We start from the raw sequence: 57,671 nt of genomic DNA on the forward strand, positions 1-57,671 counted from the left end.
CTATCCCATTTGGGGTGTCATTCAGCATTTTCTCATCCTGGCACTTTTTGGGGGAAATTTGCAGGAACAAATGCGTTACCCTATTCCCAAATGGCTCATTGTAATCCTTACTGCCTTCCTTTTTGCCATTGTACACTATCCCTTTCCCTTACTCATCGCAGGAACTTTTGTCCTCGCTCTTGTCTATGTCCTGGTTTATCTAAAATCACGCAACCTTTGGGTCCTCGGCATGTACCACGGCTTTCTGGGAGCTGTCTTTTTCTACAGCATTATGGAAAGAGATCCCTGGCTAGAGATATTTGGAGCATTGGGTTTGGCTTAAGGATTAAATTTTCTCTTTTTTGAGGCCAGAACATTGGATTTTTCGAACGGGAACTATGAAGCTATACGTTTTGCATTCAGAGAGATAAAAATTTGTTTCCTATGTCAAGCCTCTCCAATAAATTCTTCGAAAACAAATGGGTCAGAATCGGCCTCTACTTCGTATCTATCCTGGGAATAGGAGTCACGCTCGCAAATGGCTTCATCGATGGAAATTGGCCCCAAAGCTTCAGTGAAATCCTGATACCCCTACTGCTCGCTGTATATGTGATCCTGGATATTCTCCGAATGCAGGAAAAAAAGAAAGAATTAGCAAAAGAAGAAGAGGGTAAAATCGATGAAATAGGGAAGAATTGAAGTCCCATGAAAAGCTCTGTTCTTTATCCAAATCGGAGCAGTCTGATTCAGCTGAAATTTTAGTAAATTAGCTTTCCCTCCATTTTTGAAGTTCTTGTGAAGGAAATTAGGCCTGAATGAATTAAGAGGGGCAAACCCCGCCGCTGAGAAATAGGAATTACGACCTTCCCCTTTACTTAAATACATTGTAAAGACTTTCCTCCCATCTTATCTACACGAAAGCCACTATCTCTGTTTAATCAAAAAAAGAGATGATGAAACGCATAGTACAGAGTATCGTCTTACTGGTAGTCATGAGTAGCACTTACTCACAAGTAGACAAGTTTACAATCGGTGAGATCCACAGCTTTACGTCCGAGATTCTGAAGGAAGAACGAAAAATTGCCCTTTATCTCCCACAAGACTACCAGCAATCCGGCAAAAATTATCAAGTGCTATACCTCCTGGATGGTGAGTGGAATTTTCCTTTTGTGGCTAGTCTTTCAGAAAAATTAGTCGCAAGTGGCGATATGCCCCCTTTAATCATTGTAGGCATCCTCAATAACAACAGAAATAAAGACCTGACACCGCCGGGAAAAAATGACAATAAGACAAGATTTGGCGGAGGCGAATTTTTTCTCAAATTCCTGACAGAAGAACTCAAACCCTGGATAGAAGAGAAATACAGAACCCATCCCTACAGTATCCTCGCAGGACATTCCTTTGGAGGCTTATTCAGCATCTATGCTATGATGAAACAGCCGGATCAGTTTCAAGCCTTTATCTCTCTGAGCCCCAGCTTAGGGAGAAATGGTGAACAGCAAATTCGAATAGCCCAGGATTTCTTTCCGCAAAAAACGTCCTTTCCCAAGAGTTTGTACCTGGCTATCGGGGATGAAAGTGGCTATACCTACAGCAGCTCTCAAAAATTCCAGAAACTCCTTCAAAAGAAGCTTCCGGAGGAAATGAGGTTCAAATTTGAACTCCTGAATGAGGAAAACCATGTATCCATGACCATTGGAGGCTTTGTTCATGCTTTGAAGTTCCTGTATGAAGGCTATAATCCCGAACACTTAGGCAAGCTGGATGAGATTTTTTTAGTAGAAAGCCATTATGAAGATCTATCGAAAAGATATGGCCATCTTATCCCGATACCGGAACAATTTTACCAAACCTTCACTGCTGAACAGATTTCATTCAGGGATTATGAGTATGCCCTCTACATTCTGAGTAAATACAAAGCCGCTTATCCCCTATCCCTGGAGATGCTCGCTCAATATGCGACTGTTTACCTCTTAAAAGGAGAGTTTGAGGAGGCGAAAAAGTATTATATGCAATTGAAGGATCAGGGAGTAGAAGATGAAAATTTGGAAAAAATCCTGCAACAAATAGATCGGAAATAAAGTCCTGCCTGAAAATCCTGCTAATGTGATTTCTACCGTGAAATCATTTTTGGGTGTATCTTCGAATACTGAATCATAGCACAGATTTCAACGCACAATAATGAAATACTTTCTCCTCATAGCTTCATCTATCCTTTTTACTAGCTGCAATCCTTCCCCGAATCAAAAAAAGGGCGAAGTCTTAGAATCACTCGATACAGTCTCCAAAATGGAGCAGATACAGCTGAAAGCAATTCCAGAAACCCATTCCCCAAAAATAGACCTGGATGCTGCTTTAGCGGATGAATTAGATGATCACCTAACTGATCTTCGGGAGGGAGTACTTGGACTATGCTGCTATGACCTATTGGAGGTTCGTTTGAACTATGACTACTTCAGGGAATCAGTTGAAATCAGTGAAAAAGATAGCATGGAAATCAAGGTATATCGGGGAGGAAAGTCATTTTTCAAAACCTACTACAACGATCACCCAAAAGTAATGAGTGTAATCCTGTTTTCAGGCAGACTTCTGGAGAATGAAGCAATTGCAAATCCAGAGATTCAATTGGGAATGCCTAAAAACCAACTCTTGAATCTCTTATTTAAACCGAGTCCCTTGTTTGACAAGTTTACTCAAATGGATATTTATGAGAATGAATACGGAGATGCCTATACATCCTATGTATTTGCAGGAGATAGCCTTGCAGAGATTCATTTTCATTAGGGGGATGAAGGAACAAACAAGCTTTGAGGACAGCATCCAATCCAACTTTCTCTACTCCTTTCTTCAAATAATGCAACCCTTGTCCCAAAAATTCCCTCCTTCAAAAAGGATTTATTCACAGCAAAACTACCACCAACATGAATAAACGTTATACACTTGTATCCCTTTTCTGCTTTGTCATCCTTTTCGCTTACCCACAATCAGAAAATAGTCCAGAGGAATACACCTACGATAAGCAAAACAACCTAAAAATCTATTGCGTCAAACCCGCGGATTTCGACCCGGACAAACAATATCCGGCCATCCTCATTTTTCATGGCGGAGGTTGGTCCATCGGTGAAGCATCCTGGGGCTTTGGCAGTGCAAAACATTATGCAAGCAAAGGAATGGTCGCTTTTTCGGTGCAGTATCGACTTCAGGATTCCACGACTATCATTACTCCCTATGAGTCTGTACTCGATGCACAAACCGCTATTCGTTGGGTCAGAAATCATGCTGAGAAATTTGCAGTGAATCCCGATATGATAGCTGCCTATGGTTGGTCTGCAGGCGCTCATCTGGCCGCTTGTGCAGCAGTTTTCGAAAATCTCCACAAGCCCGACGAAAAAATTTCCAGTGCCCCCAATCTTTTAGCCTTAAAGTCCCCGGCCCTATCTCTCATGTTGTATCGCAATTTTCAGAGCAGACTGGGAGATAAGATTGCAGTGGAAAAGCTTTCACCTGCCGAACATGTTAACTCTCATACCCCTGCAAGCATCATTGTTATCGGAAAAACAGATACCGTAACTCCTCTGGAGGGCTCAGAATTGTTCCATAAAAATATGCAGGCCAATGGAAATGATTCGGAATTGCATGTATATGATGGTGTAGGTCATTTATTTACCCCATCTACTGAACCCGATGATGACTGGCCAAATCCAGATAAGAAAGTCGTTCAGCAAGCTCAGGACGCCATAGATGCTTTTCTCCTGAAACATGGTTATATTAAGTAAGCAAGACTGCATATTCTCCTGGCAATGAACCTTCCCTGATTTGATTCAAAAACTCGATCACAAAAACAGATCAATAGCCAAAGAGATACAAAGCCTCTTTTATGCTTCTTATTTGGTCGAAGCAAAAATTCTGGGGGCAAAAGAATTTCCCCCTCTTGAGCGGAAGCTCGAAGATTATATCTATGCGGATACAGAATTTTATGGCTATTGGAAAGGAGAAAAAATTGCAGGGATTATCGAAATAACAAAGGGAACAGTTAGCACTGAAATAGATAGCCTGGTCGTACATCCTGATCATTTTCGACAAGGAATCGCTAAACAGCTCCTAGATTTTGTGTTTAAAAACTTTGATTCAAAGCTATTCAGGGTCGAGACAGGTGCGGAAAATGAGCCCGCGGTAAAATTGTATGAAAAAGTAGGCTTTCGGGAAGAACGACAATGGGACACCTTCTTTGGGATACGAAAAGTCAGCTTTATCCTGGAAAAATAGTCTGGTCTTTTCTTTAACAATATGCCGATATAGCCGTTATTGCTATTAGATGTCCGTACCGGATATCTACTATAATTCTACGCTTATCTAGCGTAAACAATCAGGAATGCATGGCCAGCAACTCATTGTTTAGGGATGACCTACGAATTATGAATCTCCAGAACCTCCTGAAAACCCCTTTTCCAAGGCCCAGGTGGAATAAAAAGAATTTGCTCTGGCTGTCTCTCATCGGGATGAGCTGTAGCCTATTTATTATCCTATTCAAGCCTTTTGGGATTGAGAATGTAAATAAACAATGGTATTACGATCTCGTAATCCTGAGTATGGGAATCCTATTCATAGGTTCCTATCTTTTTATTGAAGGGCTCATCCCTAAACTCTTTCCTGGATTGTATAAAAACTGGAGCTTGTGGAAAGCCATTTTATGGTATAGCCTGGTGATGCTTTTTACAGGAGGAGTCTTATTTCTGTATAAAAGCTTCCTGGCAGGATTTAGTGACTTTACCCTGAGCGAGTATTTTTTTGTCATTGGCCGAACAGCCCTCATTATATTGACGGTTTCATTTTTCTCCCTCGGCCTCTATCAATACTTCAATAGAAAGACGCTTTCTGTCTTATCAAGTAGCGAAGCCTATGTTCTTACTTCTTCCCTGGGCAAATCTCTCAACATATACCCCAAAGATATTCTATACATCAGCAGTGATGATAATTATGTAGACATCCATTACTTGCAAGACGGGCTTCGAAAAAAAGAAGTGCTCCGAGCCAGTTTGAAAAACGTAGAAGCCCAAGTCGTCAATGTGATGAATCCCATTTATCGCTGCCACAGGAGTTACCTCATTAATGCAGATCAGGTAGAAATCCAAAACAGTAGCTCTAGAAATATGCGCCTATCCCTCAAAGGATATGAGGATGAGATACCGGTTTCCCGCCAATATGTAGACCGCATCAAAAAAGTCCTGTCTACTGACCCCTAAAAGCTGTTCATTCGCCACATAGCAAGATAAAGGCATGTAATTCTATCATCTCTTTGATTCATTTGTGTACGTCAAATCACAAATGTTTAATCAATACCCTATGAAAAATTTGCTGGCCTCAATCCTGATTTTTCCGTTTTTATTTCAGTTTCATCTTGTATTGGCTCAACCCATGCTCAAGGATGAAAAGAAAAAAGAAATTAGTGCAGTCGAAATCATCGAAAGCTATGTGGCTGATTATCGAAAGGACCGATATGCGGCCGAAGCTATGACTTTCGGAATCGAAATTCCGGAAGAAGGAAGCTGGACCGTCAAGGTAAGCGGGGAAAAAATTGGTGATGAATGGGAGGTATTGCTCACAGAAGGTATACCCGATACCAAGACCTTCATTTACAAAATAGAATCAGAAACTTTGCAAGGCATATATGAAGGGAATCTCAATGCGCTGACCGCACAGGGAAAAGCCTTTTCCGGAGATTATACGCCCATGAGCATATATATGATGGAAGGATTCGAGCCTACCATGCAAGAGTACAATAAGATCAATCCTTTTTCCTTCCATTTTTGGACCAAAGGTTTTCCAGAGATTGTACCCTTCGGCGAGGGACTGACCCGAAAAGCTCATGGTTCCAATTTTGTAGTTTTCTATTATGAGAAAGGTTTGCGTACGGCCTGGTATCGGGTCTTACCTCAGGAGAAAGTCAGACATGATCCCCGAGAGCAAGCCATGCCTTTCCCGATGATGGTAGTTGGGATAAAAGGCACAACAGAAGGAGAAGTGGATGGAAAGCGAGTAAGTCTTCCGGCAGGGAATACCCTCTTCATTCCTCCCAATGTTCACCACAAATGGTGGAATGAAACGGACGAAGCAACCGAAGCGATTCTGATCATGTTTGGAGATGGTGCCTAATTCTACCTAAAGCTTACAGTTCCTGGCCGTACTAAAATAATCGTACGGCCAGTATTTAGCTTTACCCCATGAAATGGATCAGAAATCGAAAAACCTTTCCAGAATTTGCCCTACTTCGATGCGGGCCCTAAACTCCCGAGGAGTCGATCCCGCCAGTCTTATCGGCTCAAGGAAAAACTCATAATTGCCAGGCAACAATACAATTTCTCGGGGCTCGCTGGATGAACTTCCGGAAATCCGCTTATTGTAAATGGTTTTTCCATTCGATTTTATCAGGAGATCGAACGTTTGAGATTTCCCTTCATGCTCTCCTCCAATCCGTATTTTCCCCGTTTCAAAATCGTGTTTCAATTCGATCTTTTCCCCTGACATAATTTTTACTTCTTTTTCTACATACTCCCAATTCTCTCCGTGAATATGTCTGGGCCGATATCGAACCTCATAGCTTCCGGGGCTTAGTTTTTCGCTCAAAGGATTTGAGTTAGGAGAGGTATAGGTCCTTCCCCCTCCTACGGATTTTTTCTTTTCAGTATCCAGTGAATTAACATGAATCACACAATCCCAGAGTTCCCCATTATTAGTGACAAGAATAGACAAATCTCCGTACTCGAAATTATGCGAGAGTTTTAGGCTTTCTCTCGAACGTACTTCCACATGCTCAAAACTATATGCTTTTGCTGCTCCTTCTATTTTTCCGGCAGAAAGATGGACATCATAGAGACCCGGACTTAATTCTTCGATCAGGGGATTGCTTTTCTCGGAGGTATAGGTCCTTCCTCCCCCTACACTTTTGCTTTCGTCTGCAGCCGTAATATTAACTACACAATCCCAAATCGCTCCATTAGCTGTAGTAAAGACGGAGATTTTTCCTGCCGTAAAATCTAGTGCTACTTCTTTGATTCCTTGCTCGGGAACAATCACTTCTTTTTCCCAGATTGACTGGGCTTCTGTTCCCAATGGAATGGCCTGGATATGATACTTCCCGGGAGGAATGCGGAACATAGCAGGATTGCTTTCTTCCTCTCTATATGTCCTCACAGAAATAAAATCCTTATCCTCATTTAAGCGGTAGATTTTCACTGAAGCATCATGTAAGTCTCCATCTTTGCTGACTTTCACACTCAATCTTTCAGGCAGTACTTCCTCTTCCAAGTCTACCGCTCTTTCAAGTGCTTCCCTCAATTCAGCTCCATTTGCTGCATCCAGGTACAATCCATCTCCAGCTTCAGCAGCACATTCCAAAGCCAACTTATCCGATTCCCCGATATCAAAGCCTACGATATGCAAGACAAAATCAACCCCTGCTTCCTTCGCAGCTTTTACCACCGCACATAAATCGCCCCCACATGACTCGGCTCCATCGCTCACAAGAATAATAGTAGCTTGTTCGCCTCGGGTTTTGAGTTTTTCAATTACCTGCAAAGCCGTATTTGCCAAAGGAGTTTTGCCTAGCGGTTGAATCTCTGCCAAAATTTGATTGATCTGCTCCCGATTGCCGGGTTCAGCCTCCATAAATTGCTCTATATCTTCACAATCACTCTTTCGTCTATGCCCATAAGCTACCAGTGACATGGGCTGTTCAGGAGCCATTTTTTCTGTGAGCTCAGCTACCACTGATCTGGCAATCGCAATTTTGGCTTTCCCATCGATTTGTCCCCACATACTTCCACTCCCATCCATAATCAGAATGATAGGCTTCAATTCCTGATTTTCTACCTCCTGTGCATACGAAACAAAGGGAAGACATAAGATCAAAAAAAGACTATAAATAATGGATTTCATCTGTTTATCTTTGAAAGACAAGTTCTCATTGCCGAGACTTTCATGAAATCCCTCATATGGGGTAATCCTTTATATCTGAACACAATTTTATCATACATGAAAACCAAAATTCCTTTTTATACGCATCAGGAAGACGGAGACTTTGCGATTATTGCAGCCATTGATAGCAATGAATTATTAGAGACGTATTATCCTTTTTTCGAAAAGCATGGGTATGAAGGCAATGGATATTGCTGGGAAGGGCACATCATTCAGATTTTGGAGAAAGAGGATAAAAATTTATTGGATCACCTAGAATTTGATCCGGAAGGTAGTGGCTTTTATGCTTATGCAGATTCAGAATCAACTCAGAAAAAATTTATGGAGATTCTGGGGCCTATTTTCTCTGACTTAAGTCTGCTGGAAACCTATGTAACTTCTGCTGATAGAAGTCGTATCGACGATTAATCGATTGGCATATCTCTTATGGAAAACAGTTACAAGACCAGGCTTGAAATACAATGCTCTGTTGAACGTTTTTTCACAGCTATCAGTCAACAATTGGGCGATTGGTGGGGAAAGCAGGATAAGGGGATTGAAGGAGTAGGAACAATCTTCACGGTTTCCTGGGGCGAACCCTGGTATCAATTCAAAGTAATCAAATTCATACAGGATCAGGAAATGATCTGGGAGTGTATAGATGCCAATCAGAAGATCAAGGGATTGACAGGAGTTGAAAAAGAATGGGTGGGGACCAAAGTCCACTGGAAGCTGGAAGGCCTCTCAGAGAATCAAAGTCGCTTAATTTTTCAACATGAAGGCCTGGTCCCGGATTTCCTTTGTTTCAATTTTTGTTCCTCGACCTGGGAACACTTTCTGAAAGACAGCCTTCGCAATTATTTAGAAACTGAAAAATCAGAAGCATAATTTCACACCTTGATGAAAGCCATTCTACAATCCTTCCAGTTGCTTACCGAAGAGGAAATTGAAGCCTTTCAAGACATGCTGGTTCCCAAAAGATTAAAAAAAGGGGAATACTTTATACAGGAAGGAAGGGTTTGCAGGGAAATTGCTTTCATAAGCTCGGGCTTTTTCAGATCTTACTATTTTTCTTCCAGCGGAGAAGAACTCACCTATTGCTTCACCTTCCAACAATCCTTTCTGGCGGCATATTCCTCCTTTATAACTCAAGAGCCAACCCAGGAAAATATTCAGGCCATGATGGAGGTAGAGATGTTGACGATTTCAAGAGAAAAAATCATAGCCTTGGAGAATAGCAGTTCCAATTGGTTGAAGGTATTCAAACGCATGGCGGAAGAAGAATATGTAAAAATGGAGAAACGTATCTTCCTATTGCAGAAAGAAAGTGCGGAGACTAAATACCAGGACCTCTTGAAACATCATCCGGATTACCTCAATCTCATTCCCCTGAATTACCTCGCCTCCTACCTGGGAATCACCCAAAGACACCTGAGCAGAATTCGGGCTTCTGCGAATTAGACAAATGTCCTTTTGTCCAGGATAGCCTCTGTTTTTCTTTGCTGAAAAGTAAAGAATGAAAAAAATCCTCATCATCAATGGACATCCAGATAAAGAAAGTTTCAACTATGCACTTTCAAGAGCCTACCAAGAAGGCGCGAGCTTAACAGATGCCCAAATTTCTCAACTCAATTTGGCTGAATTGAAATTTAATCCCAACCTTCAATACGGCTATAGAAAACGAACAGAATTAGAACCAGATCTACGGGATGCAATTCAAAAAATAAAAGAGGCAGATCATCTTGTATGGGTCTTTCCCATGTGGTGGTACAGCATGCCAGCCCTCATGAAAGGCTTTATTGATCGAAGCTTTCTCCCGGGTATAACCTTCGAAAACATCAAGGGCAAGGCTTTCCCCAAAAAACTTCTGAAAGGGAAATCAGCCAGACTCATTATTACTGCCGATACGCCCAGATGGTATGACCGTATCTTTATGAGAAGCCCTGCGATCCGACAATTCAAAAAAGGGACCCTCGAATTCTGTGGGATCAAAGCGGTAAAGCTGACCTACATAGCAGTTATTAAAGGCTCTACTCAGGAATTCCGGGAAAAATGCTTGAAAAAGATTCGTTCTCTGGGGGAAAATTTAAACTAAAGCTGTCTTCATCTAGTCTTTTATGCCTGAAGACATACATCCCGCAAGATGAAAAAACTTAGCTGGCTTTTACTAGTAGTTGTTTGCTACCTCCCCTCTGTCGCTCAAATGCCCAAAGACATCTTTGAGTTTGAATTCGAAGGATACAAGATGCATGGCGTTTTGAATATGCCTGAAGATAAGCAGCCGAAAGGTATTGTTTTGATCGTTCATGGTTCCGGTCAAACCAATGCCGTAGCACAGGATTGGTATTCCGATGTTCGCGCACAAATGCTCAGATCAGGCTATGCGACCTATATGTGGGATAAAAGAGGCTGTGGAAAGAGTGAAGGAAACTTTGATAACAATCAAACGGTCCAGAACAGTGCAGAAGAAGTGATTGCAGCTATCGAGGCCCTAAAAGCAGGGAAGATTCCTGGCACCAATGTCATCGGGCTCTGGGGAATAAGCAGAGCCGGTTGGATCAATCCTTTGGTTATCAATCAATATAAAGGGATTAAATTCTGGATTTCAGTTAGTGGGGTGGATGATAAAGAGAACTTTGGCTATTTGTTGACCAAAAACCTTAGAATCAATGGACATCCCAAAGATAGCGTGAAATTATTGGTGGAAGAATGGACCAGAGGTAATGAGATTGCATTTCATGGAGGTAGCTATGAGTCTTATCTGGAAGCGACAAGCAATATTCGTAAAACCCCTTTTTTATTGCGATTTAGCAATGGGGAGGGCAGTGAAGCAGGTTATTACCAATGGCAGGAAAGCTTTATGAAGCAGAATTGGGATTCAATTACCCGGCTTCCGGTCTATATCGAAAACTTTGAAGACATCCTTTCACAGATCGATTGTCCGGTTTTGGCATTGTTTGGGGAAAAAGACATGAATGTCGATTGGCAAAAAACAAAAGCGCTTTATAAAAGAAGCCTGGGACAACACGTAGACCTGGAGATTCAATCCTTCCCAGACGGCAATCACAATTTATTCAGATGCAAAACCGGAGGCTTCTATGAGATTCAGGATGATAAGCTGGGCTGGAACAGATGCGAGGGATTCCTAGAAGCTATGGGAGAATGGCTGAAGCAATTTGATTAGTACAGGCTAAAAAGTTCTTTTTACTTCTCCTTTACACTATTTTACAAAACTGTCTCAGTCATAGAAAGACTTCCTTTTATCTTTGTAGGAAAGATATTTCCTATGAAGAAGTTCCTCATATACTTCCTGTTTATTCTCTTAACTTCTCTCTTTGCTTGTAGCCTTCCACAGAGCTCTCACCTTTCGGAAGAACAAACAAGTGAGAAAGCTGTGGAGAAGAAGGATTCTATTCCTGCCAATTACTATGGCGATCCTATGTGGGATCCCACTGCTAAAGACAAAATTCTACCAGTAGTGCGACGGATTTTCCAGGATAGCAGAGGAGATCTTTGGTTCGCTGGAGATTGGGTAGTTCGCTACAACTATGATTCTCTTGAGGTTTTCAATAGTGAAGATGATTTTCGACGGCTTGTTGTTAGGGAAATAAAAGAAGATCAGAAAGGAAATATCTGGTTTGGAACCTCAGGCGGTATCCTGAAATATGATGGCAAATCCTTTCAGACCTATTCAGAAAAGCAAGGATTGATCGACAATGATGTGTGGAGTATGGAAATCGATAGCAAAGGAAACATTTGGGTAGGAACGATTGAGGGCCTGAGTAGATTCGATGGAGAAAAGTTTAGGGATATTGATTTACCCGAAGCAGAAGAAGATTCAACAAGAGGAGTAACAAGTACTCAGATTGTTCATAGCATCATGGAGGACAGCAAAGGACAGATGTGGTTCGCAACCAATGGAGGTGCATATATTTATACAGCTGATTCCCCCCTCAAAAATATATCAGAAGAAGAGGGTTTACCTAGCAAGTTTGTAAATGATATCCTGGAGGATAAATCAGGAAATATTTGGTTTTCCACTAACCATCAGGGGATATGCCGTTGGGATGGGAAGAATTTCACTTATTTTTCAGAAAAAGAAGGAATAAAAGGCACAGAAGCCTGGAGCCTCTATGAAGATCAATCCGGCAATATCTGGTTTCCCATCAAAGGCCATGGCATGTATCGATACGATGGTAAAAGATTTACCAACTTTCACAAAAAAGAAGGACTGAAAGAAAATGCCATGCATACTAGCTGGGAAGACAAAGAAGGAAACCTATGGTTCGGAGGTTTTATGGCCCTCTATCGCTTTGATGGCAAAAACTTTACTCCTATTGATAAAAATGGTCCCTGGTAAATAAGAATACCTGAGCTTTCTGAAAGAAATGTCATAAAATTTGCTTGAATTTAGGAGAATAGAGGATGACCTTTCCTCTGAAACCCTCCTATTATGCGATTGATTCTTATAGATCCCAAAGTCGAACTATGCACTGCCTGGGAAGAAGCCTTTTCAGATCATCCAGAAGTTGAAATCAGATGTGGCTACTTCGAAACTGTCGAATCCTTTGATTGTATGGTGAGTGCAGCCAATTCTTTTGGGCTCATGGATGGAGGAGTGGATCTCGCCATTATCAATTTCTTTGGAGAGCAACTGGAAAAAAGAGTACAAAGGCACATAATTGATCAGTACTTCGGCGAGCAACCCATAGGAACGAGTTTCATATTTCCTACCCTTCATCCCAGGCATCCTTTTATCGCACATACACCCACCATGCGTACTCCTATGGCCATCACTGGGACAGATTATGTTTACCTGGCTATGAAAGCCCTTCTGGAAGCCGTTTGGAGACATAATCAGAGCGAAGAAGTTAAGATTGAATCCATCCTCTGTCCAGGCTTAGGTACTTCAACTGGAAGAATGCCATTCAAAGAAGCCGCCCGCCAAATGGCTTTGGCCTACAAAAATTTCAAAAATCCTCCGCTGGGTATCGACTGGAGATATGCGGCAAAAAGACAAATGGAAATCAAGTACGGCGGTAATCTCTACCATAAATTCAGGAAAGACTGAAGAGTATCCTAAGCAAGCCTGTCATTGCGAGCCCAAATTTTGGGCGAAGCAATCTCCTTGAATATTAATAGTATTCTACACCTTAAATTCAGGAAAGACTTAAGAGTATCCTAAGCAAGCCTGTCATTGCGAGCTCAAATATTGGGCGAAGCAATCTCCTTGAATATTAATAGTATTCTACACCTTAAATTCAGGAAAGACTTAAGAGTATCCTAAGCAAGCCTGTCATTGCGAGCCCAAATTTTGGGCGAAGCAATCTCCTTGAATATTAATAGTATTCTACACCTTAAATTCAGGAAAGACTTAAGAGTATCCTAAGCAAGCCTGTCATTGCGAGCCCAAATTTTGGGCGAAGCAATCTCCTTGAATATTAATAGTATTCTACACCTTAAATTCAGGAAAGACTTAAGAGTATCCTAAGCAAGCCTGTCATTGCGAGCCCAAATACTGGGCGAAGCAATCTCCTGGGTTTAGATTGCTTTTTTGAGTCAAAGAGATTGCTTCGCCGGAAGTTCCGGCTCGCAATGACAAGCAAAATCCTGGTTTGCCTTATTCAATTCTCCTCAATTCCTCCAAACACAGTCAAGCAGATTTTTCTTAGCTTGTCCGTACAATCAACGGAAAGATGAAAAAGCTACTCCTCTCCCCTATTATCCTCCTCTGCTTCTTTGCCTGTGAACAGAAAGCGGAGATTGAACTTGGCCCTGATGAATTCAGGGTATATGGAACGGTAAAAGGGCTCGACTCAGACTTCATGCTCTTCGATGGTAGAGATGCAGAAGGTGGCCGCATATTCGATACCATTTGGGTGAAAAATGAATCTTTCGACTATACAGGAAAAGTCTATGAATTGTCTCATCTCAATATATGGCCCCAAATCAAGCGGGTAAATAAATGGGTGGATGACGGCAAAGCCTACATTCCAACTCCTTCAGCCAAATTTCAGTTTTTCGCCCAGGAAGGAGATCAAATTGAGTTTACCGGTAAGATCGGAGATTTTGTAGATGCTTATCCTTCAGGAAGCTCAGCCAATGAGGGCCTGGCAAAACTCAATAAGCAGACCTTTCCTTTGACTAGTAAGGGGGGAGATTTGATCGTCCAATGGGAAGAGGAAAAAGATACCACAAAACATGCAGCGATACAGGCTATTATGGAAGAGACGGAAGCGGAATTATTGGAGCAGAAACGAAGCTTCATCAAAAGCCATCCTAATTCCACTGCCGCCGCCTGGGCCCTCCTTGACATGACCATTCGATCAGAAGTAGAGATGGAGGAAATCATTTCCTTATTCGAAGGCCTGGACAGAAATAGCCTGGCAGAGCAAAGTTTCTACCTCGCCATGGATCAGCGAATCGAAGGCTACAAAAAAACGGCAGTTGGCCAGCCTGTGCCTAATTTTGAGGCCCGGGATGCGGTCAATGGGAATTCATTTAGCATGAAAGCCCTAAGAGGAAAATACGTTTTAATTGACTTTTGGGGAATCTGGTGTGGCCCCTGTGTAAAGGAAATGCCCAAAATCAAATCCTATCAGGAAAAATATGCAGATGATTTGGTTGTCGTAGGGATAAATCAGGGAGATAGTGAAAAGCGGATCAAAGATTTTGTGGCAAAAAATGAATATGCCTGGACCCAAATCATGGAAAAAGAAGCGGATTTGGTGGCAAAGTTTTCCGTCGCAGGTTTCCCCACCAAATTGCTCATTGATCCTGAGGGAGAAATCATCCATCGTCAACTTGGAAATGAGGGTGGAATATTGGAGGTTTTGGATAAGAGGCTTTCAGGTGAAAATTCATAGTCCTAAATAGGGATTCAAACTTGCATTTATTTTAAGGGTCTTTTTTTAGATGAAAACACAGAATTTGACAGCTGCTGAATGGATTTACCTCCTAAAACCTATTCAAGCCTGGCCCCATAAATTCATAGCATATACCTTTCTGGAACTACTTTTTCTGGGAGCCTTAAAACTTGAGACTCGGAAAGCCCATTATCATGGACCACGAGACCCTCGAGTGGGAGGCATCATGCATTACGTTGATTTTGGTCCCTATCTAGATAAATTTCACTATCACAGGCATCAGACCTTATTCCTCCAGCACATAAAAATTCATGGGGAAAGTAGCCTGGGAGATATAATGAAAAGCTTAAGATCCAGACTAGGTGGGGAAAATGGAAGCCAAATTATCAACCATTACATCATTCCACAATTGCAGGATAAAGCAGTCCTTTGGTCTCCGTATAGTGTTGTCCATCTTTGTCAGATCTTTATTTCCCAACTAAGCCGCAGAAAAAAACTATTGAGGAAATCTCTGGAGTCTTTAGATATCTATGATTTACAGCAAAATAGTAAACACCTGATCCTCTCGGATTTTGGTCCTCTGCTCCTCTTTGATGAATGCAAAATCACTCAGCAGGCTATGGGCCAAAAAATGAGCTTTAAACTCCAGGAAAAAGGGGTCTTCTATGATTTTCGACTAAAAGAAAAGGAAAAAGACCTGGAAGTCTTTTTCCCAGCCTTTCCCATCCGCAACCTGATGAAAATTTGTAAAAAGTATTTTCCTCCCATCTACTTGGAAGCAGATGTTGATTTCCTTTCATAAGACTCCCTGGCAGGAAGTCACAACTTATTCATATCAGAAAGTCTTTGAAGAACAATCTCTAAAGACATAATCTATGGATGCACCCAAATTCAGTTGGCAGCAGGATTCTTCCTCAGGTATCCTATAAGCTACAAAGCTCATGAACTTATTGCTTATCCTCTGCTCGAGCTTCTTTGTTTGGGGGTCTTGAAATAGAAAAGCTCTACGCAGCATTTGATTGTTGGAATAATCTAAATTTTCATATATTAGAAAAGCCACACAATCAAAACGACGCCCATGAATGCTAGAAATCTATCTGTTTTTGGCAACTTCTTTATTGTTTTCCTCATTGCCTTAGGAACAGGTCTTACAGCCATATTTTTCAGCAAAGACAACCTCATTGTTTTTCTCCAGCTGAGCATTATCGCCTATTTCTCTTTCTTACCTGCCTGGATTTATCTCCAATTCATTTCCACTAAAGGGAAAACACTCTGGGATGAATATGTCCTGAACTTATACAGGCTACGTATTGATCATTTTGCCTACCTTCCCCAACCTCCTACCTATTCCCTTTATTATCATTCCTGGAAAGATAGCCATGAAAGTGTCAGCCATCACTATGACAAAACCAAGTTGGAAAACAAAGAGAATAATCATCTCTGGGAAAATATCTACCAAAAGAAATTTGAAAGTCTGTATGGAGTGGCTCCCGTTGACGATTTTGAGTTAATGGGAAATGACTTCAAAAAGCTTATTTCGCTAAAAGGGGAAAGCCTCTACTTTATGGGGCCGGTAATGGTCGCGACTTTAATCATTTCAGTCTGCTGGACCCTGGTAGTAGAGCCGCTGGGAGTTTCCAATATGGAGTTTATGGAAATAGCTGGAGCGGAAAAGAGGTTTTCTGAAATTTTCAGTTTCAATTTCCAGACCTTCAAATTTGGGATTCTGGGTGCCTATTTCTACATCCTTCAAATGCTCATCAGGAGGTTTTTTCAAAATGACCTTCGTAGAAATGCCTATGTAAGTGTCATTATGCGCTACATAGTAGTGATTTTACTGGTTTGGGTAATGGATGTATTACTAAAAAACACCTATTTGGAAACCTATACAAATACCCTCGCATTCGTGGTAGGAGTATTTCCACATATTGGATGGAAAGTCATTGTCTCCCTGATTAAACTTCCCGTAAAAATTGTAGTTCCCAGTCTTCAACAAGACTATCCCTTGAGTGATTTGGATGGATTGAATATTTGGTATGAATCCCGCCTACTGGAAGAAGGAATAGAAGATATGCAAAACCTGGCAACGGCAAACCTGGTGGACTTGATGTTAAACACCCGAATACCCGTTGAAAGATTGGTTGATTGGGTAGATCAATCTATCCTGTATCTGCATTTGGGGACGCAGGAGAAAAACGAGGCAAAACACAGAAAAATTCTGCGTCAGCACGGGATCAGAAATGCAACAGACTTAGATGATATATTTTTCAATGATGAAGGTGAATTGAATACCAAATTGACCGAAAATAAAATTTCCGAAGCAAGCCTCAAACGCATTGCAAATGATCCCCTTATTCATATTCTGGACTCGGGGCCAAATGGAGCACCGGTCCTGCTTTCGATAATTAAAGCGCTTAAAAGATCTCCCAATCTTTATCATATCCGCCAATGGAAACGGTATTCACAGGATCAAATGGAGCTCTTTGAAATGATTAAGAAAGATGAGCGTCTGCAATTGAAGCTCCAGACAGAAGGAGTTATCCAGAATATGCATACCGAACTATTTCATTTACTCAATGGCCTGAAAGAAGAGGAAGCTATTGAAGCTGAAATGAGTCAAAAAATCATGAGTCCTATCAACACATATCTCCATGATATAAAAAATAAGCCCCTCACGCATATAGAATTTATCAATAAAAGTGATAATACTTTATTCCTGCTTTGGATAGATCAGGATAAAAAAGTCATTCCCTATACCGAGATTCGTCCGAAGGCATCCCATAAGCAACAGACCTTTAAGGAACATAAATGGGTGATTAGAAAAGAAAAAGAAGGAAATACCCTGTATGAAGCAATAGGTGAAAAAGAAGATACGCAGCTCATCTTTGAGAATGATAGAATCTTTAAAAATGGCAAGGAGATCCGGGAAAAAGTTCCAAAAAAGAAAACTCCCGCTGCACCTAAGGGCTAGTAAAGTAAGTCAGCTACAGATTTGCTGAGCATCCCTGCCAAATTTTACAATCCTTCGTGTTTCCTATTGCTGAATTATTTATTTTGAGCAAGAGGACCTTCCTCATTTATTCTACTACTATCATTTTTGGTTAAATCTGGAAATTTGGCCAAAAAAGAATTTTCATACGAAACCTATGAAGGATCAAAAAACTACTCCCAAAAATTCCCGCCGATCATTTATCAAGAATACGGCAATTGCCTCTTCCTTTTTTATTGTTCCCAGACATGTACTGGGAGGTGTAGGGTATACTGCACCCAGTGATCAATTGGTTCTGGCTGCCATAGGTGCTGGAGGAAAAGGTAGCAGTGATATCTATAATGCGTCTGTGAAAGGGAGAGAGAAAGTGATTGCACTCTGTGATGTGGACTTTTCTGGTTCTGCCAAACGCTCAGTGAAAAATTTCCCGGATGCAAAACGATATGCAGACTACCGGGAAATGCTGGATAAGGAAAAAGACATAGATGCAGTTACCATTTCTACTCCGGATCATGTTCACGGACCGGCCGCAAAATTTGCCATGGACAGAGGCGTTCATTGCTATGTCCAAAAGCCGATGACCCACAATATTCGGGAAGCTCGTATTCTCACCGAGCTTGCCAGAGAAAATAAGATCGTAACCCAAATGGGAAATCAGGGAGGCTCTAATCCCCTACTGGGAATGGTCCAAAAATGGATAGATGATGGAGCAATAGGTACCGTTTCCAAGGTTCAGGTTTGGACAAATAGGCCTGTATGGCCTCAGGGCTTTGCTATGCCCGAACCGGATGAATCTGCCAAACCCGATGATTTACACTGGGATCTTTGGTTAGGACCCTCTAAAACTATGCCTTTCACTCCCAATCTCCATCCCTTCAATTGGAGAGGATGGTGGGATTATGGGACAGGCGCACTGGGTGATGTAGGTTGCCACCTCATTGACATTCCTTTCCGCACACTCGGACTTAAATATCCTACAGATGCTGAATGCAGTGTAGGTTCTGTCTATACCAAAATGTGGAATGCCGACTATCATCCGGAAGGTTGTCCTCCTTCATCTTTCATTACCCTGCACTTCGATGCAACAGAGAAAACAGGATCAAGAATTGAAATGACCTGGAGTGATGGAGGGATCAGGCCTTCGCATCCGGAGATTATTCCCCCCAACAATGATATAGGAGGAAAAGACAGCAAAAATGGCGTACTCATCATTGGCGATAAAGGCATTATTTCCACCAATATCAATGACAGCTCCCCCCTCATGCCTAAACTCTACCTCAATGACGGAACAACTGATTTTGGGCCAGAGGTAGAAAAATTGGAAGAGCCAGAATACGGACACCAACGCAAATGGGTAGATGCCTGTAAAGCCGGCTTCGGTAGTGAAGAACATAAGGCCCTGACTTCATCTTTCGATTATGCAGGCCCTATGACAGAAACCGTGCTTATGGGTAATCTGGCTATTCGTAGCTATATGCTCAGAAAAGAAAATGACAAAGGTGCTATGGATTTCTATGCCCGTAAAAAACTCCTGTGGGATGGAGAAAACATGCGCATTACCAATCTCGAAGAAGCCAATCAGTTTGTGGGTCGTACCTATAGAGAAGGCTTCGAAGTATAAAATTGCATAGACTCCCCGGCATGTTTGCCTCCTGCCGGGGAGTATTTCATTCCTTTAACGTATCTCAGCCTCTTCCTTATGCCTGCTTTTCCTAAGACCATAGCATTTCTGTTATGCCTGCCTATTTTGTTTTATTCCTGCTCCGAACCTAAAATTCCTGTCGGTGCAGAGGCTGATTGGGCGCATTATCTGGGACATCCCAGCAGCAATCAATATAGCCTCCTCAAGCAGATCAACAAGCAAAATCTTGACAAACTTAAAGTAGCCTGGACCTTCGATACTGGAGACAGTGCCAATTATCAGGTAAATAATCTCATCGTGAAGGGAGTGCTTTTTACAGCTACTCCTCATAGTCGGGTGATAGCTTTGGATGCAACTAAAGGAGAAGCTATCTGGACCTTTGATCCTGATGAGGTCAAAGGAGAATTGGCCGATCGGGACCAAAGAGGAGTAGCCTATTGGCAGGATGGAGAAAAGGGAAGGATTTTGACCTCCAAAGGTCCCTGGCTTTTTATGCTGGATGCGGAAACAGGAAAATTGGTGGAGTCTTTCGCGGAAAAGGGTGCTATGCACCTTGGAGGAAATATGGACCTCGAAGGAAGACCTGATGTTTCCCTCAATACGCCCGGACATGTGTATAAAGATATGCTGATCATGGGGGCGAATGTGGGCGAGGACACCCCAGGTGCGGTAAGAGCTTTTGATTTGAAAACTGGAGAACGAAAATGGATCTTCCATACCTTTCCCAGAGTAGGTGAAGTCGGTTCTGATACCTGGCCTGAAGACTATCTGGAAACAAGTGGGGGAGCTTCAGATTGGTCTGGACTTGCTATCGATACTGCTAGAGGAATCGTGTATTCTTCAACTGAGACCGCCGGACCAGATTTTTACGGAGGAGAGCGATATGGCGAAAATCTATTTGCCAATTCATTGATCGCACTGGATGCCCATACAGGAGAAAGAATTTGGCACTTTCAATTTGTTCATCATGACATGTGGGACATGGATTGTCCTACTCCTCCTACCCTCTTGACAGTAAAACATGAAGGCAAAATGCTGGATGTAGTAGCTCAGGGTACTAAAATGGGCTTATTATATGTATTTGATCGGGTAACGGGTGAACCGCTTTGGCCCATAGAAGAAAAAGAAATGGCCCCTTCTGAAATCGCAGATATCAAGTCCTGGCCTAGCCAGCCCTTTCCGACAGCCCCACCACCGCTGACCCGTCAACTCTACACGGAAGCAGATTATTCTGACATTTCACCCAAAGCCGCCCAACTCAGTAAGGATGTTTATGAAAGAGGGGGAAGCCAAGGCTCTTTCCCCGCACCAAGTTTGGAGCAAAGCATCATATTCCCAGGCTTTGATGGAGGTTTCGAATGGGGCGGTTCAGCAGCAGACCCTAACGGCATCCTTTATGTCAATGTCAATGAGATGCCCTGGTATTATCAGCTCATTCCTACCAAAACGGATAATGCAGAATCCATGCAAGCCGGAGAAGCCTTATATAGAGGAAATTGTTCTTCTTGTCATGGGATAGATCGAAAAGGGGATCCAGGAGGTGGATTTCCTGCTGTGGATGCTGTTTCTTCAAAACTGGATCGAAAAGCAGTAATGGCCCTGATCAATTATGGTGGGGGGAGAATGCCTGCGTTTAAGCAGTTGAGCGATGAGCGTAAAAATATGATCGTAGATTATTTATTTGGAAAGGATACCCCTGAACTTCCTCCCAATGCTCAGCTTGATCCCTATGTATTTGCTGGCTTCAAACGCTTTCTGGATGATGAAGGTTATCCTGCCATCAAGCCTCCCTGGGGCACCCTCAATGCTGTGGACCTGAATACGGGTACAATCAAATGGAAGGTTCCTTTGGGAGAGTTTGAGGAGTTGACGGAAAGAGGAATCCCCATTACGGGTACTGAAAATTATGGCGGTCCGGTTGTTACGGCCAGTGGCTTGATTTTTATCGCAGCCACTACAGATAAAAAGATCCGTGCTTTCGATGCAGAAACAGGTGAGATGCTTTGGCAACATGATTTGCCTTTTGATGGGCATTCGACTCCCAGTATCTATATGGCCAATGGCAAGCAGTATGTGGTTGTCTCCGCAGGAAATTCGAAACTGAATCCTGTGAAAGGCGGAATGCTGGTGGCTTTTGCCTTGGAGGAGTAGATTTAGGCATTCGGTCATCTCGAAGCTTGGGTTGTTCCGGACTTGAAGCGCTGAGAGATCTAGTATTTTTCTCGTTTAATACAAGATTTCCTGGCACACTGTCCAAGCACCGTCCGTCATCGAAATGATTTATATTTTAATTATTACTTCCAAAAGCTGTCATCCCGGAATCTATTAGATATCCGGGACCTCTAGCGTATTCTTGACTTTACTAGAGATCCCGGCTCTTGTATTAAGGCCGGGATGACATACCATGTGATAATCCTAAACCACCCTCTCCAAAATCCCTTTCAAACCCTCATCTATCCTCGCCAGGCCTTCTTCCAGATAATCTTTGGTAGAACCCGCCCCCATTCTCACAAATCCCTCCATACCAAAACAAGTTCCGGGTACAATAAAGACCGAATGATTTTTCCTCAGATAATCAGACAACTCCTCCGATCCCATATCCAAATGATATTGAAAAAACACCATCCCAGCCGCTTTGGGTGGGCTGAATGAAAAAACGTCCGGATACTGCAAGGCCCAATTCTGTAGAACGTCCAGGTTTTTAAGCAACATGGAAATATTACGCTGACGGATTTTTTGTCGCATCTCTTCCTCCAATGCTATTTCGGCTACCCTATGACTCAAAACAGAGGCCGTGATAGAAGTATAATCATGATAAGCCCAGGCGGTATCTATGATTTCCTTGGGTCCGATCAACCAGCCAATTCTCAATCCCGGTAAAGCATAGGCCTTAGATAAACCTCCATTTACAATGGCTTTATCATAGCGCCCATAAAAACTGGGCCTTTCTACTCCATCCAATTCAGCTCCTCGGTAAACCTCATCCGCATATACCCATGCACCTACTTTTTCAGCAATCGCAATGATGCGATCCATTTCTTTTTCAGTTAGGGTATAACCAGTCGGATTATTGGGATTGCAGATAGCAATCATTTTCGTCTTCTCATTCACCTGGGATTCCAATTCCTCAAGATCAGCTGCCCAATCGTTTTCTTGCCTGAGGTGAAAGGCTCTGGGCTTGGCTCCTATTTCCTCTGCAATCCCCCATATCTGCATATAGTTAGGGAGCATCATAACTACTTCATCTCCGGGCTTTAGCAAGCTATGACAGGCTACAAAATTAGCTTCCGAAGTACCATTGGTCACGACTACCTGTTCGAAATTTGCAGCCGGATACATAGCTGCTATCCGCTTGCGTAAAGAAATACTCCCATTTGTCTGACCATAGCCCAGAGTCAGCTGTAAAATATCCGCTTGTTGTTCCTCGTTTAAGAGTTCATGTAAGGAATAGGGGTGGAATCCACTTTCAGTAAGGTTATAATCCACTGTATTTTCGTACAGCGATTGAATTCGTTCAAGCTCAAAAACAGGAATATTCATATTTTTAGTATTTTATCTAATTTATTTAGTATATTTGCTAAAAACTCTTAAGGGAATTTCAAATTAATTTAGCAACCGCAATTGTCAAACACTAGCGACTAAGGACATTTGCTCTCACACACAAATATTCACAATTATGCGATTTATGAAAATCTTCCTTTCTATCCTGGGTGTTTTGCTCCTTGCTATATTAGGCATGGTCATATTCGCCCCTACAAATGTAGCGGTAGAAACTTCGGAAGTAATACCTGCAAGCAAAACTATGGTATTCCAGGAGGTTTTAACCTTCAAAGCCCGAGACGCCTGGAATCCCTGGACAGATATGGACCCCAATATCAAACAAGAAATTATCGGAGAAGATGGTACCGTAGGTGCCAAATACCGTTGGGAAGGCAATTCGGATGTAGGAAGTGGAGAACAGGAGATCACGGCCATTGAAGGTATGGATAAGGTGGACACAAAGCTCATTTTTACAGCACCCTGGGAGTCTGAAGCAGACACCTATATGAAGCTTGAAGAAGTAGAGGGAGGAACCAAAGTAAGCTGGGGCTTTAGCAGTGAAGCTCCCCGACCAACCAATGCAATGATGCTTTTTATGAAAGGAGCTATCGAAAAGGATTATAATAAAGGCCTGAAAAGACTCAAAAAACTAATAGAAGACAATCCTATGAGCTTTGAAATTAGAGAAAAGGAAATGCCCGAGACCTATTACGTAGGCAAAAGGAGCACAATTAATATGGCTGATATCACAGCCTACTTTACAGAGGTATTCCCTGCAGCTTTCGCTTATGTAGGGAAAAGTGGAATCAATGCTACAGGAAATCCTATGGGTCTTTACTATTCTTATGCGGAGGATGGTAGCTCAACTGATTTGGCAGCGGTCATTCCGATTGAAAATGGAAATATTGTTGGAAGTGATTTTGACTTGATTACCATTCCTGCAGGCAAAGCCCTGGTGATGGATTATTATGGTGATTATAATGCCATCGATAAAGGCCATGACGAATTTGAAGCCTATCTCCTAAGAAAAGGATTGAAAAGAAAATTTCCAGTTGCGGAGCAATACATTACCGATCCGACGACTGTAGACGATCCCTCAAAGATATTAACGCAGATCACCTACTGGTTAGAGTAGGCATCCTGCATCATCCCCTGATACGATAAACTTAGATTCTCAAGGGCTTACGATCTGATCGTAGGCCCTTTTTCATTTTTTCACCTTTTGCTCCCTACATGCTAAGCTAAATTATCTTCAAATAGAGATCTCCCGGCTTGAATGGATCGAATTTCAAGCCTAACTTTAGGAAATGGATTCGGAGCCTTATATTCGGATACCCAAAATTTATCAATTAAAACTATGTCTACTAACAGAAGAGCTTTCTTACAGAATGGTGCCCTATTAGGCTCAGGGCTAATACTTTCCCCCTGGCTACTCAATTCATGCGCAGGAGAAAAGACAAGTTCAGACAAAAAAGATGCTGGTATGGAGGAAATGGCAGATGCTACTTCCATGTTCTTCAACATATCTCTTGCCCAATGGTCTTTACATAAGGCCCTATTCTCTGGCAAAATTGACAATCTCGATTTTCCAGCTATTACCAAAAATGAATTTGGAATCGAAGGAGTAGAATTTGTAAATCAGTTTTTCAAGGATAAAGCCAAAGACCAAAGCTACCTGGGAGACCTGAAAACTCGCTGTAGCGACAATGGAGTTACTCCCCTCATTATCATGATAGATGGAGAAGGTGGGCTGGGAGATACCAATGAAGCCAAAAGAAAAGAAGCTGTAGAAAACCATTATAAATGGGTAGAAGCTGCCAAATTTCTGGGTTGTCATTCGATCCGTGTAAATGCCTATGGAGAAGGTACAGCTGAAGATGTGAAGGCAGCAGCCATTAGTGGACTGGGAGCCGTTGCGACTTTTGCTAGTGACATGGACATAAATGTGATTGTCGAAAACCATGGAGGCTATTCCTCTAATGGAACCTGGCTATCAGATGTAATGAGTCAGATCGCCATGGATAATTGCGGCACTTTGCCTGACTTTGGAAACTTTTGTATCAAGCGGGGAGAAAATGGATGTGAAGAGGAATATGATCGTTATCAGGGAGTCCTGGAACTGATGCCTTTCGCCAAAGCCGTTTCAGCAAAATCACATGACTTCAATGATGCCGGAGATGAGATCCATACCGACTATATGAAGATGATGAAAATCGTTAAGGACGCTGGTTACAAAGGTTGGGTAGGTGTGGAATATGAAGGGAGTGAACTTGACGAATACGCAGGAATTAAAGCCACCAAAGCCCTACTCGAAAAAGTAGGTAAAGCTCTGGGATAAAACAGAACATAAATATTCACTATATGAAGGGACAGATTATATTCTGTCCCTATTTTTTTAATAAAAATACTTTTTCAACCGCAAAAAAGGCTTCTCCAAAAGCAGATAAGACAGCCAACTGATCAGAATCGAAAGACTCAAACACAAGAGTCCAAAGAGATAAGATTCGAGATAGCCTCCTGCTTCAGCCAGAAATTTTTCCCAAAGCTGTAAACACAAAGCGATGACTATGGTATGGTAAACATACAGACCATAAGTATATTTCCCCAAAATGCTGATTAATGCTTCATCAGAAATGCTCAAACTGGCGTCCTCCGGTATAAACAAAACAAGAATCCACATAAAGGCGATGCCCAACAGCAAAGGCCCAAATACGAAATGGATTTGTCCGGAAAAATGAGGATAAACAAATACAAGGATCAGGATAAAGAGAAGCATGATCCGGGAAGTAAAGGTAGCATATCGGGGAAAGCGAAAACTATCCCTTTTTTCCGTCAGCAAATATGCCGGCAATGCTCCTACTGCAAATAGATCCAGATTTGTAAGAAGGTCGAGACTGTCCCATCCTTTTTGAAAGAACACAAAGCGGGATAATAGTGAAATTAAGATGGATACAAATAGCAAATAAGGAAGCTTCTTTGAAGGAAGAAAATAGAGTGTGATTCCCCAAAACAGATAGAAATGCTCCTCAATGCAGAGCGACCACATTACTCCCAGTGGAGCAACATTGGGAGATTCTCCCAGCAAAATCATCCGATAATTCTCCAAAAAGCCCAGACTCATCCACCAATTGGGTTCATAACCGGCATCAGAAGCAGTCAAACCGAGAATCCCCAGAATCCAGGGTGTCAAAAAAGCAAATAGAATCATGGCATAATACAAGGGCCAGATTCTCAGGATTCGTCGAAGAAAGAAATTCTTAAGGTTTAGCCTAGCCTTAGCTTCCTTTTCCTCCAGGATAATATGGGTAATCAGGAAGCCACTAAGTACAAAAAAGAACATTACCCCTATGCCTCCTCCGGCTTTCAGGTAGGAGAATAATGGGAAGTTGGAGATGGGTAAATGAAAAAGAAAGACCTTGAAAAAGGCCAGGAAACGTAAGGCGTCAAAACTTTTAAAATATCTTTTCTTTTGCATCTACGCAGCAAAAGAACGGATTGCTCCGTTTAAATTCAAAACAGCCAAACACAAAAAATATCCAGCTATGAAATTTTCCCTTATAAAACTCTCTCTCTTTTTATCAGTTCTGCTACTTTTTTCCTGCGAAGAAGAGGCCCTGAATCCTTCGGTCAATTTCCCGGATTTCAGCAATTGTAACTGCGATTTTGAAAGTAGAGACTTTGTCTGCACATCAGAAGGAAACTGGTACAGGTCTGAATGTTTTGCGGAATGTTTGGGAGAAGATATGAATTTAATTACCGCTGACTCCTGTGATCTTACTTCATTCGATCCTGCGGACACCCTGAGCTGGCCGATACAAATCATATGTCATCCCGTTTTACCTTTGCCTCCTGTAGTCTCCATCCTGAGCGACAGTACCAAAATATTTGAAATCAATGATTCGACTTTTGTACGAGGCGTAGAAGGCAGATGCCTTTGTCTTTCGCCCGAAACAATGATTGCAACTCCCGAAGGTGAAAAAGCAGTTTCCAGCCTCAAAGAAGGAGATTGGGTCATTACCCAAAACCTCTCCAAACAAATAGAAGCTCAACCTATCATTTGGTTTAGGAAAGCGCAGGTTCTTGACGACCATAAAATGCTACACCTATGCCTGGAAGATGGCAAGGAAGTACGACTGAGCCCTTCACATCCAGATCAGTCCTACAATGCTATGAAAAAATTGAAAGTCGGGGATTATTATAATGGAGTTCGCATTCTTTCCAGCCAAGTACTACCGTATGGAGAAACCCATACCTGGGATATTCTTCCTGGAGGAACAACGGGACTTTATAAGGCAAATGGGATTTGGGTAGGAAGTACACTTTTCAGTCCAATTGTGGGCTATACTCAAAGAGAAGTTGATCCGACAGGCTGTACCACGCCTGGAGGTGGAATAGTCTCAAATCCCTAAATAGGACTTCAGGGCTTCCATATCTGTTTTGCGGTTTCCCGACAAGCGATAAACTTCCATCTCTTCCGGGGGAAGACCATGCCTTTGGTATGCGCCCCAGATATACTGAATGTACCACTCAGGTTCTCTGCCCCATCTTACGTCTAGCCTCTTTCTATCGAGAAACACGGTCCTTGGTATCTCGACAAAAATGCTTCGGTCGTATGCTGCATTGATTTCGGGGAAAGCAAAAGTGAAGATTCCTTCCAGAATCACGATTTCATGTTCTCTTCTGGCCTGCTCTATGGTGCTTTTCCACCTGGGCAGGTCTATGGATTCAGGGACTTCCCAGTCAATATGCTTCTGTATCATCGGGATGTCTTTTTCTGCTTTGACAAAGTCATCCTGATGGAGCAAAATCACCTTTCGCTCTTTGTACAAACCCTTTATCCGCTTTGCCAGCTTCGTTTTGCCTGATCTACTGAGTCCGCCTATCCCGATCAACATACTGATAAGTTTGGGCTAAGGTACTAAAAAGGAAGATTTTCCAGAACTTGCCTTTCCCCTCAATAAATAGCAAATTCGATCATGAGAAGATTCCTCCCCTTTTTTATTCTACTCATATTTCAAATTCCCTTTATGAGCCACGCTCAGAATGATTTTATCCGTATTGAAAACGGAAAATTTATCTTGCAAAATCAGCCCTATTATTTCCTCGGAACAAACTTTTGGTACGGAATGAATTTAGGTTCGGAAGGCGAAGGTGGAGATCAGGACAGATTGTTGCGAGAACTTGATCAACTCAAGGAACTGGGCGTAAAGAATCTACGGGTGATGGCTGCTAGTGAAGGTCCAGATGATGAACCCTGGCGGATGCTACCAAGCCTCCAACCAGAAGCGGGTAAGTATAATGAGCAGGTATTGAAAGGACTCGATTTTCTTCTGGCTGAAATGGCAAAACGCGATATGTATGCAGTCGTTTGCCTGAATAATTTCTGGCCCTGGTCAGGTGGCATGTCTCAATACAAAGCCTGGACAAAAAAGAAGAAAATCCCCTACCCTCCTCCAGCAGAAGGAGGAAATTGGGCGACTTACCAAACTTATACAGCTGATTTTTATAGCAATAAGGAAGCAAAATCGCTTTTCGAAGATCATATTAAATTCATTCTTGGAAGAAAGAATAGTATAAATGGTCTTGCCTATGTGGATGATCCCCATATCATGGCCTGGGAAATTGCCAATGAAGCCAGAGGCATCCTGAAGCCCAGAAAATATCGAAAGTGGATCAAGGAAACCGCCAGCCTGATCAAAAGTCTGGATCCCCATCATCTCTTAACCACGGGAAGCGAAGGCTATACTCCTTCCAAACTTGCTGGGACCCATGCGAAAAAGGACAATAAATTCAAGCATATAGATTATCTGACTGTTCACATCTGGATTCAGAATTGGGGTTGGTATGACCCCAACGATCATGATAAAACTTTTCCTAAGGCAAAGGAGAAAGCTTTAAAATATTTGAACAGGCATATTACGGCAGCGGAGGAATTAGGCAAACCCCTGGTTATGGAAGAATTTGGCATTGCGCGTGATGAAGATGACCATAATCCGGCTGCTACTACTGAGGCACGGGATGCCTATTATCAATATATGTTTGAAGAAGTTTATAGCAGGGCAAAAGCGGGTTCAACACTCGTGGGATGTAATTTCTGGGCATGGGGGGGAGAAGGAAGGCCTCGAGCACCCCATGCGATCTGGAAAGCCGGAGATGAGTTTATCGGCGATCCTCCGCATGAATACCAGGGATGGTATTCGGTTTATGATACAGATCGGACTACTTTGGAAGTGATAGAAACTTATGCTCGAAAACTAGAGGCCCTGGGTAAACCCTAGCCTCTGGGTTAGCGGCAAAACGAAAATACTACAATTGCACAAGAACACTACATAGTCCGGGAGAAAGGAATATGACCTATTCCGGAGATGCATTGAATATGACTGCCCGCATATTGGCTAAGTGCAAAGAATACCAAAGAAATCTCCTGATCTCCTGATCTCCTGATCTCATGATCTCATGAGATTTGATATCCAAACTTGAACAATACAAAGCCATCTCTTTTGAACGCATGGGTTCGGTTTTGCTAAGAGGAAAAAGCGAGTCCATCGACATTTATGCCATCAACAAAGCATAAATATCCTAAAACTCATAGCCCAAATGAATCCCGGAAAACATTTCGGCATGTTCCCCCAAGAGGCCTCCAATCACCGGCCCCAAATGGAAGTGATTTCCAATGAATATATTGATCTCTGATTCGATATAGGCTGAGACCGTAAGTGATTCCTCTTCATTCCCCAGAGTAAAATTGGGACCAGCATTGAAGGTAATCCATTTGGCTGGTTTATAACTCCCAATCAAGGCAAGTTCATGTCCCAATTCGCCCGCTTCCTCATATTTCAGGGTGTAACCGACTCCTAGCGCCCAATGATGATTAAACCAATAGGTAAGGTGCAACTCATTTCCCCAAAGCCTTTCCTCTGCAGCTTCACTTCCGGGCTGAAAAAAATGCAATCCGGAAAAAACAATTTCCCAGGCTCCTTCTGCTTGATGTGTCTTTTCGGATTTGTCGTGTTCCTGAGCAAAACAAAAGGATCCTACAAAAAGCAGGCTTATAAGGATTAAGTAGTGGCGAAACGTCATCAAATGCAGGGTTTATAGGATTAAATATCCCACAAAAATAGCGGGCGAAATCCTACCCGGCTGTCGCCATTTACACGCAGAGCTAAATTTTTAGAAAAAATTGTATTGAGCTGTTTAGATGAATGAAAGGTATTCGTCTTATCTAAATGAGTTTGGACAAAGTCGACTACAGCTCCATTTCTAATTCGATTTAATGCGCATCAATCATTTCCCTTTCTCCTAAGAAAGAGATTGGGAATCCTATTAAGCTTTAGTCACAATCAACAATTCTATGAAAACCATTTTTATTAAAGCATTACAATTCACTCTCCTTGGTCTATTATTCGCATGTGCACCTTTAGAAGAGGCTGAGGAAATCATCAAGCAGGAACCTCTGAAAATTATAGTCAATGGTAAGGACGTTCAGGTGAACTCGAAAGGACTGGAAGGTCCTTTTGACAAAGGGAAATGTGGCTGCACCTTTACCTCAGAAGTAAGCGCCAATCTTATTGGAAAAAATTGGATCACAATCTTTACCCTAACAGCAAATGGTGCTTTCTCAAGTTGGGTTACTCAGGGTAGTTCTACAACTGAGAATCCAAGAAGCTTTTTCTTGGGTGATGTATTGAAAAACCAAACTGTAGAAATCACCCACCTGATGAATTATGACGATCCTGTTCCTTTCAATGAGCAAGGATGGATCAAGACCAAAATAGCTTGTGAGAAGGCTCCTCCTGTTACTTATAGTGCCAAAATTCCTCCTTTTAACAATACAGGAGGTGTTCCAGTGCACGTTCTAAAGTTTGCAAAAATCACCTTCGAATGCGGAACCGAGGATGCATTGGAAAATTTACCCGACTAATTCTTCAAACGATTGTATATCAAAAGACCCTCTCAGCTATGCCGAGAGGGTCTCTATTTGTAATAACACGTTACCTAAAATATTCTTATATCTTTTTAGCCGGCATAGGCCATCTGGTATTTCTGACTTCCCGTATAAAGCTGGTCCATATCGCTTTCCTTGAGCAAATCCACCCGCAACTTTTTCTTGGCCCTGAACAGACGAATTTTAACCGCTTCCTCCGAAATCCCAAGGTCATTAGCTGTTTCTGAGGTTGAAGCTCCCATCACCAGGCGCTGCACGACTACTGACTTATATTTTGGAGCCAGGCGTGATATGGCACGATCCAGTTGATTCCTGATCTCCGTATTTATCACCTGGTGTTCTGTAGTAGGTGCTAATGGGAAATCTGCTTTATTAAAGTTGTTCTGATACTTGCGGAAAAGCCCCTTGCGACGGTTGGATTGCTTACATTCGTTGATCATGATGCGAATCAACCAGCTTTTGAAGGACGAATCTCCCCTGAACTTGTGCAAGTTTTCAAAAGCTTTCAGAAAAGTAGTCTGGATCATATCTTCTACCTCTCCTCCTTCGAACAGGTAATAGTGCCCCACTTTGCGCAAATAGCTTGTATATTTTTTTACCAGTTTTTCAAACTCTTCGGTTTTCCCTGAGAGGACGTTTTTGATGGTTTCTTGCTCAGTCATAACGGTTATTTTTTCTAGTTTAAGGTTAGATCATTTGAAGAAAAAAGAGGATGTTTTCTCCCGGGCTTTCAATATTCTTGAAAGCTTGCTGCGCAAAGCGTCATATTTTTTACACTTATGCGTCTTCTTCGAATGTGATTGTTTTTATGTCTTTGGAAGGCAAGGTGGATATCGTGTATGATTATTTGTGTACCCTTGTGCTTACCAACGACTGCAAATAGCTATGATTTTCCCTTAAGATCAATCCTCCTTTGGGGGGAAATTCAATTCTGAAAATTCCCCCCAAAGGGGGATGGATGGCAGTCAGAAAATTCTCAACTTGTAGGTCCAATTAGCAGCTTTATATATGTTAATTTATATATCTGGGAAATAGCATATATATTTAATAAGCACAGTATATATTAATAGTTTGAGTTTCATACACCATACTTTCTATAAAATCCCTTTAAAAGGGCTACAAGCTTCAGGCTTATTTGCACTCTCTCAATTAGGAAAATACTCACTAGCTAGTTTTCTGCTTTTGGTATTTTTCGGAATCGCAAATGAGGTATTGGCACAGAGAAACAGTTTTTCTGGTGAAGTTCTCCTTCCCAGGGATCATTCACCGAGGGTCGGCAAGTTGCATGCCTATGATGATGCCCCGCATGACGAACTGGATATTCGGGACGTTCATGTGGTTTTACATCCGCTGGATTTCGATGCCAGGACCAGCCCCATGGAAAATGCAGTGATCACCCAGAAAAAGGAGAAATTCATTCCGCAGGTTTTGCTGATCACTCCGGGAAGTACTGTTTATTTTTTAAATGAGGATAATCAGTACCACAATGTATTCAGTAGGGCGCCACGGGCCTCTTTTAATATTGGCAGAAGACCTCCGGGTCATGTTTATCCCAAACGCATAGACAGAACCGGTACCATAAAAATATTTTGTGATATACATGCCCATATGCGGGCCTATGTTATCAGTGTGGATACCCCTTATTTTTCTCGACTGGACGCAAGAGGGGAATATGAAATCAGGAATTTACCAGATGGACGCTATCGTATGGAGATCATCCACCCGATGTTGGATTCCTATAGTCGGGAGATAGAATTGGAGGGAGGAGAAAACTTATTTCGAAGCTGGGACCTAAATAGATAAGATGCGCACTAACATTTACATCTTTATCCTTTGCCTCTTATTTGTGGGCAAAGCAGAATTGAAAGCACAGGAAAATGAATTCAAGGGTGCTCGAATTGCGATAGGAGGCAGTTTGAGTACAGACTTGAATTGGGGGCAGGAAGGATCTCATTATTTCTACAATGGCATCCACCCGGAAAAGAGAGATTGGTTTCTGGGAATACAAGAAGCAAATCTTCGCTCAGAATTCCGTTTTCACAAAAATTTCTCATTCCTCGGCAGGCTTCAACTTCGACGCATGTGGGGAAATGATCTCAATGAGTGGGTGCTGGCACAGGCAGTGCTCAGGTATAAGAGTGATAACAATAAATTTCGGCTGGAACTGGGCCGTTTCCTTCTCCCTATCGGGAATTTTTACCAGAATATTCTTCCTCAGGACAGGCTCATGGTTAGCCCTCCCCTGCCCTATGCCTATTATGTGAATATCTCGGATCAATTAGGTTATGCATCCGGACTTCAGGAACCAGGTCGAATTATTTATAACGGAAGGCGAGACTGGGGAAGTAATATGAGTTATGCCTATGGGTATGGAAATGGATTGAAATTTCACTGGAAAATCATTGCCGATACCCTGGAAGTAGATCTCGCCATTAGTCAGGCAGCCCCCATTGCCAGCCCAAAACTGAGTAGAGCTTTTCGCCCAACTTTAATGGGACGCATCCAATACCATCCCATCTATTTCTGGACGCAGGGATTCAGCTTCAGTTATGGAGGGATACTGGACAATAATGACGAAACCCTTTTGCTGGAAAATGCAGGTAGTTTTCGTCAGCTGTTATTAGGTACCGATTTTAAAACGGGCTTTAATTATTTTGAAATAGGGGGTGAAATTATCGCCAGTCGATATCGGGTACCCGTTTTTAATGATTCTCTCAATCAATTTACCCCAAATTCTCCTTTCACCAATCCCTTATGGAGTTTAGGGGCTTATGCGGACCTGAAGGTTGAAGTACCTTCCTTCCCGGGATTTTATGCTGCCTATCGTTTAGGCTTTATTCATTTTAATCGCATGGAAAATGGGGGAAGCAGATGGGATGATCCCCTTCGGAGACATTCCGTAGCTTTAGCATACAGAATCAATCACTTTCTTATCTTGAAAAGTGTATATTCCTGGCAAAGAGTCAGTAATCAGGATTGGCCCCTGGATCACTGGAGAACCAATCTTACGATACATTTTTAACCTTAAATGAGTAGTAGCAGGCACATAAAAATGCGAGGTCTTTCTCAAGCCATTTTCTGGCGAGGGGTACTGGCATCTGTCCTGTTTTTCACACTTCCTCAAATTCTTTTTGCTCAGGAAAATGTAGGCGAAAGGGAAATTCAACTTTCAGAACTCCTCAGCAGTGGAGATTTATATAAAGAGATCAATTTTCACCTGGATAGAGCAGAAAAATCCCCTTTCGCCAATGAATACGAAGCAGCAGAATCCCAGTTATCGAGTCTGGAGGAATTGAGTGCGGGGAAAAACCCCAAAAATGAGGCTCGGATTCACCTGGAACTTGGCTATCTCTATTATTTTCAGAGAGCTTATGAATCCTCCTTACATCACTTTCAGCTGGCAGGCAAAGAAGCCAATTGCCAAAAGGATGAAGAGACCTATTTCCATTCACTGATCGGAATAGCAACTACTAAAAATAATCAAAGTAGTTCTCTGGATGCTTTGGCTCCATTACGAGAAGCTTATCAGTTATCCAAAAAACTGGGAAGTGAAGAACACCGCATAGAAGCACTCAATCAATTGGCGACCATTTATATGGCCGTGGGAAAACTGGATAGCGCTCATCTCTATTTTGATGAGCTATTGGTCTTACGGAGAGAAACAGAAGAGGCCGAAGTACTGGTCAGTGAACTTCATCATGTGGGAGACCTTTGTCTCAAGCAGGGAGCCTATGATCTGGCACAAGCTTATTTATTTGAAGCCCTGGAAATGGCCAGTGATCTGAAGAATAAACTCTTACGAGCAGCACTTATTACCGATATAGCCGACTTATTTGTACAACAGAAAGATTGGGGGAAAGCGATCCGATATGCTGAGGAGGGAATAGAGCTTTCAGAAAGTATGAACCTTTCCCATCTTACTTCCCAAAACTATAAATACAAAGGAAGTGCACTCGAAGCTCAACAAGATCGTCCAAATGCACTAAAAGCATACAGGTCTGCCCTCGATTTGCATATCAACAAACTCTCCGATCCAACAGAGGAAAATATGCTTAAAATCCGCATCGGTAAGTTATTGGAAGCCGAAGCTGATTATACATCTGCGAAAAAGCTCCTGGAAGAAGCGCTACAGGAAAAACTTCAATGGCAGGACAAGATCGGGATGCTGGAACTTAGCCTCAATCTGGGCGACCTCTACCTCATGGAGAGTCAATATAGAAAAGCTCTGAGCCACCTTTCCCGGGCAGAAGAATTAAGTCGGGAGCTCAAGAGCAGGAATGGGATGGCCAAAACCTATGATCTCAAGTCTCAAACTTATTCAAAGTTGGGCAATTACAAAGCTGCCTTCGAATTTCATACCCTCTTCAAGCAAGTTGACGATTCCCTATTCACTGCCGAGAAAACCGAGATCGTCCAGGGTTTAGAAGAAAAGTACAGAGCCGCTCAAAAAGAACAAAGAAACCTGGAGCTTCAAAATGAAGTCACCCAAAATGAACTCCTCATTCAGGAGAATGAAAAGGATCTACTTGAAAAAAATGCCCAGATCTACTTCCTTATAGGCAGCGTGGGACTGCTTATTTTGCTTTTCATTGTCTTTCGGTATGGAAACCAAAAAAGAAGACAACTTCTGCAAGCCAAATTGGAAACCTCTGAAAAGGAACGAGAAGCAGAAAGCCTAAGGTCCATGATCAGTGGAGAAGAATTGGAACGCAAACGTCTGGCCCGGGAATTACATGATGGTTTGGGCTCTCATTTGGCATCGGTAAAAATGCTGGTTGCAGCGATTCAGAATGACATACCCGAAGTCAAAGAATCTGAGCTGCATCAAAAAGCCGAAAGAATGCTTGATGAAGCCTGCCAGGAGATACGGGAAATCTCTCATAACCTCATGCCAGGTACCATTAGTCGATACGGTCTTGAACAATCCATTCAGGATATGTGCATCAACCTTCAGCAGTCTACCAAACTCCAGATCAGTTGCATGCTACATATCGACCGACAAATAGATGAAAGTACGCAGGTATCCATGTACCGAATTGTGCAGGAATTGTTGAGGAATACAGTCAAACATGCCCAGGCAAAAGAGCTGATCGTCCAGGTACAAACGGATCCGGATCAAATCAGTCTGACGGTAGAAGATGATGGCATTGGATACCAGGATTCAAATAATAAAAGTGATGGCATTGGATTGATGAATGTGCGATCAAGGGTAGAATTACTCAAAGGAAGTCTTGATATTGATAGTAGACCTGGCAAAGGAACTTCCATTTACATTTGTATACCTTTACTTCCTGAAGCGGAATAAATAATAAGAAGCTATGCTGAACATTCTCATTGTTGATGATCATTTGGTGCTCGTAGATGGAATAAAGGCTCTGCTATCTAGCGAAGCTGACCTTCGCCTGCTTCATCATGCACTCGACGCCCGAACGGCTTTAGATATCCTTGAATCAGAAGAAGAGATTCACCTCATTTTGCTGGATGTAAACTTGCCGGACATAGATGGGGTAGCCCTTTGCCAGCAAATTTGCCAGAAGTATCCGGAAATCCCCATCATTGCCCTGACCATGCATCACGAACCCGGCATCATCACCAAAATGATCCGGGCGGGCTCTAAGGGATATTTACTGAAAAATACAGGTAAAAAAGAGCTGATTGAAGCGATCCGGCATGTCGCTATGGGCAATTCTTATTACAGCAAAGAAGTAACCCATCAATTGGTTGCCAGCATGTCTCCCCAAAACGCCCACAATAGTCAGAAATTTGACCAAAGGCCAAAAATTACCCGTAGGGAGAAGGATGTTCTTGAATTAATCGTAGAAGAGTATACAACCGAAGAGATAGCTGAGAAGCTCTTTATAAGTCCATCAACTGTTATCTCTCATAGAAAAAGCCTCCTGAGAAAGCTGAATGCCAAAAATTCTGCAGGTCTAGTAAAGGCAGCTTATGAGAGAGATTTATTGAAATAATTGGGAAACTGACTTTAACATAAAACAAAGGTTTAAGAATGTTAAAGTTTTCCTAATTCCCTTACGGCTATGCAACGCATCTTAATGAAAAGCGGACTACTGAGTATAAAAAGAATGTAGATCCTAATTAAGAATGTGTGAAAAAAGTTATCAGTTTATTCCTGCTTAGTCTGATCCTGGCTAGCACGTATGCACAATCCGTAAACACAGAAAGTAAAAGCTTTCACCTAAAATCCCTTGAAATCATCGGTGCCCGTTCTGCCCATCCTGAGCAGATCATCAACCTCAGCGGTTTAGCAGAAGGTATGCAATTAAGCGTTCCTGGTTTTCAAATTTCAGATGCTATAAAACGCCTCTATGCATCTGATCTTTTTGAGGATGTCCAAATTCAAAAAGACAGCATTTCCGGAAATGACATCTACCTTAAACTCATCCTTATAGAAAGAGCCCGAATAAGTGGATTTGAGATCATTGGGCTCAAGAAAAGACAGATCGAGGACCTTCAGGATAAAATGGGGTTGGTGAATGGAGCCTTATTTAGTCCGGCAAAAATGGTGAAAGCCAAACGAATCATCAGAAACTATCTCATTGAGAAAGGATACTATAGATCTGAAATAATTGTTAAGCAAGAAGCTGATCCCATTCTGAAAAGCGGCATTCTTATGAGTTTTGAAGTCAAAAAAGGACCCAAGACGAAAATTGAGAACATTTATCTGAGTGGAAATGAACATGTTAGCCAGGCAGAACTACGCAAACCCTTAAAATCTTTACCCAGGAAGACAGCCTTAAGATTCTGGAAGCAATCAAAATTTACGGAGCAGGCCCTTGATATAGCCAAAGGTGAGATTCTGGCTTTTTATCGGAATAAAGGATATCGGGATATTGAAATACTTGCAGACTCCATAGCTATAAATAAGGCCGGTCATATCAGTCTCTATATGAAATTGGAGGAGGGAAAGCGCTTTTATCACAGAAATATCCGCTTCATAGGGAATTACACTTATTCTGATTCCGTACTCCAGCTCGCATTGGGCATAAAAAAAGGAGATATCTATAGCGATGCACTTTTACAGGAAAGGATTTATGGAGGGATGAGACATCCGGGTCTAAGTTCCCTCTATTTGGACAATGGTCATTTATTTTTCCGAATAGATCCAGTTGAAAGTGGCATTCATGGAGATTCTATTGACCTGAATCTACGGATACAGGAAGGGGCTCCAACGACCATAGGCAAAATTACCCTGACGGGAAATACAAAAACCAGTGATGAAGTCATAATGCGTTCTTTGCGAACACAACCCGGAAATATTTTTCGCAGAAATGACCTGATTCGTAGCCAGCGCGAACTCATTGCTATGAATTATTTCGATCCACAGACCATGGATATTATTCCTACTCCTAATGCAGAAACAGGTACGGTGGATTTGGAATACAAGTTGACTGAAAAGCCTTCTGATCGCATTCAGCTTTCCGGAGGTTGGAGTCCTCGAAGTACTGATTCAGATGGAAATGTTACTGGCGGCGGTTTGGTAGGTACACTGCAATTGACCCTCAACAATTTTTCTACAAAAAGACTATTCAATCCCAAAGCCTGGAACCCGATTCCCGGAGGAGATGGACAGCAGCTCAATCTGGCCTTTCAAAGTACGGGCCGAAGCAACAACTTCAGCATTAATTTCCTCGAACCCTGGCTGGGAGGAAAAAAGCCCAATTCTTTTGGGGTAGGACTCAATTATTACAATTTCGAAAGCGAGGTAAGCGGGGATGATGGAAGCACCGAACTTTTCAGAACAAGGAGCTTTGCGGCTTCTGTAGATTATGGAACATTTCTCAACTTTCCAGATGATTATACCCAGTCCAGAACTTCTCTTTCCTATAGAAACTATGATATCCTGAATCCTGGAAATTTCTATCCGGAATTCGAAGGAGAACCCTCAGCTTTTATCAATTCGATTACCCTCAACCAAAGCTTTACCCGAAACAGTCTGGATCATCCTATGTTTCCCAGCAGTGGATCCTTTAATGAGATATCTGCAGAATTTACACCTCCCTACTCTCTTTTCGGAGAGGATAAAGATTATGAGAATATGGGAGCTGCAGAGAAATTTAAATTCCTGGAATACTACAAAATCCGCATCAAGAGTCAATGGTTCCTAAATCCAGTTGGGAAACTAGTGCTACAAGGGCGATGGGATGCCGGATATCTGGGCGCATATAATTCAGCTTTAGGAGTATCGCCTTTCGAACGATTTGTGCTGGGAGGCGCAGGGATCCTAAATGCAAATAATGGAGGAATCCGAGGAATCGATCCCATACCTTTGCGAGGATACAAAGCCCAGGTCTTCGACAATGATGGTTCGTATTTCACCTTATTCAACCGATTATCTTTTGAAGTCAGGCATCCGATAGAACTAAGTCCTCAATTCCCCATTTGGCTCCTCGGATTTGCAGAAATGGGAAGTGCATCCGAAGGCTTCAGCAATTTCAATCTCTCTGATTTCAAGAAAAGTGCAGGTTTCGGTCTCCGTATGCAAGTTCCGATGATCGGTCTGCTCGGACTAGATTGGGGCTATGGATTTGATACTGATCCTTCAGGCATAAAGTCCGGTGGACAGATTCATTTTATTTTTGGCAGAGAATTTTAAGAAAAATATTCCTTGCACAGAGGGGTCGATCTGCCCCATTCACAATTGGAAGCATAACTAAGTCTCAGGCCTGGTCCCTGGGACTTAGTTTAATCTATGATGACATTTTTTAGGGTGTACGATGTGTAGTAAACATCCTCATTATGTCAAGATCATCACATTACTCCAAATTCTTCAGTCTTATAGTTCTCCTTTTCCTGGCTGTAGGAAGTAAGGGGATAGCCCAGGATTTCCTAAAAGTTTCAGTTAAAGGAGGCATAAACCTGGCCACCTTGTTTGGTGACACCTATAGCAATTTAGGTCCCAGAACAGGACTTGTATTGGGCTTGGCGGGTGAACTACCCTACAAAGACAATTGGTTATTTCAGGCAGAAATATTCTACGCCCAGGAAGGCGCGAGAAACCCCAATTATGACTTTAGTTCATTTTCTGATGTGGTGTATGATCAGAAATTAATATACGACTTTGTAAACGTCCCTTTACTCATCAAATATGAGCTGAAAGATCAGTTAACATTATTATTTGGGCCCCAAATAGGCTTTCGAATCTCTGCAAAGGAAAGTCGAAAAATTAAAGCAGGAACCCCTGCACCTTCAGATACCTCTGCCGGTACCCGAGATTTATCAAATAGAATCAAAGTTGTCTATCCTAGTCTGGTAGCGGGCGCGGAATATGCCCTAACTGAGCAATTGAAAGCACAGGCCCGAGTGGGATTCAGCATGTTTGACATTGTCAAACGGAATGCGGGTGATTCAGAAGGAACCTATCCGCTCATCCTTCAGATCGGTATTAGTTACCACATTTTCCAAGTCGACCTATAAAATCTTTAGTAGCCTTTGATGACTTATCAAGGGTAAAATCGATGCATATAAAAACCTTATGAAAAAGTATATTTTACCTTTATTTATTTTCTTCAGTTGTATCTCAGGATACGCACAGACCGGGATACCCGTACCAGGCATGTCTAGCTGCGATATTCTGGTAAATCAATTCATGAACACCTATGATATTCCCAGTGCGACCTTTGCCCTGTCCAAAAATGGGAAGCTGGTATATATGAGAGCATTTGGGCATGCAGATATAGCAAAAACTGAGGAAACCCAGCCTTACCATATGTTTCGGATTGCCAGTATTTCGAAGCCCATCACTTCAGTAGCTATAAATAAGTTGATCGAGGATGGTTTGCTCAATTATTCCGACAAAGTATTTGGTCCCAATGGTATCCTGGCAAATAATACAGAATTAAATGCTGCCAATGTCAGTGATAATAGGGTTTTCGATATTACCGTTCAGCAGCTCCTTGAGCATTCAGGAGGCTGGAATCGAGATGTAGATTGTATTACGGGAGCAGCGACTCCCTATGGATGGGATCCGGGGCATTGCGATCCTATAGGATTTCCCTTGCATGTCTCCGCTTCTTTGGGGACTGCCAATCCTGTCTCCGAGACAAGTTTGATCCGTTTCTTGATGGAAAAAGGCCTGAATTTTACTCCCGGGACTGCTTATTCCTATTCCAATATAGGTTATCTGGCACTAGGGCTGGTTATCGAAGAAGTAACAGGTAAATCCTATGAGCAATACGTAAAAGACCGCCTTTTAACACCTATAGGAGCTCATGATATGTACATCGGAAAAAATATGTTGATGGACAAGCGTGAAAGAGAAGGAGAATACCTGGGTAATGGATATAATTCTCTGGATGTATATGGCAATAATACCAGTGTACCCTGGGAATACGGTGGCTGGAACCTCGAAGCTATGGACGCACATGGCGGCTGGATTGCTTCTTCCCGGGATTTGGTTCGCCTATTGGTCGCCATTGATGGTTTTCAAACCAAACCGGATCTTATCAATTCATTGACGATTTCCAATATGACGACACCTGGCGCGAACAACAATTCTTATGCGCAGGGATGGTCCGTAAACAGTGCAGGAAACTGGTGGCATACAGGGGCCTTGGATGGAACGGCCAGCATTTGGGCGAGAACCATGAATGGATACACCTGGGCCATTATTCTGAACAAAAGAATTATAGATGGAAATGCCGGTAATTTCTGGGGCGCATTGGATGGCTTGCCCTGGAACTGTATTGCTCAGACCAGCAGCTTTCCCAATCACGATCTCCTCAAAAGTCCTTTACAAAACGGAAGCAATATGGTTTTTTCTGGAGATGGGAATACTTCTCTTACGGTAAGTTGGGATTCAGGAGATGGAGAGAAAAGGATTTTATTGGTAAAAGAAGCTGAGACAGTAAAGAAATTTCCCCTGGATGGGACAGATTACCTGGCAAATGCAAGCTTTGGACAAGGAGATGATTTGGGAGAAGGTACCTATGTAGCCTATAACGGAAATGGAAATAGTGTTAGCCTTACAGATTTAGATCCAAGCAAAACCTATCATTTTCGACTTTTTGACTACAACCAGAATTCCGAAACTGGCAATCATGCCCTCTATCAATTATTTGATCCTCCGACAGAAGAGGCCACAACTTCAAGCACTACCGGAATCGAAGATTTGGAAGCATTGGGAATCAACTTTTACCCCAATCCCGCTAACAATCAAATCTTCATTGAGCTTGACGACAGAAACAGAAGTGATGAGGTAGAATTGAGAAATATGCAAGGGCAGTTGATCAGAAGCCTTAAACTGGAAAATAGTCGGAATAGTCTTTCTCTTGAAGGACTGGCACCTCAGCTCTATTTGCTTAGTTTCAAAAAGGAGCAGGAATTCGTAGGAATCGCAAAAGTATTGAAACAATAGATTGAGGGAGTCATATAGGGCTCCCTCCTTCTGCTATCCTGTTGATACCAAAAGGATAAATTTGCCCTTAGATAAAATCTGAGATTCGAGACATTTTTTGTGCTGTGATTTAAAAAAGCCTTATCTTTCTGTAATCCTATGGCATAGATGCAGAAAGAGTTGACGAATCATACCAGCTTACTTGGGCAAGAAGAAATCATACGAGCTATAAAGCGTAACGATGATCTTGTTTTGAAGCATCTATATCAAAAAAATTACCCTAAAGTCGAGCAATACATCCTGAAAAATCAGGGTAGCTCTCCTCAAGCCAAAGACATCTTTCAGGAAGCCTTTCTGGCTATGTGGAAAAATGTAAAGTTGGGAAAATTTCTTCCCAAGGGCGAAACGGCTCTGGATGGATATTTATACACCATCGCTCGAAATAAATGGACGGACTTTCTTCGATCTTCCCGTTTCAAAAAAACGGTTTCAGTCGAAAAAGATATAGACCTGGAAAGGCAGCATGCTGATATTCCCGAAGAAGAGGAAAATCCGCATATGAAAAACACCCTGACTGCCTATTCGCGTCTGGGCGTAGACTGCCGTTCTTTGCTCAATCGATTCTATTTTGAGAAAAAGTCTCTGAAAGAAATTTCTGACGAATTGGGAATTGGTGCTGCTTCAGTGCGCAACAAGAAATATCGCTGTATGCAAAAATTGAGAGAATTGGCACATCAAGAAAGCAAGGATTATGCATAAGCCTGATTTTCATACTGACCTAAGCCAGGAATCGTTTGAGCAGATCGAGCGATATTTGCTGGATCAAATGGCGGACCCAGAAAAAGCCAGCTTCGAAGCGGAGATGGTGAAAGACCAAATACTGGCCGGACAAACTGAAGGACTCAGAAACCTAATTCTGAGTGGTGAGATTCATGGCTTGCAGGAAAGCATGGATAGATTTCATGATGATTTAGGAGAAGATGTTGGGAAAATCAAGAAATTGAATGCTCCCTTCCCTTTGAAACGCTACCTGATTGCTGCAGCTATAGGAATATTGATTTTGATAGGTATTTTCAGCCTGCTAAACCGAGGGAGTCAGCATGAGCAATTATTCGCTTCTTATTTCCAGGCAGATCCCGGTCTCATCACAAGTATGAGTAGCGGCAACAATTATGAATTCAATAAAGCGATGGTCGCATACAAGGAAGGGAAATACAAAGAAGCTATCGGAAGTTGGGAAAAGTTATACCAAAACAATCCTCAAAATGATAGCCTGAACTACTTCCTGGGTGCAGCTCATCTGGCAAATGAGGAAGCTGAAAAAGCAATCCTTTACCTGGAAAACCTATCTCCTCTGAAAGAAAGCAGCTTTCAAGAAGAAAGCTTTTGGTACCTGGGACTCGCCTACCTGAAATCGGGTGAGATCGAAAAGGCCCGAGAATTTATTTCCAAAAGCGATCGCCCAGAAAAAGCAAAACTACTTGAACTATTGAGCCCATAAACCTGTGAAAAGATTCCTACTCTTACTTCAAAGTATATTTCTCTTCTCCTTTTTTTTAGTTGGCCAGAATAGTCCCTGGCTGCAATCCTTGGAAAAAGCCCTGGAGGAAAAGGAGACTGCGCTTGCGGAAAAGCTACTTGAAGAACAAACTTCACATTATTGGGAAGAACAAAACTTTGATTCGCTTTCTTATTATCCGCCTTTTGTAGGAAGAGTGGCTTTGCTTTCGAAAGATGCTGATGGAGCAGCTGATGATTGTCTGGCTTTTGTACGCCGTCTGGAATCTTCTACAAAAGAGCCTTCCATCCTGAGACAAAGCTGGCTGGAAAGCAGTTCATTTTTTGAAATTGTAGGCAAAACTTCAGAAGCTTTCGAACAAAACAAAACGGCTCTTAGCTATACTGAAAAATGGAAAGAGTCCACCGGAGAAGATTTTGGACTGGTTTACGCTAACATGGGCACATACTCTACTCGTCTGGGTGATTTGACCTCTGCTTCTGAGTACTACCACGAGGCCCTTCGTCAATATCTATCTTATCCCGATACGAAAAAGGAAAGTCTTCAAATCATTTACAATTCTTTGGGGGGCAGTATGTGGTATGCCTCAAAACTGGATAGTGCTCAATATTTCTACAATAAAGCGCTGGAAACATTAGAGGAAATGGAGGATACTCCCCGTAATCTGTATTACCGTCCAGCGATTCTCAACAACAATATTGCTGCTATCCTGAGTATGGAAGGGAGACCGACCGAATCCATAGAAGCGATGAAGTCCTGTATACAGGATTTAGAGAAATATATTCCTACCATCGAAAGCGGAATTCAAAAACAAAAGGCGCAGGAATTCATGTACCAGGCCATCGATAATCTGGCATCTATATACAAGGATTTGGGCAACTACAAAAAGAGTTATGACCTCATCCAGTTTTCCGCCCGCCAGAAAAAGGAAAATCTTCCTCCGGACAGCCCTGAACAATTCAAATCTCTGGTTTTGTTGGGACAATCAGAATTGTACCTGAGAGATTATGATATTGCGGCTCAGCACCTGGATAGTGCGATTGCTTTTATTGAGCGCATTCCTGGCAGATTCATTTATTGGTATGCCGATGCCCATCAACATCGGGCAGAGGTTTTCAAATCTCAAAAAAACTATGAGAAAGCAGAAGCCTATTATGAGAAATGTGAAGCTCTGCTAGAAGAAGCTTTTCAGGGGGAATATGATGAGATCGTTCTGGGATTTATGATTGAGGCTTCTACCTTCTATGCCCAACAAGGAAAAAGAGAAAAAGCACTTGCTACGGCAAGAAAAGGCTATGATTTCGCCAAAAGAAGACTGGGAGAAGAATCTCTGATGACCTTTCAATTAAGCTGGAACCTTGCAGATATTCATTATTTACTAGGAGATTATGAGGAAGCCCTGGATTTAAGCGAGGAAAGCCTAAAGATTATAGAAGGTAAAAATATCCAACCTGCTTCCTTTTTAGACTCTGTACAGGTGGAGTATCGATTACCTGCTTTACTTTTGCTGAAATCCAAAACGCGTTATGTTTTAACCCAAAAGAAGGATCTGAAATTCCTCAAATCTATATTGAAAGATTTGGACAGAGGATTGGATATACTGGATAGAAGAAAGGCCTTTGTCGCTAGCGAGGATGACATCCGCGTCCTCATGATCAATAATCAGGATTTTTATGAATTCTATAAACAGGTTGCCTATGATTATTTCCTTCAAAGCAAGGACCAAAACTACATAGACCTGCTCATAAATCTTCATGAAATAAGCCTTTACAGTCGGATTCGAGAAAGGCTCAGTGAAAATAAAGATATTCAATTCGCTGGCATACCAAATTCCGTAATCGAGCAAGAAAAAGAAATCAAGGGTCGCCTGGACCAGTATATAGAGGCCAGTGCCTTGAATGAATCTGATCAGAACCGTCCCTTCAGCAGTTTTGTTAGTTTGAGTAAGGAGTGGGAAGAATACCTGAAGATGCTTCAAAAAGAGTATCCCAAATATTATGAGGTCCGTTTTGGAACTCAATATGCTACCTTATTGGACATACAGGAAAATTTACCACCAGCTACAACAGCGGTTAGATATTTCTTCATCGAGGACCAGTTATTCGTCATGATCCTGAGTAGAGATTTGAGAAGGCTTTATAAGCTGGAGTATAATTCAGAAGATCAACTTATCGCAGAACTTTCAAATTTCCCTTCTGATCCGGACAAGGTGGGAGAGATCATGCATAAACTGTATCAACAACTTTGGGCTCCTTTCGAAGATGAAATACTGAATGAAAAAGTAGTCATCATTCCTGATCGCGAACTCTTCAATCTGAGTTTTGATTTACTGACAAAAGAGCCGATTCAGAATTTCTCGGAGCTTGCAGAAAATTGCCTGTTATCCCAATACGCCCTTTCTTATAATTTCTCACTCTTTTTGGTAAAAGAATCCGAGGAACATGCTCAGTTCAATGAAAACTACATTGCTTTCGCACCTGGTTTTTCTGACGAAATGAAAGAATCCTATCTGAACCGGATTCAGGATTCCCTAAGTCTGGATCAGGGATATCTACGTATGCTGCCCCAACCTTTCATTCTTGACCTCACCAAATTGATGCGAAAGTCTGCGGGGGGAAAGGCTTTCCTCTTGGAAGAATCGACCAAATCTACCTTCCGCAATCAGGCAAATGGACATAAAATCATCCATATAGGGACCCATGCAGAGTCAGACAATCTCAATCCGGAATTGTCCCGCCTTGTTTTCGCGAAGAATATGCAGGGCAAGGAATTGACCGATGACAACTATCTCCATGCATATGAGATTTACAGCTATAATCTCAATTCTCATTTGGCACTTCTTACTGCTTGCGAAACGGGCAAACCTGCTTATCAGGCTGGAGAAGGTATGATTTCAATGGCTCATGCCTTCAATTATGCAGGAAGTGAAAGTATCCTGACTGCCCTATGGAAAATCGATGAGAAATCCAGTGCTGAGATTACTGAACTTTTTTACCAGGAAATACTAGCGGGGACAGATAAAGACCTTGCCCTTCGAAAAGCAAAGCTGACCTATATTGAAAAGGCTTCTGGTAGAACCCTTGCTCCGGAATACTGGGCAGGTTTGGTAATAATGGGAGACAGTTCGGCTATAGAAATTGAAGAAAACCGCCCCAACTGGTACTGGTTTTTAGGATTTTTCCTCCTCGCAGCTCTCCTCCTGATGCTCATCCGTTTCATCAGAAAGTAGGAAAGACAAAACTCATCTTTTTTTTCTTGCGAGAGGGTTTTTCAAGCACTATTTTGAAAGTCGATCTATGTGCCTGACCTGGGCTTTTGCCTGATAAGTCAGCAAAACAGAAAAATTTAAAAACTACTCATGCCCCAAGACCCTTCCAAAGACAGAAGAGGATTTCTAAAAAAAAGTACTGCCGCATTTTTGGCTTCTCTTTTAGGAGCTGAAATGGTGTTTGCCGAAAATTTCCCAAGTGGCCTGATTCCCCAGACACTTCTGGATGAAGGAGAAATACCAGGCAAGCATCCGGGTCTTACGATCCTAAATGATAGACCTGTAAATGCAGAAACACCTCCTCATCTACTTGATCCTTTAGTTACTCCTGCAGACGTGCTTTTTGTCCGAAATAACGGTATTCCCCCAACTGAAATTGATCCCCAAACCTGGACCTTAAGTTTTGGAGGGGAATCAGCAGGCAGTAAGAAATCCTATACGCTGGCGGACTTGAAAAGCAAGTTCAAGAATTACACCTACCAATTGACCCTGGAATGCGGAGGAAATGGAAGGTCAGAATTTAATCCACCAGCAAAAGGGAATCAATGGAGTACAGGTGCTGTCGGATGCCCCAAATGGACAGGTGTCAGGTTGAAGGATGTATTGGAAGATGTAGGGGTAAAATCTGATGCAATTTATATCGGATATTATGGAAAAGACAGCCATTTGAGTGGAGATCCCAATAAGAAACCCATTTCTCGTGGTGTTCCCTTATCTAAAGCAATGGAAGATGAATCTCTGATCGCATGGGCTATTAATGGGGAAGATCTGCCCTTGATGAATGGATATCCCCTCCGGCTGGTTTTTGGAGGTTGGCCGGCTTCTACTTCTGGAAAATGGTTAGAGAAAATTGTAATCCGTAATAAGGTCCATGATGGTCCCAAAATGGGCGGAAGTTCGTATCGGGTACCCTGCAAGCCTGTAGCTCCCGGAGCCAAGGTGGCTGATGAAGATATGTGCATCATTGAGTCTATGCCTGTTAAGTCCTTAATCACCTATCCCAAAAGCGGAGGAATGCTTACGGCTGGCAAAAGTCTTGAAGTCCGAGGAAAAGCATGGGCAGGTGATTTAGAAGTATCAGATATGGAAATTTCTATTGACTTCGGAGCTAGCTGGCAGCAAGTCAAATTAGAAAAGCCTGCAAATCGTTTGGCATGGCAGGCCTGGTCTTCCAGGATTCAATTCCCCGGTAAAGGATATTATGAAGTATGGGCAAGAGCCACTGATTCTAAGGGCCAAAAACAACCCATGGTTTTGCCGGGTTGGAATCCTAAAGGTTATCTCAACAATGCCTGTCATCGAATCGCAATCAAAGTAGTTTAAGTATGAAGGTCGAACCGAAAGGAATTCAGCATGTAACCCAAGTCACTTTTCGAAACCTGAAAAAATCTGTACTTACGTTCACTTTGGGACTACTTGTCCTCACTGCTTGTGTAAAGTCAAATTCGAATAGTACTGAGGGAGAAGAAAAGCCATTGACGGGAGAAGAAGTAGTGGATGGAATTGATGTTTCTACAGGCTTTGTAGCAGAAGGAGATTATAAAATCGTCAAAGCCAATTGTTTGGGTTGCCACTCAAGCAAGCTCATATTGCAAAATAGAGCGACCAGAGAAGGATGGGAAGAGATGATCAGATGGATGCAGGAAACCCAGAAATTACACGATCTGGGACCTATGGAAGATAAAATCCTGGATTACCTGGCCAGCCATTATGCGCCGAAGGAAGAAGGTCGTCGCAAAACACTGGAAGTAGAAGAATGGTATGTAATAGAGTGAAACGTGTTGGAGTGTTTACGTGTTAGGGTTCGAAAGTTGAAGTTTTTCTGATCCGATTACAACGCTAACACGCACAAACCCCAGCACACAAACACGTTTTTAAATGAACACCTACCTCGACATATTTATCAATGCTTACAAAGGCTATGCAGATTATCTCTGGAGAGAGATCAGCTTTCAAGTGAGTCCTTTCTGGAAAAACTATTTCTGGATGCTGGTATTGGTGTCGGGTATTTTCTTTTTGCTGGAGGTGCTCAGACCCTGGCGGGAGGATCAGGCAAGATTCAGGAAAGATTTCTGGTTAGACTTTTTCTATATGTTCTTCAACTTCTTTCTTTTTTCCCTGATCATCTACAATGCATCCTCTGAAGTGATTGTGCGATTGTTTAATAATGGAATCATCTCCCTGACAGGTTTTGACCTTCAAGCTTCAAATCCTATGCAATACTGGCCCTATTGGGCAATCTTGTTGACAGGCTTTCTGGTGCGGGACTTTATTCAGTGGTGGGTACACCGACTTTTACATAAGTCCCCTAGCCTATGGGAATTTCATAAGGTTCATCACAGTGTAGAGCAAATGGGATTTGCTGCCCACCTTCGCTATCATTGGATGGAAAATGTAGTCTATCGCAGTTTAGAATATATTCCCCTCGCATTACTGGGAATAGGTCTACACGATTTTTTCCTCATCCACATCTTTACCCTTGCCTGGGGACATTACAACCATGCCAATATCAGTGTGGATGGTAAAGTGACGGGAGGAATCGTTGTAGGCCTCGTAGCTATATTCCTGCTTAGCACTGACTATTCACTTTCTTTGGGATGGACAATAGGAGTAATTGCCGGATCTGCACTTCTAGGCGCTTTTCTCCTGGGGCCGTATATGAAATATATCTTCAATAGTCCGGAAATGCATATTTGGCATCATTCCTATCACCTTCCGGAAGAGCGAAGATCTGGCGTAAACTTTGGCCTTACCTTAGCCATCTGGGATTACCTATGGAAAACCAACTACATCCCCCACAATGGTCGGGATATCCCCTTAGGCTTTCCCGGTCTGGAAAATTTCCCCAAAAGCTTTGCCGAACAAAATCTACATGGCTTTACTTCTAAAAAAGACCAGTAAACATTCTGATTCTCCAACCATCTGATCAGGCAGAGGTTCTTTAGTCTGAGAAACTCCTTTTTCCTTGCCGATCAAATATGGGCATTGGCAGGGCAAGTATCCCTACTAGTCGAAAGGAAAGAAACTTTCGAAGTCTGGAGAGTTTCTCACTGTAAGCAAATCTAAATTTGCGAGACTAATCAGAGACATACGCATTACTGATCTAATCAACATGAAGAAAGTAGTATCCTTTATCATTCTCATTTGTAGTTGTAGTTTCATCCTTGCTCAGTTTCCCGCTGGCGGAGGGGGTAGACCTGGAGGGGGAGCTCCAAAAATTACCGGAAAAATTACCGGTGTATTGCAAGATTCAAGCACCAAAAATGTTTTAGAATTCGCCACCCTTGCCTTAAAAAGAGCGGGAAGAGATAAGACCATCAATGGAGGCCTGACCGAATCCAACGGCAAGTTTAAACTCAACAATATCAATCCTGGAAAATATGAGTTGCATATTAGCTTCCTGGGATATGAAACTAAAATCATTAAAGATATTAAGCTGACCCCGGAGAAACCGGATTTCGATTTGGGGAAAGTGGATCTTGTATCCAAAGCCCTCGAAATGGAGGCCGTAGATATCACAGCTGAAAAGTCTTTGATTGAGAACAAAATTGACAAAATTGTCTACAATGCTGAACTGGACGTAACCACGACAGGAGGAGATGCGACGGAAGTTCTGAGGAAAGTTCCTCTTTTGAATGTAGACATCAATGGAAATGTATCCTTAAGAGGAAGTAGAAATCTGCAAATTCTGATTAATGGCAAGCCCTCTGGCATGTTTTCCAATAATGTGGCTGATGCGTTGAAAATGATTCCTGCTGATGAAATTAAAAGCGTAGAGGTAATCACAACCCCTGGAGCAAAGTATGACGCTGAGGGAACCGGTGGTATCATCAACATTATCACCAAGAAGAAAAAAGTAGAAGGGGTAAGCGGTAATGTCAGCGGGTCCGTGGGGAACCGACAAAATAGAGGCACACTCAACCTGAACATTACCAAAGGACGTTTTGGCTTCAATATGGGAGGCTCAATAGATAACTCCTGGCCCATAGACGGCCCTAGCAGCTATTTCAGAGAAGATTTTGTAGATGGACAGACAAGAACCCTTGAACAGAATGGAAACACGGAGACGACACGTACGGGCTTCGGAGGACGCGCAGGTCTTTTCTATGACTTCAATGCTTTGAATAGTATCAACTCTAATTTCCGCCTGAGAGGATTCACCTTTAATCGGGATGGTTTTCAGGATGCCCTTTTCGTTGACCCAATTTTTAATATTAATCAGGCGTATACGCAAAATCAGATAACAGGCTCACTGTTTAGTGGCTTTGACTGGAATACAGATTATACAAAAAAGTTTAAAGAGAATAAAGAAAAGGAACTCACTTTTGGTTTCCAGTTAAGCAAAGGAGACAATGACCAGGACATTGACCTGGAAAGGATATCAGATGATATAGAACTCTTTCTGAGAGAACGAAGCGTCAACGATGGGGATAACCTTGAGCTGACTTACCAGGCTGATTTCGTCCAACCTTTCAAAAATAAAAAAGGGAAACTGGAAGTAGGAGTAAAAAGCATATTCAGAGACATAGACTCAAAATATGACTACGAAGTATTTGATGCCGACGCCAATCAGTTTTTGCCCGATGCCAGCAGAAATAACTTATTTGATTATAAGCAAAACGTATATGCAGGTTATGCTTCCCTGAATTTTAATTTTGGGAAGAAGACCAGTTTGGTTGCTGGGACTCGATATGAAAGAACATCCATCGAAGGCTCCTTCCAACAAAATGAGCTTCCTTTCGCCAATAATTATGACAATTTACTACCGAGTGTAATCCTTTCATACAAAATTAAAGGCTTCAATACATTGAAACTGAGTTTCAACCAGCGCATTCAACGTCCGAGCCTATTCTATATCAATCCTTTCACCAATAATAGTGATACCCGAAATATCATTAGAGGGAATCCTGAGTTAGATCCAGAACTCAGCGATCAGTATGAGATTTCATATTTCACAATAATGAAAGGAGTTACCTTAAGTGCTGCAGTTTTTTACAGAGAAACCCGGGACGTGATTGAATCCATCTTGACAATAGACCCTACTGGAATTTCGACAACCAGTTTTCAGAATATTGGAAAGGATCGCTCTTTAGGAACCAATATTTTCGGTTCTGTGACTGTAAAAAAGATTTGGACCTTGCGGGGTGGTTTTAATTTAAGGACCTATAATGCTACAGGTATTGTGAATGGGCAGAGATTAAGTAATGAAGCTGTTCAGTACTTTGTTACCCTAAACTCTACTTTAACTCTGAAGAAAGGCTTTAAAGTGGAAATGTTTGGCTTCTGGAACTCCCCGAAAGCAACATTACAAGGGCTTAATCCTTCCTTCTCCATCTATAGTTTTGGGGTAAAAAAGGATATTCTGGATAAAAAAGCCAGTATAGGTGTAAATGCGGTTCAGCCATTCCAAAAATACCTAAACTTCAGCAGCGAACTGGAAGGACCTACCTTCAGCCAAAGAAGTGATTTCCTCTATCCGCTCCAATCATTTGGTGTAAACTTTAGCTACCGCTTTGGAAAACTGGATTTCTCCCAGCAACAAGGGCGCCGGAACAAGATTCGCAACAGTGATCAGAAGCAAGGAGATCAAGGTAATGGTTTTAACAACTAAGAAAGAAATTTAGACATAAATAATAAAGCAAAGGGGCTGAATCATCAGCCCCTTTTTGCATCTATGTTTTTCCGTTTCTTTTTCAAAGATTAGCTTGCCTGTATTCAGGATATTGAATTTAAATAAACAAAATAATGACACCGTTATTTTTTATGTCGCCGAAAATACTGATCGCCTTTTGAATAAATATTCCCAAGGCACTCACAATCCTAAAGCACATCCGAATCCAGATAATTATTGAAACAATCCGTCCCAGCAAGGATCTCAAATATTCTTTGCTAAATCGATAGCCATATAGCTCATTAATCAGAGTTTCCTTTCCTTCGAAAGGCATATCTTAGAAAGGAACCAACAGAGAAAAGCCGGTGAAGAAATCTTCACCGGCTTTATGATGATAGCCCGAAGGCTTATTTCATCAGGGTTTATACCTATAAACCTATTCTTTAACTACGATTTTTCTATGCTTACTGCCATTAGCAGTTTCCAATTTGTACAGATATACACCAGGTTTCAAGTTGAAATCACCTGCATGAAGAGTTACAACATTGGATTCACCACTTTTAACATCTCCTTCGAAAAGTCTTCCAACTTTATTTCCAGAAAGGTCATATATATCAATAATCGCTTCTGTATCAGATGCAGCTTCAAATTTAATTGTAGCAACTCCATTTCTCAATAATGAGTTAGGCACACTCTGATTCAGCAAATCTTCTTTCAAACGATTTGAAAGCCCTAATTGCTCAGCAATTGGATTTGGCATATCGTCTGCATAGTAGCGTCCGAATGGGAAGTAGGAGAGTGCGTAAGCAGTGTTGATGGTAGTATTCTCGTCTCCTAAAAAGCCTTCACTTGCTGCATACATATCTGTAGCAAATTCAACATCTGTTTGATCTGGTCCACCAAACACACCACTTGGTCCGATACCTGCAAGGTTGAAAAGTCCACCAGGTCCTTGGTCCATAATGGTTTGAACGTCAGTGAAACCATCAGTATGGAAATTACCCAAGTAATGACCAGCTTCATGAGAAACAACGTTAGCAATTACAGTTGAAACCATATTTTCTTTTGTAACCCCAGGAGCCAATACGACATCATTCAAGGAGAAAGTACCGTTAGCATTTCCTCCTGAAGCAGGAGCACTCAATATATCCAATAACAATAGTGCCTTTTCCTGACTTGCAAAGTTTCCTGGGTCAATAGATTGAGCAATTCCAATAGTGCCCACTCCTGATTCAGCAATAGTTCCAGAAATTTCTACATCACTTACATCAAACTGTAAACCTAAGATTGTAAAAGTTCCAGCTGCCATCAATGGCTCCAAGGCATCCGGATTTCCCGTTCCATCATTACCTAAAACAACTACTCCAAGGTTACGATTTACACGAGAATTGTTAAGTTCTGTATAAAGATTATCGCGCGTTTCTCTTGTAATTTTTCTGGTAATTCTTCTAATATCACCAGGAGCATCAGGTAATCCCCATGCAGGCAAGAAATCTCTAAATGGAGAATGGTTTGCTACAATTGCTCCAGGAGGGAACTCAAATATTTGTCCTACATCAACCAATCCTCCGTTATAATCAAGCCATACTACTTGAACTCTTCGCTTATTTTCTTCGAAGCCAGGTCGAGAAACTCCCAGAGTTAAAGTATAAGGCCCTTCGTTATTACTAACGGCAACAGCATAATATCCTCCTTCTTCGGCAATATAATCAAGTACAGTTTGTCCATTAATTGGTAAGGGGCTTTCAGGTACAGCAAAGCTACCAAAACCTATAACACCTTTTTCAAATTCTCTTGGTCCATAAACTTCAAGTAAGGTTCCAAAAGCATCTGTCTGAACAGCAGCACCTAAAACATCACCTCTTTTTAGGTAGAAAGAATAAAAGTCAACATCCAATTCAAACGTACGAATAATCGCTTCATAGTCTCCTTCTGAGCCAATTAAACCAATTACACCACCTGAACCAGAATCAAAAGGATCAGCAGGATAAAAACCTAAATAACCGCCTACAGATATGTAATAAGATCCATCTGCCTCTGCCTCATATCTTAAGAAGCTATCAAAAGAAAATTCTGGGCCGTCATCATTGAATGCAACAAGCGTTCCGTCTTCAAAGAATATAGCAACTGTAGGATCCAAATCTCCAAATGGATCAGCAGTATTAATATCAACTTCGATGGTAGTACCTGCAGTCGCATCAACTCTGTACATATCAAAATCAGCGACACCAGCGTTAGGTCCATCACCAATTGTCTCATTATAAGAGACGCCTTGATTCGAACCATTAATACCCGTAAGGTTTGCTAACGGAATCGATCCATCATCTTCACTTGCAGACATTGGATTAATTGGGAATGTAGGCGGAGGGGCTAAAACACCGCTAACTGCAATTTCACGGTTTTTACCAAAACCCGTACCCAAATTTAATCTTTCCGCTCTTCTTTGGGTATCATTGTGTCCCATTCCTCTTTCCCTCTCAGCATAAGTACCACCATTTCCTCCGCTTTTCGCTCTACTCTGAGCATTGAGGTACCTTTGGTTTTGCCAATACTTTTGATGTAGCGGACTTCCTGGTACCAAAGTACTTCTCATTGGATCAGGATTAACAGGTGTTCCACTGCCTAAAGTTGTATTTACAGAGGGCGCACTTTTGTCATCCATGATTTGCTGCAAATTTGGAGCAATAGGTGTTACCTGCGCATTCGCAGAAAAACCCGCGAATAACATAGCCAAAGCGGCTACAAAGAACTTTCTTGGGGGATTAGCTGCAGAAGAGTGACTTCTTCGGTTAATCCATGGTCGTAGAAATTTGTTAAACATAAGCATAGATAATTATGAATTGAGATTTAATATGTGTGCGATTATAGCAAATAAAGATCCTGGCAAAAGGGTAATTTCCTTTCGCTTTTTGTCAAAATATGCTCACCCCCTTGACGTTAGTGCCGTCAGAGGCATATCTCAACAGAATCTTAGATTAATACAGTGTTTGGCTTGGGATTTGGTGCTTTCGCTTGGACAATAAAATTGTGCCTTATGTGCAAAATATAGGTTTTTTTTAGAAATAAAAAATGTAATTAATTTATTTTATTCACCTATATATTTTCCTGCATATATAATTCATAATTTAACTAATCAGTGAATTTTACTTACTTCGGGGAAGAATTATTTTTTTGATAATATCTGAAATAATTTCGCATGTATTTTACAAAAAAAAATGTTCATTATTAACAAATTTACAATTCCTAAAAAGCGATTTAATTGACCCCTCTTATCAAACAAACAATTGTTTTATTTTTGCTGAGTCCACAAATGAAATATCAGCTTTCTCCTAAACACTTTCTTCTTTTTATCCCGCTTATCTACTAACTTCGATCTGGATCTACATTCAGACCCTACTACACCAAATGAAAAAGTTTTTTAAAATCTTCCTCATTTCCCTACTCGTTCTTATCATCCTGGGTATAGGCGGCATCAGCTTATTTGTATACAAAATAAAATATGGCTTGCCCATTTTTGAAACAGAAGCCCCTGCCCTACCCGATAAACTGGATGGATTTTCTGTACTCGTTTTCTCAAAAACCAATGGATTTCGCCATGGTGAAGCTATAGATGCCTCTCTGATAGCCTTTGATAAAATGGCTGAAGACAATGGTTGGAACATGTTTCAAACTGATAATGGCGCAGTTTTTCGAATAGACCTCCTGGCTGAATTTGATGTAGTCGTTTGGAACAATGCCAGTGGGCGAGTGCTTACCCCCGAACAAAGAGAAGCTTTCAGAGGATATATAGAATCTGGAGGGGGATTTGTAGGTATTCATGCCGCTGGAGATGATTCCCATCATTGGGATTGGTATCAGGATAAGCTTATCGGTGCACATTTCTCCCACCACCCTATTGACCCACATATACAGGAAACCAGCCTGACTCTGGAAACTGATACGAGCTATGCAAGTATAAGTGAAGGCCTTGACGAAAACTGGATACGATCTGATGAATGGTATGTCTTTTACGACAATCCTCGGCTAAATGACAAAAATGTCCTGTACAATATGAGCGAGGATGGAGTGGTCATGAGTGGAAATATGGGATTCCTGGTCAAAGATAAAGATTATGGAATGGGAGAAGATCATCCGATTGTGTGGTACAGCGAAATAGAAGAAGGCCGCTCGGTTTATTCTGCTCTGGGCCATACAGGCTCCTCTTTCGAAGAGGAAAATTATCTGAAACTCCTTAAAAACGCCATTCTTTGGTCCGGGAAAGCAAATTAGCTTGTATTATCGACAGATTTAATACTTTGGCCACCCGAACATTTTCGTATCTTTATAATCGAATTCCCAGTGTTTATGAAGATCAAATACTTGCTGTTGCTTATCCTGGCAATACCCGCTTGCCTCCTGGCTCAAAATAATGAGACCCTCAATCGTCTCTATATTCAATCCGATACAGGCCTAACTCCCTATATGGTTCCTCTAGGGGAAGAATTTTCCCTACAGGCAAATGGGAAAGTCCGATTTAGGATAAGCCCGGGAGGAGTACTGATCTTTACCCTCGATTCAGCCAAACTCGATACGGTAATGTTTGAGGGCAAATCTCGCGAACTGGAAAGCAGTAACGATCCTTCTCTGGTATATTTTTCTGATGGCAATAAGTACACCGGTGAATTCAAGGGAGGTCTTCCTCATGGCACTGGTACCTTCTTCTATCGAGATGGAGCGAAATATATCGGAAGCTTAAAAGATGGAAACAAGCACGGCAAAGGCACCTATTTCTTCAAAAATGGAGAGCGCTATGAAGGGCAGTTTAAAAATGATCTCATCGAGGGAGAAGGCGTTTATTTCTTCAATGATAGCGTAGTTTATACAGGCAGCTTCAGAGATGGCCTGGCAGATGGCAAAGGAACTTTCAGTTTTCCCAATGGAGAGCAGTATGAGGGTCAGGTGAGTAAAGGAAGCATCAAAGGCTATGGTAAATATGCCTACCTGAGCGGAGACCGCTACGAAGGAGG

The 57,671-nt window shown here is 42.0% G+C and carries 49 protein-coding genes (2 of these 49 cut by a window edge); 41 read left to right on the forward strand and 8 right to left on the reverse strand.

Going from position 1 to position 57,671, the window contains the following annotated elements:
* The 8 genes from R8P61_37425 to R8P61_37460 all read left to right on the forward strand — a co-directional run.
* Positions 1 to 322, forward strand: partial view of a CPBP family intramembrane glutamic endopeptidase gene (locus R8P61_37425; protein ID MDW3652821.1) — the 3' portion only. 338 nt of this gene lie to the left of the window's left edge; only the last 322 of its 660 coding nucleotides appear in the window; its start codon lies off the left edge, out of view; it ends in the stop codon at positions 320 to 322.
* A 101-nt stretch (positions 323 to 423) separates the two neighbouring features.
* Positions 424 to 678, forward strand: a complete 255-nt coding sequence (locus R8P61_37430; protein ID MDW3652822.1) for a hypothetical protein — start codon at positions 424 to 426, stop codon at positions 676 to 678.
* A 251-nt stretch (positions 679 to 929) separates the two neighbouring features.
* Positions 930 to 2,060, forward strand: coding sequence for an alpha/beta hydrolase-fold protein (locus tag R8P61_37435; GenBank protein MDW3652823.1), 1,131 nt, complete (start codon positions 930 to 932; stop codon positions 2,058 to 2,060).
* Between the two features lie 100 nt (positions 2,061 to 2,160).
* On the forward strand, positions 2,161 to 2,763 hold the full coding sequence (locus tag R8P61_37440) for a hypothetical protein (GenBank protein MDW3652824.1): 603 nt from the start codon (positions 2,161 to 2,163) through the stop codon (positions 2,761 to 2,763).
* A 137-nt stretch (positions 2,764 to 2,900) separates the two neighbouring features.
* On the forward strand, positions 2,901 to 3,755 hold the full coding sequence (locus R8P61_37445) for an alpha/beta hydrolase (protein ID MDW3652825.1): 855 nt from the start codon (positions 2,901 to 2,903) through the stop codon (positions 3,753 to 3,755).
* A 40-nt stretch (positions 3,756 to 3,795) separates the two neighbouring features.
* Positions 3,796 to 4,245, forward strand: coding sequence for a GNAT family N-acetyltransferase (locus tag R8P61_37450; protein MDW3652826.1), 450 nt, complete (start codon positions 3,796 to 3,798; stop codon positions 4,243 to 4,245).
* Positions 4,246 to 4,355: 110 nt separating this feature from the next.
* On the forward strand, positions 4,356 to 5,222 hold the full coding sequence (locus tag R8P61_37455; GenBank protein ID MDW3652827.1) for a LytTR family transcriptional regulator DNA-binding domain-containing protein: 867 nt from the start codon (positions 4,356 to 4,358) through the stop codon (positions 5,220 to 5,222).
* Between the two features lie 100 nt (positions 5,223 to 5,322).
* Positions 5,323 to 6,132 (forward strand): cupin domain-containing protein, encoded by an 810-nt coding sequence (locus R8P61_37460; GenBank protein MDW3652828.1) that lies wholly within the window; start codon positions 5,323 to 5,325, stop codon positions 6,130 to 6,132.
* Between the two features lie 78 nt (positions 6,133 to 6,210).
* Here the strand turns inward: R8P61_37460 and R8P61_37465 are convergent, their stop codons facing one another.
* Positions 6,211 to 7,914, reverse strand: coding sequence for a VWA domain-containing protein (locus R8P61_37465; GenBank protein MDW3652829.1), 1,704 nt, complete (start codon positions 7,912 to 7,914; stop codon positions 6,211 to 6,213).
* Positions 7,915 to 8,010: 96 nt separating this feature from the next.
* Here R8P61_37465 and R8P61_37470 point away from each other — a divergent pair, with 96 nt between their 5' ends.
* The 12 genes from R8P61_37470 to R8P61_37525 all read left to right on the forward strand — a co-directional run bounded on the left by R8P61_37470 (position 8,011) and on the right by R8P61_37525 (position 21,580).
* Positions 8,011 to 8,361, forward strand: coding sequence for an Imm51 family immunity protein (locus R8P61_37470; protein ID MDW3652830.1), 351 nt, complete (start codon positions 8,011 to 8,013; stop codon positions 8,359 to 8,361).
* Positions 8,362 to 8,379: 18 nt separating this feature from the next.
* On the forward strand, positions 8,380 to 8,820 hold the full coding sequence (locus R8P61_37475) for a hypothetical protein (protein MDW3652831.1): 441 nt from the start codon (positions 8,380 to 8,382) through the stop codon (positions 8,818 to 8,820).
* Positions 8,821 to 8,832: 12 nt separating this feature from the next.
* Positions 8,833 to 9,393, forward strand: coding sequence for a Crp/Fnr family transcriptional regulator (locus tag R8P61_37480; GenBank protein MDW3652832.1), 561 nt, complete (start codon positions 8,833 to 8,835; stop codon positions 9,391 to 9,393).
* A 55-nt stretch (positions 9,394 to 9,448) separates the two neighbouring features.
* Positions 9,449 to 10,027, forward strand: a complete 579-nt coding sequence (locus tag R8P61_37485) for an NAD(P)H-dependent oxidoreductase (protein ID MDW3652833.1) — start codon at positions 9,449 to 9,451, stop codon at positions 10,025 to 10,027.
* A gap of 48 nt (positions 10,028 to 10,075) precedes the next feature.
* Positions 10,076 to 11,116 carry an alpha/beta hydrolase gene (locus tag R8P61_37490; GenBank protein ID MDW3652834.1) on the forward strand — a complete coding sequence of 347 codons (1,041 nt, stop codon included), beginning with the start codon at positions 10,076 to 10,078 and terminating at the stop codon, positions 11,114 to 11,116.
* 102 nt (positions 11,117 to 11,218) lie between these two features.
* Complete coding sequence (locus tag R8P61_37495; protein MDW3652835.1) at positions 11,219 to 12,292, forward strand: two-component regulator propeller domain-containing protein; 1,074 nt, start codon at positions 11,219 to 11,221, stop codon at positions 12,290 to 12,292.
* A gap of 93 nt (positions 12,293 to 12,385) precedes the next feature.
* Positions 12,386 to 13,003, forward strand: coding sequence for a macro domain-containing protein (locus R8P61_37500; GenBank protein MDW3652836.1), 618 nt, complete (start codon positions 12,386 to 12,388; stop codon positions 13,001 to 13,003).
* 625 nt (positions 13,004 to 13,628) lie between these two features.
* Positions 13,629 to 14,798: a TlpA disulfide reductase family protein gene (locus R8P61_37505; protein MDW3652837.1), complete on the forward strand. Its 1,170-nt coding sequence runs from the start codon at positions 13,629 to 13,631 to the stop codon at positions 14,796 to 14,798.
* Between the two features lie 49 nt (positions 14,799 to 14,847).
* Positions 14,848 to 15,600 (forward strand): hypothetical protein, encoded by a 753-nt coding sequence (locus tag R8P61_37510; protein ID MDW3652838.1) that lies wholly within the window; start codon positions 14,848 to 14,850, stop codon positions 15,598 to 15,600.
* Between the two features lie 276 nt (positions 15,601 to 15,876).
* On the forward strand, positions 15,877 to 17,769 hold the full coding sequence (locus R8P61_37515) for a hypothetical protein (GenBank protein MDW3652839.1): 1,893 nt from the start codon (positions 15,877 to 15,879) through the stop codon (positions 17,767 to 17,769).
* 175 nt (positions 17,770 to 17,944) lie between these two features.
* Positions 17,945 to 19,408 (forward strand): Gfo/Idh/MocA family oxidoreductase, encoded by a 1,464-nt coding sequence (locus R8P61_37520; GenBank protein MDW3652840.1) that lies wholly within the window; start codon positions 17,945 to 17,947, stop codon positions 19,406 to 19,408.
* Positions 19,409 to 19,486: 78 nt separating this feature from the next.
* Entirely contained in the window at positions 19,487 to 21,580 is a 2,094-nt protein-coding gene (locus R8P61_37525; GenBank protein ID MDW3652841.1) for a PQQ-binding-like beta-propeller repeat protein, read from the forward strand.
* 264 nt (positions 21,581 to 21,844) lie between these two features.
* On the opposite strand, the gene R8P61_37530 is transcribed toward R8P61_37525, so the two are convergent.
* Entirely contained in the window at positions 21,845 to 22,969 is a 1,125-nt protein-coding gene (locus R8P61_37530; protein ID MDW3652842.1) for an aminotransferase class I/II-fold pyridoxal phosphate-dependent enzyme, read from the reverse strand.
* Positions 22,970 to 23,114: 145 nt separating this feature from the next.
* Between R8P61_37530 and R8P61_37535 the strand changes: the two genes are divergently transcribed.
* Together R8P61_37535 and R8P61_37540 are read left to right on the forward strand one after the other, a co-directional pair.
* Positions 23,115 to 24,104: an SRPBCC family protein gene (locus R8P61_37535; GenBank protein MDW3652843.1), complete on the forward strand. Its 990-nt coding sequence runs from the start codon at positions 23,115 to 23,117 to the stop codon at positions 24,102 to 24,104.
* A 348-nt stretch (positions 24,105 to 24,452) separates the two neighbouring features.
* On the forward strand, positions 24,453 to 25,307 hold the full coding sequence (locus tag R8P61_37540) for a sugar phosphate isomerase/epimerase family protein (protein ID MDW3652844.1): 855 nt from the start codon (positions 24,453 to 24,455) through the stop codon (positions 25,305 to 25,307).
* 57 nt (positions 25,308 to 25,364) lie between these two features.
* On the opposite strand, the gene R8P61_37545 is transcribed toward R8P61_37540, so the two are convergent.
* Positions 25,365 to 26,444: an acyltransferase gene (locus R8P61_37545; protein ID MDW3652845.1), complete on the reverse strand. Its 1,080-nt coding sequence runs from the start codon at positions 26,442 to 26,444 to the stop codon at positions 25,365 to 25,367.
* A 67-nt stretch (positions 26,445 to 26,511) separates the two neighbouring features.
* Between R8P61_37545 and R8P61_37550 the strand changes: the two genes are divergently transcribed.
* Positions 26,512 to 27,378, forward strand: a complete 867-nt coding sequence (locus R8P61_37550) for a Hint domain-containing protein (GenBank protein ID MDW3652846.1) — start codon at positions 26,512 to 26,514, stop codon at positions 27,376 to 27,378.
* Here the strand turns inward: R8P61_37550 and R8P61_37555 are convergent.
* Entirely contained in the window at positions 27,367 to 27,864 is a 498-nt protein-coding gene (locus R8P61_37555) for a hypothetical protein (GenBank protein ID MDW3652847.1), read from the reverse strand. The genes R8P61_37550 and R8P61_37555 overlap by 12 nt on opposite strands.
* Before the next feature lie 132 nt (positions 27,865 to 27,996).
* On the opposite strand from R8P61_37555, the gene R8P61_37560 reads away from it, so the two are divergent.
* Positions 27,997 to 29,247, forward strand: coding sequence for a cellulase family glycosylhydrolase (locus tag R8P61_37560; protein ID MDW3652848.1), 1,251 nt, complete (start codon positions 27,997 to 27,999; stop codon positions 29,245 to 29,247).
* A gap of 76 nt (positions 29,248 to 29,323) precedes the next feature.
* Here R8P61_37560 and R8P61_37565 read toward each other — a convergent pair whose 3' ends face one another.
* The gene (locus R8P61_37565; GenBank protein ID MDW3652849.1) at positions 29,324 to 29,479 is read right to left on the reverse strand and encodes a hypothetical protein; all 156 of its coding nucleotides are present in this window, start codon (positions 29,477 to 29,479) and stop codon (positions 29,324 to 29,326) included.
* A 69-nt stretch (positions 29,480 to 29,548) separates the two neighbouring features.
* Positions 29,549 to 30,049: a hypothetical protein gene (locus tag R8P61_37570; protein ID MDW3652850.1), complete on the reverse strand. Its 501-nt coding sequence runs from the start codon at positions 30,047 to 30,049 to the stop codon at positions 29,549 to 29,551.
* A 271-nt stretch (positions 30,050 to 30,320) separates the two neighbouring features.
* On the opposite strand from R8P61_37570, the gene R8P61_37575 reads away from it, so the two are divergent.
* Complete coding sequence (locus R8P61_37575) at positions 30,321 to 30,890, forward strand: hypothetical protein (GenBank protein MDW3652851.1); 570 nt, start codon at positions 30,321 to 30,323, stop codon at positions 30,888 to 30,890.
* A 95-nt stretch (positions 30,891 to 30,985) separates the two neighbouring features.
* Here R8P61_37575 and R8P61_37580 read toward each other — a convergent pair whose 3' ends face one another.
* A complete protein-coding gene (locus tag R8P61_37580; GenBank protein ID MDW3652852.1) occupies positions 30,986 to 31,576 on the reverse strand; it encodes a sigma-70 family RNA polymerase sigma factor in 591 nt (196 codons plus the stop codon).
* A gap of 409 nt (positions 31,577 to 31,985) precedes the next feature.
* On the opposite strand from R8P61_37580, the gene R8P61_37585 reads away from it, so the two are divergent.
* The 14 genes from R8P61_37585 (at position 31,986) to R8P61_37650 (ending at position 52,665) form a co-directional block, all read left to right on the forward strand.
* Positions 31,986 to 32,717: a hypothetical protein gene (locus R8P61_37585; GenBank protein MDW3652853.1), complete on the forward strand. Its 732-nt coding sequence runs from the start codon at positions 31,986 to 31,988 to the stop codon at positions 32,715 to 32,717.
* A 1-nt stretch (position 32,718) separates the two neighbouring features.
* On the forward strand, positions 32,719 to 33,936 hold the full coding sequence (locus tag R8P61_37590; GenBank protein MDW3652854.1) for a hypothetical protein: 1,218 nt from the start codon (positions 32,719 to 32,721) through the stop codon (positions 33,934 to 33,936).
* Between the two features lie 6 nt (positions 33,937 to 33,942).
* Complete coding sequence (locus R8P61_37595) at positions 33,943 to 36,219, forward strand: tetratricopeptide repeat protein (protein MDW3652855.1); 2,277 nt, start codon at positions 33,943 to 33,945, stop codon at positions 36,217 to 36,219.
* Positions 36,220 to 36,232: 13 nt separating this feature from the next.
* Positions 36,233 to 36,883, forward strand: a complete 651-nt coding sequence (locus R8P61_37600; protein ID MDW3652856.1) for a response regulator transcription factor — start codon at positions 36,233 to 36,235, stop codon at positions 36,881 to 36,883.
* Positions 36,884 to 37,020: 137 nt separating this feature from the next.
* On the forward strand, positions 37,021 to 39,528 hold the full coding sequence (locus tag R8P61_37605) for a POTRA domain-containing protein (GenBank protein MDW3652857.1): 2,508 nt from the start codon (positions 37,021 to 37,023) through the stop codon (positions 39,526 to 39,528).
* Positions 39,529 to 39,671: 143 nt separating this feature from the next.
* Complete coding sequence (locus tag R8P61_37610; GenBank protein MDW3652858.1) at positions 39,672 to 40,349, forward strand: porin family protein; 678 nt, start codon at positions 39,672 to 39,674, stop codon at positions 40,347 to 40,349.
* A gap of 58 nt (positions 40,350 to 40,407) precedes the next feature.
* A complete protein-coding gene (locus tag R8P61_37615) occupies positions 40,408 to 42,288 on the forward strand; it encodes a serine hydrolase (protein ID MDW3652859.1) in 1,881 nt (626 codons plus the stop codon).
* A gap of 147 nt (positions 42,289 to 42,435) precedes the next feature.
* Positions 42,436 to 43,026, forward strand: coding sequence for a sigma-70 family RNA polymerase sigma factor (locus R8P61_37620; protein MDW3652860.1), 591 nt, complete (start codon positions 42,436 to 42,438; stop codon positions 43,024 to 43,026).
* Positions 43,019 to 43,768, forward strand: a complete 750-nt coding sequence (locus R8P61_37625) for a tetratricopeptide repeat protein (protein ID MDW3652861.1) — start codon at positions 43,019 to 43,021, stop codon at positions 43,766 to 43,768. Before R8P61_37620 ends, R8P61_37625 begins: the two co-directional genes overlap by 8 nt.
* Before the next feature lie 4 nt (positions 43,769 to 43,772).
* A complete protein-coding gene (locus tag R8P61_37630; GenBank protein MDW3652862.1) occupies positions 43,773 to 47,015 on the forward strand; it encodes a CHAT domain-containing tetratricopeptide repeat protein in 3,243 nt (1,080 codons plus the stop codon).
* 129 nt (positions 47,016 to 47,144) lie between these two features.
* Positions 47,145 to 48,377: a sulfite oxidase gene (locus tag R8P61_37635; GenBank protein MDW3652863.1), complete on the forward strand. Its 1,233-nt coding sequence runs from the start codon at positions 47,145 to 47,147 to the stop codon at positions 48,375 to 48,377.
* Positions 48,378 to 48,379: 2 nt separating this feature from the next.
* The gene (locus tag R8P61_37640; protein ID MDW3652864.1) at positions 48,380 to 48,829 is read left to right on the forward strand and encodes a cytochrome C; all 450 of its coding nucleotides are present in this window, start codon (positions 48,380 to 48,382) and stop codon (positions 48,827 to 48,829) included.
* A gap of 103 nt (positions 48,830 to 48,932) precedes the next feature.
* The gene (locus R8P61_37645) at positions 48,933 to 49,955 is read left to right on the forward strand and encodes a sterol desaturase family protein (GenBank protein MDW3652865.1); all 1,023 of its coding nucleotides are present in this window, start codon (positions 48,933 to 48,935) and stop codon (positions 49,953 to 49,955) included.
* A gap of 211 nt (positions 49,956 to 50,166) precedes the next feature.
* Positions 50,167 to 52,665 carry an outer membrane beta-barrel family protein gene (locus R8P61_37650; protein MDW3652866.1) on the forward strand — a complete coding sequence of 833 codons (2,499 nt, stop codon included), beginning with the start codon at positions 50,167 to 50,169 and terminating at the stop codon, positions 52,663 to 52,665.
* 436 nt (positions 52,666 to 53,101) lie between these two features.
* On the opposite strand, the gene R8P61_37655 is transcribed toward R8P61_37650, so the two are convergent.
* A complete protein-coding gene (locus R8P61_37655; protein MDW3652867.1) occupies positions 53,102 to 55,486 on the reverse strand; it encodes a T9SS type A sorting domain-containing protein in 2,385 nt (794 codons plus the stop codon).
* Positions 55,487 to 56,070: 584 nt separating this feature from the next.
* On the opposite strand from R8P61_37655, the gene R8P61_37660 reads away from it, so the two are divergent.
* Both R8P61_37660 and R8P61_37665 read left to right on the forward strand, forming a co-directional pair.
* A complete protein-coding gene (locus R8P61_37660) occupies positions 56,071 to 56,934 on the forward strand; it encodes a ThuA domain-containing protein (GenBank protein MDW3652868.1) in 864 nt (287 codons plus the stop codon).
* Between the two features lie 75 nt (positions 56,935 to 57,009).
* Positions 57,010 to 57,671, forward strand: the 5' portion of a protein-coding gene (locus tag R8P61_37665) for a hypothetical protein (protein MDW3652869.1). Its footprint extends 703 nt past the window's final position; the window shows 662 of its 1,365 coding nt (coding positions 1–662); the start codon lies at positions 57,010 to 57,012; its stop codon lies beyond the right edge, outside the window.

It is taken from the genome of Bacteroidia bacterium, from assembly GCA_033391075.1.
Classification (GTDB): domain Bacteria; phylum Bacteroidota; class Bacteroidia; order J057; family J057; genus JAWPMV01.

What these genes read in the sequence shown, in the direction of transcription:
- R8P61_37440 (MDW3652824.1), top strand. Translation starts at nt 2,161, where the DNA reads ATGAAATACTTTCTCCTCATAGCTTCATCTATCCTTTTTACTAGCTGC.
- R8P61_37535 (MDW3652843.1), top strand. Translation starts at nt 23,115, where the DNA reads ATGAAAATCTTCCTTTCTATCCTGGGTGTTTTGCTCCTTGCTATATTA.
- R8P61_37505 (MDW3652837.1), top strand. Translation starts at nt 13,629, where the DNA reads ATGAAAAAGCTACTCCTCTCCCCTATTATCCTCCTCTGCTTCTTTGCC.
- R8P61_37590 (MDW3652854.1), top strand. Translation starts at nt 32,719, where the DNA reads ATGCGCACTAACATTTACATCTTTATCCTTTGCCTCTTATTTGTGGGC.
- R8P61_37465 (MDW3652829.1), bottom strand. Translation starts at nt 7,914, where the DNA reads ATGAAATCCATTATTTATAGTCTTTTTTTGATCTTATGTCTTCCCTTT.
- R8P61_37600 (MDW3652856.1), top strand. Translation starts at nt 36,233, where the DNA reads ATGCTGAACATTCTCATTGTTGATGATCATTTGGTGCTCGTAGATGGA.
- R8P61_37525 (MDW3652841.1), top strand. Translation starts at nt 19,487, where the DNA reads ATGCCTGCTTTTCCTAAGACCATAGCATTTCTGTTATGCCTGCCTATT.
- R8P61_37550 (MDW3652846.1), top strand. Translation starts at nt 26,512, where the DNA reads ATGAAATTTTCCCTTATAAAACTCTCTCTCTTTTTATCAGTTCTGCTA.
- R8P61_37635 (MDW3652863.1), top strand. Translation starts at nt 47,145, where the DNA reads ATGCCCCAAGACCCTTCCAAAGACAGAAGAGGATTTCTAAAAAAAAGT.
- R8P61_37575 (MDW3652851.1), top strand. Translation starts at nt 30,321, where the DNA reads ATGAAAACCATTTTTATTAAAGCATTACAATTCACTCTCCTTGGTCTA.
- R8P61_37470 (MDW3652830.1), top strand. Translation starts at nt 8,011, where the DNA reads ATGAAAACCAAAATTCCTTTTTATACGCATCAGGAAGACGGAGACTTT.
- R8P61_37645 (MDW3652865.1), top strand. Translation starts at nt 48,933, where the DNA reads ATGAACACCTACCTCGACATATTTATCAATGCTTACAAAGGCTATGCA.
- R8P61_37655 (MDW3652867.1), bottom strand. Translation starts at nt 55,486, where the DNA reads ATGTTTAACAAATTTCTACGACCATGGATTAACCGAAGAAGTCACTCT.
- R8P61_37650 (MDW3652866.1), top strand. Translation starts at nt 50,167, where the DNA reads ATGAAGAAAGTAGTATCCTTTATCATTCTCATTTGTAGTTGTAGTTTC.
- R8P61_37610 (MDW3652858.1), top strand. Translation starts at nt 39,672, where the DNA reads ATGTCAAGATCATCACATTACTCCAAATTCTTCAGTCTTATAGTTCTC.
- R8P61_37445 (MDW3652825.1), top strand. Translation starts at nt 2,901, where the DNA reads ATGAATAAACGTTATACACTTGTATCCCTTTTCTGCTTTGTCATCCTT.
- R8P61_37500 (MDW3652836.1), top strand. Translation starts at nt 12,386, where the DNA reads ATGCGATTGATTCTTATAGATCCCAAAGTCGAACTATGCACTGCCTGG.
- R8P61_37480 (MDW3652832.1), top strand. Translation starts at nt 8,833, where the DNA reads ATGAAAGCCATTCTACAATCCTTCCAGTTGCTTACCGAAGAGGAAATT.
- R8P61_37615 (MDW3652859.1), top strand. Translation starts at nt 40,408, where the DNA reads ATGAAAAAGTATATTTTACCTTTATTTATTTTCTTCAGTTGTATCTCA.
- R8P61_37555 (MDW3652847.1), bottom strand. Translation starts at nt 27,864, where the DNA reads ATGTTGATCGGGATAGGCGGACTCAGTAGATCAGGCAAAACGAAGCTG.
- R8P61_37580 (MDW3652852.1), bottom strand. Translation starts at nt 31,576, where the DNA reads ATGACTGAGCAAGAAACCATCAAAAACGTCCTCTCAGGGAAAACCGAA.
- R8P61_37520 (MDW3652840.1), top strand. Translation starts at nt 17,945, where the DNA reads ATGAAGGATCAAAAAACTACTCCCAAAAATTCCCGCCGATCATTTATC.
- R8P61_37540 (MDW3652844.1), top strand. Translation starts at nt 24,453, where the DNA reads ATGGAGGAAATGGCAGATGCTACTTCCATGTTCTTCAACATATCTCTT.
- R8P61_37570 (MDW3652850.1), bottom strand. Translation starts at nt 30,049, where the DNA reads ATGACGTTTCGCCACTACTTAATCCTTATAAGCCTGCTTTTTGTAGGA.
- R8P61_37595 (MDW3652855.1), top strand. Translation starts at nt 33,943, where the DNA reads ATGAGTAGTAGCAGGCACATAAAAATGCGAGGTCTTTCTCAAGCCATT.
- R8P61_37510 (MDW3652838.1), top strand. Translation starts at nt 14,848, where the DNA reads ATGAAAACACAGAATTTGACAGCTGCTGAATGGATTTACCTCCTAAAA.
- R8P61_37455 (MDW3652827.1), top strand. Translation starts at nt 4,356, where the DNA reads ATGGCCAGCAACTCATTGTTTAGGGATGACCTACGAATTATGAATCTC.
- R8P61_37620 (MDW3652860.1), top strand. Translation starts at nt 42,436, where the DNA reads ATGCAGAAAGAGTTGACGAATCATACCAGCTTACTTGGGCAAGAAGAA.
- R8P61_37430 (MDW3652822.1), top strand. Translation starts at nt 424, where the DNA reads ATGTCAAGCCTCTCCAATAAATTCTTCGAAAACAAATGGGTCAGAATC.
- R8P61_37660 (MDW3652868.1), top strand. Translation starts at nt 56,071, where the DNA reads ATGAAAAAGTTTTTTAAAATCTTCCTCATTTCCCTACTCGTTCTTATC.
- R8P61_37515 (MDW3652839.1), top strand. Translation starts at nt 15,877, where the DNA reads ATGAATGCTAGAAATCTATCTGTTTTTGGCAACTTCTTTATTGTTTTC.
- R8P61_37565 (MDW3652849.1), bottom strand. Translation starts at nt 29,479, where the DNA reads ATGCGTTCAAAAGAGATGGCTTTGTATTGTTCAAGTTTGGATATCAAA.
- R8P61_37545 (MDW3652845.1), bottom strand. Translation starts at nt 26,444, where the DNA reads ATGCAAAAGAAAAGATATTTTAAAAGTTTTGACGCCTTACGTTTCCTG.
- R8P61_37530 (MDW3652842.1), bottom strand. Translation starts at nt 22,969, where the DNA reads ATGAATATTCCTGTTTTTGAGCTTGAACGAATTCAATCGCTGTACGAA.
- R8P61_37475 (MDW3652831.1), top strand. Translation starts at nt 8,380, where the DNA reads ATGGAAAACAGTTACAAGACCAGGCTTGAAATACAATGCTCTGTTGAA.
- R8P61_37485 (MDW3652833.1), top strand. Translation starts at nt 9,449, where the DNA reads ATGAAAAAAATCCTCATCATCAATGGACATCCAGATAAAGAAAGTTTC.
- R8P61_37435 (MDW3652823.1), top strand. Translation starts at nt 930, where the DNA reads ATGATGAAACGCATAGTACAGAGTATCGTCTTACTGGTAGTCATGAGT.
- R8P61_37640 (MDW3652864.1), top strand. Translation starts at nt 48,380, where the DNA reads ATGAAGGTCGAACCGAAAGGAATTCAGCATGTAACCCAAGTCACTTTT.
- R8P61_37460 (MDW3652828.1), top strand. Translation starts at nt 5,323, where the DNA reads ATGAAAAATTTGCTGGCCTCAATCCTGATTTTTCCGTTTTTATTTCAG.
- R8P61_37625 (MDW3652861.1), top strand. Translation starts at nt 43,019, where the DNA reads ATGCATAAGCCTGATTTTCATACTGACCTAAGCCAGGAATCGTTTGAG.
- R8P61_37490 (MDW3652834.1), top strand. Translation starts at nt 10,076, where the DNA reads ATGAAAAAACTTAGCTGGCTTTTACTAGTAGTTGTTTGCTACCTCCCC.
- R8P61_37560 (MDW3652848.1), top strand. Translation starts at nt 27,997, where the DNA reads ATGAGCCACGCTCAGAATGATTTTATCCGTATTGAAAACGGAAAATTT.
- R8P61_37495 (MDW3652835.1), top strand. Translation starts at nt 11,219, where the DNA reads ATGAAGAAGTTCCTCATATACTTCCTGTTTATTCTCTTAACTTCTCTC.